60 protein-coding genes (2 of these 60 running past the window's edge) are annotated in these 53623 nt (G+C 69.1%); 25 read left to right on the top strand and 35 right to left on the bottom strand.

Annotated features, from left to right (window positions below):
- The 3 genes from ACU5AP_RS05390 to ACU5AP_RS05380 all read right to left on the bottom strand — a co-directional run.
- Positions 1-76: the beginning of a VOC family protein gene (locus ACU5AP_RS05390; RefSeq protein ID WP_128718719.1), read on the bottom strand. The gene continues 311 nt to the left of window position 1, outside the view; the window shows 76 of its 387 coding nt (coding positions 1-76); its start codon is at positions 74-76; the stop codon falls past the left edge of the window.
- Positions 77-168: 92 nt separating this feature from the next.
- Positions 169-633 (bottom strand): GFA family protein, encoded by a 465-nt coding sequence (locus tag ACU5AP_RS05385; RefSeq protein WP_128718720.1) that lies wholly within the window; start codon positions 631-633, stop codon positions 169-171.
- Positions 634-649: 16 nt separating this feature from the next.
- Entirely contained in the window at positions 650-1756 is a 1107-nt protein-coding gene (locus ACU5AP_RS05380; protein ID WP_076223638.1) for an S-(hydroxymethyl)glutathione dehydrogenase/class III alcohol dehydrogenase, read from the bottom strand.
- A gap of 174 nt (positions 1757-1930) precedes the next feature.
- Between ACU5AP_RS05380 and ACU5AP_RS05375 the strand changes: the two genes are divergently transcribed.
- The 3 genes from ACU5AP_RS05375 to ACU5AP_RS05365 are packed head-to-tail and all read left to right on the top strand — an operon-like array spanning position 1931 to position 3919.
- Positions 1931-2824: a LysR family transcriptional regulator gene (locus ACU5AP_RS05375; RefSeq protein ID WP_446680898.1), complete on the top strand. Its 894-nt coding sequence runs from the start codon at positions 1931-1933 to the stop codon at positions 2822-2824.
- A gap of 4 nt (positions 2825-2828) precedes the next feature.
- Positions 2829-3221 carry a hypothetical protein gene (locus ACU5AP_RS05370; RefSeq protein ID WP_446680897.1) on the top strand — a complete coding sequence of 131 codons (393 nt, stop codon included), beginning with the start codon at positions 2829-2831 and terminating at the stop codon, positions 3219-3221.
- On the top strand, positions 3218-3919 hold the full coding sequence (locus ACU5AP_RS05365) for an NAD-dependent deacylase (RefSeq protein WP_446680896.1): 702 nt from the start codon (positions 3218-3220) through the stop codon (positions 3917-3919). The genes ACU5AP_RS05370 and ACU5AP_RS05365 overlap by 4 nt, the downstream gene beginning before the upstream one ends.
- On the opposite strand, the gene ACU5AP_RS05360 is transcribed toward ACU5AP_RS05365, so the two are convergent.
- The 3 genes from ACU5AP_RS05360 to ACU5AP_RS05350 all read right to left on the bottom strand — a co-directional run bounded on the left by ACU5AP_RS05360 (position 3916) and on the right by ACU5AP_RS05350 (position 6218).
- On the bottom strand, positions 3916-4239 hold the full coding sequence (locus ACU5AP_RS05360; protein ID WP_312053559.1) for a YnfA family protein: 324 nt from the start codon (positions 4237-4239) through the stop codon (positions 3916-3918). The two genes, ACU5AP_RS05365 and ACU5AP_RS05360, sit on opposite strands and share 4 nt — an antisense overlap.
- Positions 4236-5021: an RNA methyltransferase gene (locus ACU5AP_RS05355; protein ID WP_446680895.1), complete on the bottom strand. Its 786-nt coding sequence runs from the start codon at positions 5019-5021 to the stop codon at positions 4236-4238. Before ACU5AP_RS05355 ends, ACU5AP_RS05360 begins: the two co-directional genes overlap by 4 nt.
- A 165-nt stretch (positions 5022-5186) precedes the next feature.
- On the bottom strand, positions 5187-6218 hold the full coding sequence (locus tag ACU5AP_RS05350; RefSeq protein ID WP_312295011.1) for a S1/P1 Nuclease: 1032 nt from the start codon (positions 6216-6218) through the stop codon (positions 5187-5189).
- 394 nt (positions 6219-6612) lie between these two features.
- On the opposite strand from ACU5AP_RS05350, the gene ACU5AP_RS05345 reads away from it, so the two are divergent.
- Positions 6613-7176 carry a 3D domain-containing protein gene (locus ACU5AP_RS05345; RefSeq protein WP_313416200.1) on the top strand — a complete coding sequence of 188 codons (564 nt, stop codon included), beginning with the start codon at positions 6613-6615 and terminating at the stop codon, positions 7174-7176.
- A 249-nt stretch (positions 7177-7425) separates the two neighbouring features.
- Here the strand turns inward: ACU5AP_RS05345 and ACU5AP_RS05340 are convergent, their stop codons facing one another.
- Positions 7426-7746, bottom strand: coding sequence for an Mpo1-like protein (locus tag ACU5AP_RS05340; protein WP_312053484.1), 321 nt, complete (start codon positions 7744-7746; stop codon positions 7426-7428).
- 64 nt (positions 7747-7810) lie between these two features.
- Positions 7811-9817: a DEAD/DEAH box helicase gene (locus tag ACU5AP_RS05335; RefSeq protein ID WP_446680894.1), complete on the bottom strand. Its 2007-nt coding sequence runs from the start codon at positions 9815-9817 to the stop codon at positions 7811-7813.
- A gap of 226 nt (positions 9818-10043) precedes the next feature.
- Here ACU5AP_RS05335 and ACU5AP_RS05330 point away from each other — a divergent pair, with 226 nt between their 5' ends.
- A complete protein-coding gene (locus ACU5AP_RS05330; protein WP_003166055.1) occupies positions 10044-10256 on the top strand; it encodes a hypothetical protein in 213 nt (70 codons plus the stop codon).
- A gap of 4 nt (positions 10257-10260) precedes the next feature.
- On the opposite strand, the gene ACU5AP_RS05325 is transcribed toward ACU5AP_RS05330, so the two are convergent.
- Positions 10261-10950 carry a winged helix-turn-helix transcriptional regulator gene (locus ACU5AP_RS05325; RefSeq protein WP_446680893.1) on the bottom strand — a complete coding sequence of 230 codons (690 nt, stop codon included), beginning with the start codon at positions 10948-10950 and terminating at the stop codon, positions 10261-10263.
- 2 nt (positions 10951-10952) lie between these two features.
- Between ACU5AP_RS05325 and ACU5AP_RS05320 the strand changes: the two genes are divergently transcribed.
- The 4 genes from ACU5AP_RS05320 to ACU5AP_RS05305 all read left to right on the top strand — a co-directional run bounded on the left by ACU5AP_RS05320 (position 10953) and on the right by ACU5AP_RS05305 (position 12944).
- Entirely contained in the window at positions 10953-11486 is a 534-nt protein-coding gene (locus ACU5AP_RS05320; protein ID WP_446680892.1) for a VOC family protein, read from the top strand.
- A gap of 3 nt (positions 11487-11489) precedes the next feature.
- Entirely contained in the window at positions 11490-11966 is a 477-nt protein-coding gene (locus tag ACU5AP_RS05315; RefSeq protein WP_286951302.1) for an SRPBCC family protein, read from the top strand.
- Positions 11963-12454 carry a VOC family protein gene (locus tag ACU5AP_RS05310; RefSeq protein WP_446680891.1) on the top strand — a complete coding sequence of 164 codons (492 nt, stop codon included), beginning with the start codon at positions 11963-11965 and terminating at the stop codon, positions 12452-12454. The genes ACU5AP_RS05315 and ACU5AP_RS05310 overlap by 4 nt, the downstream gene beginning before the upstream one ends.
- A 136-nt stretch (positions 12455-12590) precedes the next feature.
- Positions 12591-12944 (top strand): DUF1428 domain-containing protein, encoded by a 354-nt coding sequence (locus ACU5AP_RS05305; protein WP_003166060.1) that lies wholly within the window; start codon positions 12591-12593, stop codon positions 12942-12944.
- A 100-nt stretch (positions 12945-13044) separates the two neighbouring features.
- Here the strand turns inward: ACU5AP_RS05305 and rpoD are convergent, their stop codons facing one another.
- Together rpoD and dnaG are read right to left on the bottom strand one after the other, a co-directional pair.
- The gene (gene rpoD / locus ACU5AP_RS05300; RefSeq protein WP_003166061.1) at positions 13045-14967 is read right to left on the bottom strand and encodes an RNA polymerase sigma factor RpoD; all 1923 of its coding nucleotides are present in this window, start codon (positions 14965-14967) and stop codon (positions 13045-13047) included.
- Between the two features lie 74 nt (positions 14968-15041).
- The gene (dnaG, locus tag ACU5AP_RS05295) at positions 15042-16922 is read right to left on the bottom strand and encodes a DNA primase (RefSeq protein ID WP_046652194.1); all 1881 of its coding nucleotides are present in this window, start codon (positions 16920-16922) and stop codon (positions 15042-15044) included.
- A gap of 173 nt (positions 16923-17095) precedes the next feature.
- Between dnaG and ACU5AP_RS05290 the strand changes: the two genes are divergently transcribed.
- Positions 17096-18301 (top strand): patatin-like phospholipase family protein, encoded by a 1206-nt coding sequence (locus ACU5AP_RS05290; protein ID WP_128718734.1) that lies wholly within the window; start codon positions 17096-17098, stop codon positions 18299-18301.
- Positions 18302-18471: 170 nt separating this feature from the next.
- Entirely contained in the window at positions 18472-18747 is a 276-nt protein-coding gene (locus tag ACU5AP_RS05285; RefSeq protein ID WP_128718735.1) for a hypothetical protein, read from the top strand.
- 3 nt (positions 18748-18750) lie between these two features.
- Here ACU5AP_RS05285 and ACU5AP_RS05280 read toward each other — a convergent pair whose 3' ends face one another.
- The 3 genes from ACU5AP_RS05280 to ACU5AP_RS05270 form a co-directional block, all read right to left on the bottom strand.
- The gene (locus ACU5AP_RS05280; protein ID WP_128718736.1) at positions 18751-19716 is read right to left on the bottom strand and encodes a hypothetical protein; all 966 of its coding nucleotides are present in this window, start codon (positions 19714-19716) and stop codon (positions 18751-18753) included.
- Entirely contained in the window at positions 19717-20877 is a 1161-nt protein-coding gene (carA, locus tag ACU5AP_RS05275) for a glutamine-hydrolyzing carbamoyl-phosphate synthase small subunit (RefSeq protein WP_128718737.1), read from the bottom strand.
- A gap of 87 nt (positions 20878-20964) precedes the next feature.
- On the bottom strand, positions 20965-22272 hold the full coding sequence (locus tag ACU5AP_RS05270; protein ID WP_446680890.1) for an amino acid permease: 1308 nt from the start codon (positions 22270-22272) through the stop codon (positions 20965-20967).
- Between the two features lie 266 nt (positions 22273-22538).
- Here ACU5AP_RS05270 and ACU5AP_RS05265 point away from each other — a divergent pair, with 266 nt between their 5' ends.
- The 8 genes from ACU5AP_RS05265 (at position 22539) to ACU5AP_RS05230 (ending at position 30711) form a co-directional block, all read left to right on the top strand.
- Positions 22539-23240: an HAD family hydrolase gene (locus ACU5AP_RS05265; protein WP_446680889.1), complete on the top strand. Its 702-nt coding sequence runs from the start codon at positions 22539-22541 to the stop codon at positions 23238-23240.
- A 145-nt stretch (positions 23241-23385) separates the two neighbouring features.
- Complete coding sequence (locus ACU5AP_RS05260; RefSeq protein ID WP_003166071.1) at positions 23386-23706, top strand: ribonuclease E inhibitor RraB; 321 nt, start codon at positions 23386-23388, stop codon at positions 23704-23706.
- Between the two features lie 11 nt (positions 23707-23717).
- Complete coding sequence (carB, locus tag ACU5AP_RS05255; RefSeq protein WP_446680888.1) at positions 23718-27017, top strand: carbamoyl-phosphate synthase large subunit; 3300 nt, start codon at positions 23718-23720, stop codon at positions 27015-27017.
- A gap of 149 nt (positions 27018-27166) precedes the next feature.
- Positions 27167-28483, top strand: coding sequence for an amidohydrolase (locus ACU5AP_RS05250; RefSeq protein WP_128718741.1), 1317 nt, complete (start codon positions 27167-27169; stop codon positions 28481-28483).
- Positions 28484-28556: 73 nt separating this feature from the next.
- Complete coding sequence (locus tag ACU5AP_RS05245) at positions 28557-28772, top strand: hypothetical protein (RefSeq protein ID WP_076223621.1); 216 nt, start codon at positions 28557-28559, stop codon at positions 28770-28772.
- Between the two features lie 54 nt (positions 28773-28826).
- Entirely contained in the window at positions 28827-29039 is a 213-nt protein-coding gene (locus tag ACU5AP_RS05240; protein WP_003166074.1) for a hypothetical protein, read from the top strand.
- Positions 29040-29218: 179 nt separating this feature from the next.
- A complete protein-coding gene (gene greA / locus ACU5AP_RS05235; protein WP_003166075.1) occupies positions 29219-29692 on the top strand; it encodes a transcription elongation factor GreA in 474 nt (157 codons plus the stop codon).
- Positions 29683-30711, top strand: coding sequence for a mitochondrial fission ELM1 family protein (locus ACU5AP_RS05230; RefSeq protein WP_446680887.1), 1029 nt, complete (start codon positions 29683-29685; stop codon positions 30709-30711). Before greA ends, ACU5AP_RS05230 begins: the two co-directional genes overlap by 10 nt.
- Here the strand turns inward: ACU5AP_RS05230 and ACU5AP_RS05225 are convergent.
- Together ACU5AP_RS05225 and ACU5AP_RS05220 are read right to left on the bottom strand one after the other, a co-directional pair.
- The gene (locus ACU5AP_RS05225; RefSeq protein WP_088491643.1) at positions 30708-30986 is read right to left on the bottom strand and encodes a hypothetical protein; all 279 of its coding nucleotides are present in this window, start codon (positions 30984-30986) and stop codon (positions 30708-30710) included. The genes ACU5AP_RS05230 and ACU5AP_RS05225 overlap by 4 nt on opposite strands.
- Positions 30987-31011: 25 nt before the next feature.
- Positions 31012-32517, bottom strand: a complete 1506-nt coding sequence (locus ACU5AP_RS05220) for a TIGR00341 family protein (RefSeq protein ID WP_076223617.1) — start codon at positions 32515-32517, stop codon at positions 31012-31014.
- Positions 32518-32596: 79 nt separating this feature from the next.
- Between ACU5AP_RS05220 and trxB the strand changes: the two genes are divergently transcribed.
- On the top strand, positions 32597-33616 hold the full coding sequence (gene trxB / locus ACU5AP_RS05215; protein ID WP_312294981.1) for a thioredoxin-disulfide reductase: 1020 nt from the start codon (positions 32597-32599) through the stop codon (positions 33614-33616).
- Positions 33617-33632: 16 nt separating this feature from the next.
- On the opposite strand, the gene ACU5AP_RS05210 is transcribed toward trxB, so the two are convergent.
- Both ACU5AP_RS05210 and ACU5AP_RS05205 read right to left on the bottom strand, forming a co-directional pair.
- The gene (locus tag ACU5AP_RS05210; RefSeq protein WP_446680886.1) at positions 33633-34964 is read right to left on the bottom strand and encodes a sensor histidine kinase; all 1332 of its coding nucleotides are present in this window, start codon (positions 34962-34964) and stop codon (positions 33633-33635) included.
- Positions 34961-35656 carry a response regulator gene (locus ACU5AP_RS05205; RefSeq protein ID WP_446680885.1) on the bottom strand — a complete coding sequence of 232 codons (696 nt, stop codon included), beginning with the start codon at positions 35654-35656 and terminating at the stop codon, positions 34961-34963. The genes ACU5AP_RS05210 and ACU5AP_RS05205 overlap by 4 nt, the downstream gene beginning before the upstream one ends.
- A 125-nt stretch (positions 35657-35781) precedes the next feature.
- Here ACU5AP_RS05205 and ACU5AP_RS05200 point away from each other — a divergent pair, with 125 nt between their 5' ends.
- Positions 35782-36828 carry a hypothetical protein gene (locus ACU5AP_RS05200; RefSeq protein WP_446680884.1) on the top strand — a complete coding sequence of 349 codons (1047 nt, stop codon included), beginning with the start codon at positions 35782-35784 and terminating at the stop codon, positions 36826-36828.
- 14 nt (positions 36829-36842) lie between these two features.
- Here the strand turns inward: ACU5AP_RS05200 and ACU5AP_RS05195 are convergent, their stop codons facing one another.
- The 4 genes from ACU5AP_RS05195 to ACU5AP_RS05180 all read right to left on the bottom strand — a co-directional run bounded on the left by ACU5AP_RS05195 (position 36843) and on the right by ACU5AP_RS05180 (position 39606).
- Positions 36843-38090: a cell wall hydrolase gene (locus ACU5AP_RS05195; RefSeq protein ID WP_223850888.1), complete on the bottom strand. Its 1248-nt coding sequence runs from the start codon at positions 38088-38090 to the stop codon at positions 36843-36845.
- Positions 38091-38164: 74 nt separating this feature from the next.
- The gene (locus ACU5AP_RS05190; protein WP_446680883.1) at positions 38165-38641 is read right to left on the bottom strand and encodes a Dps family protein; all 477 of its coding nucleotides are present in this window, start codon (positions 38639-38641) and stop codon (positions 38165-38167) included.
- A 166-nt stretch (positions 38642-38807) separates the two neighbouring features.
- Positions 38808-39170, bottom strand: coding sequence for a DUF6481 family protein (locus tag ACU5AP_RS05185; RefSeq protein WP_003166083.1), 363 nt, complete (start codon positions 39168-39170; stop codon positions 38808-38810).
- 238 nt (positions 39171-39408) lie between these two features.
- Positions 39409-39606, bottom strand: a complete 198-nt coding sequence (locus ACU5AP_RS05180; protein ID WP_046652213.1) for a hypothetical protein — start codon at positions 39604-39606, stop codon at positions 39409-39411.
- Positions 39607-40061: 455 nt separating this feature from the next.
- Between ACU5AP_RS05180 and ACU5AP_RS05175 the strand changes: the two genes are divergently transcribed.
- Positions 40062-41138, top strand: coding sequence for a cell wall hydrolase (locus tag ACU5AP_RS05175; RefSeq protein ID WP_446680882.1), 1077 nt, complete (start codon positions 40062-40064; stop codon positions 41136-41138).
- 9 nt (positions 41139-41147) lie between these two features.
- Here the strand turns inward: ACU5AP_RS05175 and ACU5AP_RS05170 are convergent, their stop codons facing one another.
- From ACU5AP_RS05170 to ACU5AP_RS05140, 7 genes are all read right to left on the bottom strand, one after another.
- Positions 41148-41357, bottom strand: coding sequence for a hypothetical protein (locus tag ACU5AP_RS05170; RefSeq protein WP_440229524.1), 210 nt, complete (start codon positions 41355-41357; stop codon positions 41148-41150).
- Between the two features lie 90 nt (positions 41358-41447).
- On the bottom strand, positions 41448-42323 hold the full coding sequence (gene nadC, locus ACU5AP_RS05165) for a carboxylating nicotinate-nucleotide diphosphorylase (protein ID WP_446680881.1): 876 nt from the start codon (positions 42321-42323) through the stop codon (positions 41448-41450).
- Positions 42324-43892, bottom strand: a complete 1569-nt coding sequence (locus tag ACU5AP_RS05160) for an L-aspartate oxidase (protein ID WP_446680880.1) — start codon at positions 43890-43892, stop codon at positions 42324-42326.
- A 4-nt stretch (positions 43893-43896) separates the two neighbouring features.
- On the bottom strand, positions 43897-44748 hold the full coding sequence (locus tag ACU5AP_RS05155) for a metalloprotease (RefSeq protein ID WP_128718749.1): 852 nt from the start codon (positions 44746-44748) through the stop codon (positions 43897-43899).
- A 160-nt stretch (positions 44749-44908) separates the two neighbouring features.
- Entirely contained in the window at positions 44909-45988 is a 1080-nt protein-coding gene (gene nadA, locus ACU5AP_RS05150; protein ID WP_446680879.1) for a quinolinate synthase NadA, read from the bottom strand.
- A gap of 106 nt (positions 45989-46094) precedes the next feature.
- Positions 46095-46304 (bottom strand): helix-turn-helix transcriptional regulator, encoded by a 210-nt coding sequence (locus tag ACU5AP_RS05145; RefSeq protein ID WP_128718751.1) that lies wholly within the window; start codon positions 46302-46304, stop codon positions 46095-46097.
- On the bottom strand, positions 46297-46989 hold the full coding sequence (locus tag ACU5AP_RS05140) for a hypothetical protein (RefSeq protein WP_128115065.1): 693 nt from the start codon (positions 46987-46989) through the stop codon (positions 46297-46299). Before ACU5AP_RS05140 ends, ACU5AP_RS05145 begins: the two co-directional genes overlap by 8 nt.
- Before the next feature lie 307 nt (positions 46990-47296).
- Here ACU5AP_RS05140 and ilvA point away from each other — a divergent pair, with 307 nt between their 5' ends.
- A complete protein-coding gene (ilvA, locus tag ACU5AP_RS05135) occupies positions 47297-48814 on the top strand; it encodes a threonine ammonia-lyase, biosynthetic (protein WP_446680878.1) in 1518 nt (505 codons plus the stop codon).
- Between the two features lie 34 nt (positions 48815-48848).
- On the opposite strand, the gene ACU5AP_RS05130 is transcribed toward ilvA, so the two are convergent.
- The 6 genes from ACU5AP_RS05130 to ACU5AP_RS05105 form a co-directional block, all read right to left on the bottom strand.
- Positions 48849-49250, bottom strand: coding sequence for a host attachment family protein (locus ACU5AP_RS05130; protein ID WP_223850887.1), 402 nt, complete (start codon positions 49248-49250; stop codon positions 48849-48851).
- Positions 49251-49290: 40 nt separating this feature from the next.
- Positions 49291-49842 (bottom strand): methylated-DNA--[protein]-cysteine S-methyltransferase, encoded by a 552-nt coding sequence (locus tag ACU5AP_RS05125; protein WP_446680877.1) that lies wholly within the window; start codon positions 49840-49842, stop codon positions 49291-49293.
- A complete protein-coding gene (locus tag ACU5AP_RS05120; RefSeq protein ID WP_446680876.1) occupies positions 49823-50929 on the bottom strand; it encodes a bifunctional transcriptional activator/DNA repair enzyme AdaA in 1107 nt (368 codons plus the stop codon). Before ACU5AP_RS05120 ends, ACU5AP_RS05125 begins: the two co-directional genes overlap by 20 nt.
- 72 nt (positions 50930-51001) lie before the next feature.
- A complete protein-coding gene (locus ACU5AP_RS05115) occupies positions 51002-52129 on the bottom strand; it encodes a hypothetical protein (protein WP_440229541.1) in 1128 nt (375 codons plus the stop codon).
- 20 nt (positions 52130-52149) lie between these two features.
- Positions 52150-52449 (bottom strand): PadR family transcriptional regulator, encoded by a 300-nt coding sequence (locus ACU5AP_RS05110; RefSeq protein ID WP_046652788.1) that lies wholly within the window; start codon positions 52447-52449, stop codon positions 52150-52152.
- Between the two features lie 118 nt (positions 52450-52567).
- Positions 52568-52903 carry an ArsR/SmtB family transcription factor gene (locus ACU5AP_RS05105; protein ID WP_076223593.1) on the bottom strand — a complete coding sequence of 112 codons (336 nt, stop codon included), beginning with the start codon at positions 52901-52903 and terminating at the stop codon, positions 52568-52570.
- A 52-nt stretch (positions 52904-52955) separates the two neighbouring features.
- On the opposite strand from ACU5AP_RS05105, the gene ACU5AP_RS05100 reads away from it, so the two are divergent.
- Positions 52956-53441 carry an SRPBCC domain-containing protein gene (locus ACU5AP_RS05100; RefSeq protein ID WP_088410436.1) on the top strand — a complete coding sequence of 162 codons (486 nt, stop codon included), beginning with the start codon at positions 52956-52958 and terminating at the stop codon, positions 53439-53441.
- Positions 53442-53449: 8 nt separating this feature from the next.
- Positions 53450-53623 carry the 5' portion of a hypothetical protein gene (locus ACU5AP_RS05095; protein ID WP_446680875.1) on the top strand. It continues 189 nt past the right edge of the window, so 174 of the gene's 363 nt are visible here — the first part of the coding sequence; its start codon is at positions 53450-53452; its stop codon lies beyond the right edge, outside the window.

Raw genomic sequence — 53623 nt, 5'->3', positions numbered from 1 at the left:
GGGCGCCCAGAACGGCGTCATAGAATTTGTGCGAGGCTTCGAGGTCGTTGGCCCCGACAGTGACGTGTGTAAACATGGTGATCCTCCCAGATCCGCCCGATCATCGCGCCGGGCGCGGCAAGCTAAGCCGACAAGGTTTCGTTTGGCAACGAACTTTGCTGCACCTGCTCAGTCGGGCCGCGCGCCCTGGCGGGCGTAGGCGCCCATCAACTCGGCGTAATCCTCAGGCGGCGGGAATTCCGGATAGCCGACCTTGGCTCCCGACTGAGCGCCGGGCAGACGCTCCGTCGTCCAGGTGTCGGCATAGGGAACGACCCACGCCCCGTCGTCCAGCAGGCTGGGCCTCAGGTTGACGAACTGCCCCCCGGCGATGCTGCGCGTGAACAGCCAGGTCTTGCATGACGGACAGAAGTGATGCTCCGGCACGGGATTGTGCAGGCCGCCGATCTCCGTCTCGCCCTCGACCGTCAGCCCCTCGCTGGGCAGCATCAAGCTCAGGGAATAGGCGCCGCCCGTCAGCTTCTGACAGGCGCGGCAATGACAGGCCGCCGCGAAGACCGGGGCCTGGGCGACCTGAACTTTCACCTGCCCGCAGAGGCAGGCCCCCGTCCACGGCAGTTTCCAGTCGCCCATGGCTGTATCCCTCTCGTTAGAAGACGATGACCGAACGAATGCTCTTGCCTTCATGCATCAAATCGAAGGCCTCGTTAATCCGCTCCAGCGGCAGGGTGTGGGTGATCATCGGATCGATCTCGATCTTGCCGTCCATGTACCAGTCGACGATCTTGGGCGTGTCGGTGCGGCCCCGCGCGCCGCCGAAGGCCGAGCCCTTCCAGACGCGGCCGGTGACCAGCTGGAACGGACGGGTGGCGATCTCCTTGCCCGCCTCGGCCACGCCGATGATGACGCTCTCGCCCCAGCCGCGGTGACAGGCTTCCAGCGCCTGACGCATGACCACGGTGTTGCCGGTGCAGTCGAAGGTGTAGTCGGCGCCGCCCCCGGTCAGCTCGACCAGATGGGCCACCACGTCCGACACATCCTTCGGATTGACGAAGTGGGTCATGCCGAAGCGACGGCCCCACTCCTCCTTGTCGCCGTTGATGTCGACGCCGATGATCATGTCGGCCCCGACCATCTTCAGCCCCTGGATGACGTTCAGACCGATGCCGCCCAGGCCGAAGACCACGGCGTTGGCGCCCGGCTCGACCTTGGCCGTGTTGACCACCGCGCCCACGCCCGTCGTCACGCCGCAGCCGACGTAGCAGGCCTTGTCGAAGGGCGCGTCCTTGCGGATCTTGGCCACCGCGATCTCGGGCAGGACGGTGTAGTTCGAGAAGGTCGAGCAGCCCATGTAGTGATGAAGGGTCTGGCCCTTGTAGGAAAAGCGGCTGGTCCCGTCCGGCATCAGCCCCTTGCCCTGCGTGCCCCGGATCGAGGTGCACAGGTTGGTCTTGCGGCTCAGGCACGACTTACACTGGCGGCATTCCGGCGTGTACAGCGGGATGACATGGTCGCCGACCGCAAGGCTGGTCACGCCCGGCCCCACCTCGACCACCACGCCCGCGCCCTCATGGCCCAGGATCGAGGGGAAGAGACCCTCGCTGTCCAGACCGTCCAGCGTATAGGCGTCCGTGTGGCACACGCCCGTCGCCTTGATCTCGATCAGCACCTCGCCCGCGCGCGGACCCTCCAGATCGACCTCGACGATCTCGAGCGGGCGTTTGGCTTCGAACGCGACAGCGGCGCGAGTTTTCATGGGTCTTAGTCCTTCGGACGCCCCTAACGCTCGCGACGCGGTCGCTCGCTGCTTCAGGGGCATGAGGTGGGCGGGTGATTTGGCGACCTTACTACGCCCGTTCCAGCTGGGTCGAAACGGCGACAACCGCAAAACATTATTGCTGTTAAGCAATAATCCTGATCCAACGTCCCCATGAGCCGCTGGGACGGGATCGACGAATTCACCGCTGTCGCTGAACAGGCCAGCTTCTCGGCCGCCGCCCGGCGCCTCGGCCTGTCCACCTCCGCCGTCAGCCGCGAGATCGCCCGGCTGGAGGACCGCCTCCAAACGCGCCTGCTCCACCGCACCACCCGCCGGGTCGAACTGACCGACGCAGGCCGTGACTTCCTGGCACGCTGTCGTCGCCTGATCGATGAGCGCGACGAGGCCCTGGCCGCCGTCCAGCCCGACGATCAGGCCCCGCGCGGCCTGCTGCGGATGACCTGTTCCGTCTCCTATGGCGAGCGATTCATCGCCCCCGCCGTCAACGCCTTCGCACGCCAGAACCCCGAGCTTCGCATCGAGCTCGACCTCGACAATCGCCTGCGCGATCTGGTCGGCGACGGCTATGATCTGGCGGTGCGGTTCGGTCATCTGACCGACTCGCGGCTGATGGCGCGGCGCCTGGCCTCGCGGCGGCTGATCCTGTGCGCCAGCCCCGACTATCTGGCCCGCCGCGGCGCCCCGCGCGACCTGTCCGAGATCCCCAGCCACGACGGCCTGATCGGCTCGGCCGAACACTGGCGCTTCACCGAGGCGGGCCGCGAGGTCAGCCTGCGTCCCACCGGCCGCTGGCGCTGCAACTCCGGCGCGGCGGTGCTGGACGCCGCCCTGCAGGGCCTCGGCCTGTGCCAACTGCCCGACTTCTACGTGGCCGAGGCCCTGTCAGCGGGCGCCCTCGTCTCTTTGCTGGACGAGGCCCGCCCGCCCGACGAAGGCGTCTGGGCCGTCCACCCCCACCCCCGCCACGTCCCGCCCAAGGTCCGCGCCATGATCGACTGGCTGCACGACCGTCTGTCCGCGCCGGGCGTTCGAAATCAGGGCTAGACTGATGGTGATGAAGAGCCTGAGTCCCGCCTATCTGAAACTCCGCCGTCGAGTGGACGCCCTGCTGTCAAACCCCGCACAGCATATTGAGGTCGGCCCTTTATATATTCGACGCAATGATCTGATAGCCGCCATTCCTTTCGCGGCGTTCGCCCCACTCATTCTTTTTCATCTTCTCCTCATCCCTCTACCATGGACAGCTTGGCTGCTGGCCCTCCCGTGGGCTGCGACGTCAGGGATCTTCCTAGGATGGCGGGCCTGGCGGTTGATCCGGGCCGACAGCATCAAGTCCGCGCGCGACTATGATCGGCGCGCCAAATTCCTGTTGCCGCCTGAGTACGCTACCTCAGAAAGCCTGCTGGCGCACCAGCGACGCAAGCGGAGATCCAAGCGATGAACCTCGTCATCCTGACCGGCGCCGGCGTCTCGGCTGAGAGCGGGGTGCCCACCTTCCGCGCCTCGGACGGCCTGTGGGAGGGGCATCGCGTCGAGGCCGTCGCCACGCCCGAGGGCTTCGCCGCCGACCCGGCCCTGGTGCAGGACTTCTACAACCAACGACGACGCCAACTGGCCGGCGTCCAACCCAACGCCGCGCACCGGGCGCTGGCCGATCTGGCGGCGCGATGGACGAGCGATTTCCTGCTTGTGACGCAGAACGTCGACGACCTGCACGACCGCGCGCACATGGACACGCCGCCCGCGCCGGGCTTCGAGCTGATCCACATGCACGGCGAGCTGAAGAAGGCGCGCTGCACCGCCTCGGGCGTCGTCTGCGACTGGCATGAAGACCTGGAGGCTAGCCACGCCTCGCCCCATCACCCGCTAGGACGTTTGCGCCCGCACATCGTCTGGTTCGGCGAAATCCCGCTGGAGATGGAGCGGATCGAGGCGGCGCTGGCGCGATGCGACCTGTTCGTCTCCATCGGCACCTCGGGCGCGGTCTATCCGGCGGCGGGCTTAGTCCAACTGGCGCGCATGGCCGGGGCGCGGACGGTCGAGATCAATCTGGAGCCGACGCAGGGCGCGGGCCTGTTCGACGAAGGCGTCTACGGCCCCGCCAGCGAGACCGTGCCCGCCTTCTTCGGCGCGCTTTAGGCCCTCGGCCCGAACAGAATGATCGCCGCGCCGATCAGGCAGACCGCGCCGCCGATGACGTCCCAGCGGTCCGGCGTCGTCTTCTCGACCAGCGCCATCCACGCCAGCGACGCCACGATATAGACCCCGCCATAAGCCGCGAACGCTCGCCCCGCCGTCTCGGCCGGAACCATGGTCAACAGCCACGCGAAGGCGATCAGACAGAGCACGCCCGGCGCCAGCCACCACGGCGAGCGGTCCAGCTTCAGCCAGGCCCAGAAGGCGAAACAGCCGCCGATCTCAGCGAGGGCCGCGAGGGGATAGACAAGGACGAGTTTCACTTATCCTTCTTCGCCGCCTCCGCCTTTTCCGCCGCCAGCTTCGCCAGCACCCGGCCGCGCCCCTTGGCCAGGGCGTGGATGGCGCCGCGCATGGTGGCGACCTCCTGCTCGGTGAAGGCCGCGCGGCCCAGCATGACGCGCAGATTCTGGCTCATCGAACGCTTCTTCTCGGGCGGATAGAAGAAGCCGCCGTTGTCCAGCTCCGCCTCCAGATGCTCGTACATGCCCAGCAAGAGGTCGTTCGACGCGGGCGGCTCGCCCTCGCGGAAGCGCGGCGGTGGGGCGTCCAGGATCAGGGTGCGCCACTCATAGGCGTTGATCGCCACCGCCTGCGCCAGATTCAGCGAATGGTGCTTGGGGTCGATCGGGATGGTGGTGATCCCGGCGCACAGAGCGATGTCGCCGGTCTCCAGCCCCGCCCGCTCGCCGCCGAACAGCAGGCCGGTCTTCAGGCCCGAGGCCGTGTCGTCATACAGGATGCGCGCGCTCTCGCGCGGGGTGCGAACCGGCTGGCGCGTCTCGCGCGGGCGGGCGGTGGTGGCGAAGACGGTGTTCAGGTCGGCGATAGCCTCGGCCACGCTGTCGAACACCTTGACCCCGTCCAGCACCCAGTCGGCGCCGGACGCCGTGGCCCAGGAGCGGTCCTGAGGCCAGCCGTCGCGCGGGCTGACCAGCCGCAGCTTCGACAGGCCGAAATTGGCCATGACGCGGGCGACCGCGCCGATGTTGTCGGCCATCTGCGACTTGTCGAGGACGACGACGGGAGGGGTGAGTTCAGTCATGGGCGCTCAATAGTCCTTCTCCCCTTGCGGGAGAAGGTGGCAGTCCTCGGGCTTGTCCCGAGGGCTGACGGATGAGGGGTCTCGCCTCCCCATCCGTCAAAGCCCGAGAAACCCCTCATCCGAGCCCTTCGGGCCCGCCTTCTCCCGCAGGGGGAGAAGGAAGAATCAGTCCTCGCCGACCATCGAGGTCCACGGGTCGACGCGGCCCGCCTCGACCTCGGCGACCTTCACCGCCGGCCAGCCGATGCTGCTGTTCGCCGACACGCGCCAGGCGGCCGATACGAAGTCGCGCAGCTCCGACGCCCCGGCCGCCAGACGCTCATTGACGAAGACCGCGCCGCGCGGGTCCGTGTCCTTGAACGCGCCCGCCTTCTCCATCCGATAGAAGGGAATGACGGTCGTCAGGGTGGCGTTCAGATGCGAGGCCGTGCGGGCGCGCAGGTCGAAGCCTTCGACGTTCATGGGCGCCATGGCCGCCTCGACCGCATCCAGACGCAGGGTCCGGCTGGTGAAGGCGCCCTCGAAATCGCCGTGGGTGCGGCGCGACTTGGTGAAGCCCTCGGGGTTGGTCTCGCCCGCCCAGCCGTTGAAGTGGATGGTCGTGTGGTGCGGCTGGGACGCATCGCCGACGAAGTGGCTCAGCACCCCGATGTCGCGCAGGATCAGCTGCTCGCGGCGTTCGCGGTCGGCGCGGTACCAGGCCTGTTTGGCCAGATCCGGCTCGCGCGCCTCGGCGGCGGTCAGCACGCGCCAATAGGCGAAGTCGCGCTCCAGATTCTGCCAGGCGTCCATGATGGCGTAGGGCAGGTAGCCCGCCTTATCCACGTCCAGACCGGCGCGGATCAGGGCGGCGTCATATTCCGACTTCAGGCGCGGCAGGTCAGCCATCGTCATGCCGCGCGCGTCCATCACCCGGCCCTCATCATCCATGTCGACGAAGTGGGCGGTGTCGCGCTCGCGGTCGTGCGGCTGGCCCGCGCCCTTCCAACGGTCGGGCTCGCGCGAATATTCGCCGACGTCAGACGCGGCCCCGGCCGTGCGCAGGAAGGCGGGCAGATCGCCCGGCAGGGCCCGCATGGCCGCCACGCCGATCACCCGGTGGCCCGAACTGCCCCAGGCCTCGACCTGAACGGCGGGCGCCGCGACCAGCACCAGGGCCGCGGCGGAAATCATCAGGCGTTTGACTTGTCGGTTCATGAGACGGCGCCGTTGGAAATTTCAGAAAGGGAAACGACGGCTTATCCCATTCCCGCGCACCGCTCCACCCGCCGCTCACGACCGCAGCAGCGCCGATCACGCCACCGTTATCTTGGCGTCGGCGCCAGCTTTTCTTGCCAATAAAGTGTTAGCGCCCGCGATCAAGTCGTTAACGGCGGAGACGGCTACGACAGTATAGAACTTAAAATCGATCAATACTTATACCCTATAGTCACAATAGCCTGACGCCGGAAGGCGATAGACTGGCCCCATTTGCGCCTTATCCACTACCGATACAGCGACTGATCTCATTCGCCGCAATTACGCCGCAATTCGTCGTCAGAAACCGCCCTGCCGGAGCGTGTCGGGACCGGTGCTGCATGAAGTTTGAACGATGTTGAGCACGGCCGCCGCGCTTGCCATGTTGTGGACCATGGCCTTCTCCGGGTCCGGAGAGCCTGTCCCTTACGAAACGGCCGTCGCCCGCGACGCCGCTGTCGTAGAAGCCGCCGCGACGGCCCCCGGTTCCATAGACTCCGCCGAAACGGCGGACCTGTCGGCCGAACAGCTCGAACTGATGGCCGGCGATCCCGACTGGCGCGCCTCGGCCCGCCTCTATCACGCCGGCGGCGGCGGAGCGACCGGCAACGATTCCCTGGGCTGCCGCCCGATTCCGATGCGCACGGTCGCGGTCGACCCGCGCGTCATCCCGCGCCGCACCAAGCTGTTCATCCGCGAGACGGTCGGCCTGCGCATGAACGACGGCACGGTGCACGACGGCTACTGGTACGCCTCCGACACCGGCGGCGCGATCAAGGGCGCCAAGATCGACCTCTACACCGGCCACGGCCGCGCCTCGATGCGCCCGGCCATGAGCCTGAACATGAAGACCCTGACCATCGCTGACGCAGGCGATTTCGACGGCTGCCCCCCGGCGTGGGAGACCGCCTCGAACTGAGGCCTTTCAGCCTGACGACAAAAAGGGCGGCCGGTTCGATCCGGCCGCCCTTTTTCGTTCTCCTCCCTACGCAGTGGGGAGGTGGCGCGGCGCCGAAGGCGACGTGACGGAGGGTCTGCTTGGTTCCGCGACCTAAAACCTGACTGGCTGCACAGGGCTCGCCGTCCCGGCCCCTCCACCGCTTGGCTGCTCCGCGCCGCCCTTCGGGTCGCGGTCCCCCTCCCCATTGCATGGGGAGGAAAGCGTCAGTCAGAACTTCCGCTTGCCGCTGACCGTCTCGAAGAACAGGCGGAAGTCGCCCATCAGGCTCCACAGCGGATATTTGAACGTCGCGGGCCGGTTCTTCTCGAAGAAGAAATGCCCCACCCAGGCGAAGCCGTAGCCGACCAGCGGCATGGCCAGCAGCCACCAGGGATTCAGGGTGAAGCAGAAGGCCACGAAGGCCGCGATCACCAGCCCCGTCCCGACCACATGGATGCGACGGCACGTCCGGTTGGAGTGCTCATGGATGTAATAGGGGTAGAAGGCCTCGAACGAGGCGTACCGCCCTTGGGGCTGCTCGATGCTCATGACCCCAGCCTGCCCCCGGATCGCGCCGGGGGCAAGCCAAAGACCATCGATCAGGGATCAGAGGTCAGTCGAAGCGCTTGCCCGCCTTCTTCGGCCCCTTGGCGAAGGGCTTGCCGCCGCCCTTGAAGTCCGGCTTGCCCTTGAAGCCCGCCTTGGGCGTGAAGGGCTTCTTGTCGCCCTTGTCCTTGAAGCCCGGCTTCTTGCTGAAGCCGCCCTCGCCCGGCGCCGCATCGGTGCGGGGCGCATAGGGCTTCTTCTTGAAGGGACGCTCGCCATCGGCGCTGCGGCCCGCGTCGCCGTCCGGGCTCCACGGCTTCTTCTTGAACGGAGGGCGGCCCTGGCCGTCCTCGTCGCGACGGAAGGGCTTCTTGGCGTAGGGGCGGGCCTCGCCGTCACGCTCGAAATTGCGGTTGCGCGCGCCCTTCATCGAACCGGGCGTCGGCGCCTCGGACGGGGTGATGCGGGCCTCTTCCTTGCTCTGGGCCGCCGCGGCGCGGAAGGCGTCGGCGTGGGTCAAGGCGACCTCGAAGCGCGTCTCTTCGGGGAAGGTGCGGATCGAGCCGATCTGCTGCTTGGTGATGCCCCCGATGCGGCAGATCAGCGGGATCAGCCACTTGGGATCGGCGTTGCGGTTGCGGCCGATGTCCAGGCGGAACCAGCTGACTTCGTCCGGCTGCAGCCGGTCGCCCGGCCACGGCGCGGGGGCGTAGGCGTCGCCGCCCGCCGCATCGCGATCCTTGCGCGGCTTGCGCTGCGGGCCCTCGCCCGGATCGGTCAGGTCTTCCGGCGCGGGCAGGTTCTTGCGCAGCAGCACCAGCAGGGCGCGCGCCAGATCATCCGGGGTGCGCTCCTTGACCAGCTTTTCGACCAGACCGGCGTCCTCGTCCGCGCCTTCCTCGGCGAAGACGGGGGCGGCCAGCAGGCGCTGCTCGTCCTGAGCGCGGATTTCATCGGCGGTCGGTGCGCCCGACCAGACGGCCTCGACCCCGGCCGAGCCCAGCAGCATCTCGGCCTTGCGGCGACGGCTGTGCGGGACCAGCAGGACCGAAATCCCCTTCTTGCCCGCGCGGCCGGTGCGGCCCGAGCGGTGCAGCATGGTCGCCTTGTTGATCGGCAGCTCGGCGTGGATCACCAAGCCCAGATCGGGCAGGTCCAGACCGCGCGCGGCCACGTCGGTGGCGACGCAGACGCGGGCGCGGCGATCGCGCAGCGCCTGCAGCGCCTCATTGCGCTCGCGCTGGCCCATCTCGCCCGACAGGGCGACCGAGGCGAAGCCGCGCTCGACCAGCGAGGCCTGAAGATGACGCACCGAATCCCGTGTCGAGCAGAAGACCAGCACGCCCGGCGCCTCGAAATAGCGCAAGACGTTGACCACGGCGCGCTCGATCTCGTTCGGGGCGATGCGCAGGGCGCGGTATTCGATGTCGTTGTGCGGCTGGCTGCGGTCGACCGTGTCGATGCGCACCGCGTCCTTCTGATAGCGCTTGGCCATGATCGCGATGTCGCGGGCGATGGTGGCCGAGAACAGCAGGGTGCGGCGCTCTTCCGGCGCCTGGTCGAGGATGTATTCCAGATCCTCGCGGAAGCCCATGTCCAGCATTTCGTCGGCTTCATCCAGCACGACGACGCGGGCGGCCGACAGGTCCAGCGCCCCGCGATCGATATGGTCCTTCAGACGGCCCGGCGTGCCGACGACGACGTGGGCGCCGTAGTTCAGGGCGCGCGCCTCCTTGCGGGCGTCCATGCCGCCGACGCAGGTGACGATCTTGGCGCCCGCCTCGGCGTACAGCCATTCCAGCTCCGCCGCGACCTGCAGCGCCAGCTCGCGCGTCGGGGCGATGGCCAGCATCAGCGGCGTGTCCGGTTGACCGAACCGTTCGTCCTCGCCCAGCAGGGTCGGCGCCGCCGCCAGACCGAAGGCCACCGTCTTGCCCGATCCGGTCTGGGCCGAAACCAGCAGGTCCGCCTCGCCATGGCCTTCCAGCACGGCCGCCTGGACCGGCGTGGGCTCGGCATAGCCCTTGTTCAGCAGGGCGCGGTCAAGCGCGGGATGGATCGCAGGAAAGGGCATGAAAGGCCTGGAGTTCAGATGCGAGGCGACCGTCAAACGGCCGCGCCCGGCGAGGCGTCGCAGCCTGCCGGGCGTCGGGGAAGGCGCTCCCTATACACGAATAAGGGCCGGGGTGGGGCCGAATCGCACAAAAACGACCGCCGTTCACCACGTCCGTTGATCGGGCGTTGACCACGCAGGGGCGATGCTGGCCGGGTTCAGACCTCCGTCCGCCGAAGGATCATCCATGATCTCGCCGCTCAGCACCGCCGCCGCCGGGATGCAGGCCGCCTCGGCCCGGCTGGAGGACAGCGCCCGCCGCGTCGCCACGGGCCGGATGGACGACTACGCCGTCGAGGCGGTCGAGCAGATCCGCGCCAAGAGCGAGTTCTCAGCCAACGCCGCCGTCGCCCGCACGGCGGATGAGATGACGGGAACCCTGCTGGATATTCTGGTCTAGGCCTCTATCCCGCCTTGTCCGGCAGGTGGAAGAAGTCGACGAACCGCGCGAACGTCGCCCGGTCGCCCTCGATCGTCATCGCCCCCTCGCCTTCCAGCGCCTCTAGCCGAACCTTGCCGTAGACGGCGGCGGCCACGACCTGGGCCGGGGCGCGCACCACGACGTCGCAGCCCTCGACCTCGCCGCGCATGGCGTCGATGACGCCGCTCGCCACGCTTACGACCATCCGGTCCTCGCCCAGAACAAAGCCCAACCGCATCTCGGCGCCCTGCGCGCGGGCGGGATCGAACATGGTCTTGAACGACTGCATGATGGAGACGGCGCTGATCGGCAGGGTCGGGTCGTGTTGAGGCGAGCGCGCGGCCCAGCGGCCCAGCACCATGAAGACCGGCTCGATCTCATAGCCCCAGTCGGTCAGCTCATAGACCTGAACCGAGGCGGGCGGCGGCAGCTTGCGGCGCCGGACCACGCCCGAGGCCTCCAGCCCCTCCAGCCGCTGAGTCAGCACATTGGCCGACAGGCCGCACAGGTCTTTTCGCAGGTCGCTGAAACGACGCGGCCCCATCATGAGTTCTCTGATGACCAGCAAGGCCCACCGCTCGCCCACCAGATCCAGCCCGTGCGCCGCCCCGCAGGCGTCGTGATAGCGCCGGGATCGGGATTCGGACTTAGTAGTTACTTTTTCTAACTTCATAGTTGACTAACATAACATCAAGGCGCAGAACGACCAACATCATAGGGCAGGCCGTCCGGGGAGGGAGGGCCGCGCAAGGGAGGACCACCGCCGATGCCCAAGCTGATCTTCATCAACCTGCCGGTCGCGATCTGCCGCGCTCCGTCGCCTTCTATGAGGCGGTCGGCGCGACCCTGAACCCGCTGTTCTCGGACGAGACGGCGGCCTGCATGGTCTTTTCCGACACCATCCACGCCATGCTGCTGACGCATGAGAAGTGGGCGACCTTCACCGACCGCGCCATTCCGGACGCGAAGAAGACGGCCCAGGTGCTGATCTGCGTGTCGGAGGACAGCCGCGACGGCGTCGACGCCGTGGTCGATCGCGCCGCCGCCGCCGGCGGCCAGGCCGATCCCAACGCCAGACAGGACTACGGCTTCATGTACGGCCGCAGCTACGCCGATCCCGACGGCCACATCTGGGAGGTCATGTGGATGGACCCGGAAGCCGCCGCCCAGGGGCCGGAAGCCTTCGCCTCCCAGGTCGGCGGGGGTTGAGCCATGAGCGACCTCTACGAACTCAGCGTCAGCCGCTTCATCAAGGCCTCGCCCGAGACGGTGTGGCGGGCCTGGACCCGGCACGCGACCGAATGGTTCACCCCGCGCCCGTGGAGCACGGTGTCGGTCGACCATGACCTGCGCCCCGGCGGCCGCGCCGACGTCGTCATGCAGTCGCCCGAGGGCGAGCGGCATGAGTATCGCGGCGTGGTGCTGGAGGTGGAGCCGGGCCGCCGCCTGGTGACGACCGGCGCCTTCACCGAAGGCTGGATTCCGCAGCCGGGCGAGATGAATTTCGTCCGCATCGACACCTTCGAGCCCGAAGGCGACGGCACGCGCTACACCGCCCGCGCCCGCCACTGGGACGAAAAGGCCATGCAGGCCCACCGCGACATGGGTTTCGAGCCCGGCTGGGGCGCCGCCGCCGACCAACTGGCCCAGGTCGCTGAAACCCTGAGCCCTCAGGAGAGCGCGTCATGAGCGACAAGATCATTCCCTGCATCTGGTACGACCTCGGCCAGGCGAAGAAGGCGGCCGAGTTCTACGTCTCGCTGGGCCTGCCCGACAGCCGCATCGACCGCGTCGTCGCCAGCCCCGCCGACAATCCGTCCAGCCCCGAAGGGTCCGAACTGGTGGTCGAGTTCACCCTGGCCGGGCGCCGCTACGTCGGCCTGAACGGCGGCCCGATCTTTCCTCAGACCGAGGCCGTGTCGTTCATGATCATGACCGACGACCAGGCCGAGACCGACCGCCTGTGGGACGCCATCGTCGGAAACGGCGGGGCCGAAAGCGCCTGCGGCTGGTGCAAGGACCGCTGGGGCGTGAACTGGCAGATCACCCCGCGCCGCCTGATGGCCTTCTACGACGACCCCGACCCGGCCCGCGCCAAGGCCGCCTTCGAGGCCATGATGACGATGCACAAGATCGACATCGCCGCCATCGAGGCCGCTGCTGACAGGATCGGGTAGGCCAAGAAGCTAAGCCGTTCGATCTGTCGCTTTCGACCAAGACGACGACCCTGCCCGCCCCGACCATCCGCCTGCCCTCAAACAGCGAGCCGCCGCGCGGCGAGCGATTGGGGCCAACCTCCGAAGGAGAACCAAGATGAGCTACATCACCGGCTTCCTGACCCCCGTGAAGACCGAGAACAAGGACCGCTACATCGAGTCCGCCCGTGTCGCCTGGCCGCTGTTCAAGGGCTACGGCGCCCTGGCCCATGTCGAGAACTGGGGCGTGGACGTGCCCGACGGCAAGGTCACCAGCTTTCCCATGTCGGTGAAGCTGGAGGACGGCGAGGTCGTCGTCTTCTCCTGGCTGATCTGGCCCGACAAGAAGACCGCCGACGACGCCTGGGCCAAGATGCAGGACGACCCCGCCATGGCGAACATGGACATGCCCTTCGACGGCAAGCGCATGATGTGGGGCGGCTTCGAAACCGTCTTCGACGAGAAGCAGTAAAACCCCGCCCAAGGCCCTCCCCCTCGATGCGGGAGAGAGACCGCGTCAATAAAAAAGGGCGGCCCCGTCGGAGCCGCCCTTTTCCAATCATTTTCCCGGATCAGCTGTCCAGGAAGCTCCGCAGCTTCCGCGACCGCGAGGGGTGCTTCAGCTTGCGCAGGGCCTTGGCCTCGATCTGACGGATGCGTTCGCGCGTGACTGAGAACTGCTGGCCGACCTCTTCCAGAGTGTGGTCGGTGTTCATGCCGATGCCGAAGCGCATCCGCAGAACGCGCTCTTCACGCGGGGTCAGCGAGGCCAGCACGCGGGTCGTCGTCTCGCGCAGGTTCGACTGGATGGCGGCGTCGATCGGCAGGACGGCGTTCTTGTCCTCGATGAAGTCGCCCAGGTGGCTGTCTTCCTCGTCGCCGATCGGGGTTTCCAGCGAGATCGGCTCCTTGGCGATCTTCAGCACCTTGCGGACCTTCTCCAGCGGCATGGCCAGGCGTTCGGCCAACTCTTCCGGGGTCGCCTCGCGGCCGATCTCGTGCAGCATCTGGCGCTGGGTGCGGACGATCTTGTTGATCGTCTCGATCATGTGCACCGGGATGCGGATGGTGCGCGCCTGGTCGGCGATCGAGCGGGTGATCGCCTGACGGATCCACCAGGTGGCGTAGGTCGAGAACTTGTAGCCGCGGCGGTACTCGAACTTGTCGACCGCCTTCATCAGGCCGATGTTGCCCTCCTGGATCAGGTCCAGGAACTGCAGGCCGCGGTTGGTGTATTTCTTGGCGATGGAGATCACGAGGCGCAGGTTGGCCTCGACCATTTCCTTCTTGGCCTGACGGGCCTCGCGCTCGCCCTTCTGCACCATCTGGACGATGCGGCGATAGTCGTCGATCGGCACGCCCGCCTCGGTGGCGACGGCGGCGATCTGGGTGCGGATCGTGTCGATCTGGGCGGCTTCATTCTCGCTGAACTTGGTCCAGCGGACACCCATCTCCTTGATGCGCTCGGCCCAGGTCGGGTCCATCTCCGAGCCGAAATAGGCCTTGAGGAACTCGGGCCGCGAAATGCCGTAGCCGTCGGCCAGACGCAGCAGGCGGCCTTCCTGGCCGATCAGGCGCTTGTTGATGGCGTACAGCTGTTCGACCAGCGCCTCGATGCGGGCGTTGTTCAGCTTCATCGTCTTCAGGCGGTCCGAGATGGACGCCGTCAGAGCCTCATAGGTCTTCTGGTCCTTGGCGGTCAGGACTTCGCCCTTCAGGCGCGCCTCGACCAGCTTGTCCTGCAGCTTGCGGAACTCGCCGAAGTCGACGGCGATGGCGTCCAGCACCTCCATGACGCCGTCGCGCAGTTCGGCCTCCAGGGCCGAGATCGACATGGCGCCGCCGTCGTCGAAGTCCTCGTCGTCGTCCTCTTCGCCGTCGCCGTCCGGCTCGCCGGTCGGCTGGGCCGGGGCGGGCTGGTTGTGCGGCAGGGACGAGGGATTCAGGATGCCGTAGGTGGCGTCCAGGTCGATCACTTCGCGCAGCAGGATGCGGTTGTTGGCCAGCTCCTCGCGCCAGACCATGATGGCCTCGAAGGTCAGGGCGCTTTCGCACAGGCCCGAGATCATGGCGTCACGGCCGGCCTCGATGCGCTTGGCGATGGCGATTTCGCCCTCGCGGCTCAGCAGCTCGACCGTGCCCATTTCGCGCAGATACATCCGCACCGGGTCGTCGGTGCGGTCATAGGCGGCCTTGGCGGGCGCTTCGGCGACCGAGGTCTCGGCGGCGGCGGCCACGTCGGTGCCGGTCGCCTCAGCGGCGTCCTCTTCGGCTTCGACGACGTTGACGCCCATCTCCGACAGCATGGCCAGGATGTCTTCGATCTGGTCCGGCGTGACTTCTTCGGACGGCAGAACCTTGTTCAGCTCCTCCATCGTCACATAGCCGCGCGTCTTCGCCTGGCGGATGAATTTCTTCACCCCGGCGTCGGTGAGATCGAGCAGGGGCCCGTCGGCGTTGGTTTCGGCGTCCTGCGTCTCGGTCTGCGCGCTCATTCAGTCTGTCTCCACGGCCACGGAGGGTGATCAGGCCCCTGCGGCGAAAATACAACGCCCGACGACTTCGTTGGTTACGAAGAAGCCGCGTCTTCCCAAATCGTTCCGGTCTTGATGGCTCGCCGCAAAGCATCGCGCTCAGCCTTCACCAGGGCGAAAGCTGAGTTATCGAAGGCCCGATGAGCCTCCGACTTCGCTGAAGCCAGCGCCTCGTCCAACGCCGCTGCGCGGGTCAGAGCGTCGAACGCTTGCGACCACCGGATCCTCGCCTCGCCGAGGGGCTTGTCTGCAGCCAGGAATGGCGCGCCGGACTTCGCCGCCGCCTTCTCGACCTCGTGCATCAAGGCATCATGACCCGATTGGGCCAGATGGCGGCGCAGGGCGGCGGAGTCAAGGGTCCGGCCCGAGAAACGCAGTCGAACCAGCTCCTGGGCCAGCCCGTCCAGGGCCGGATCGCCGAAGCCGTAGCGCGCCACCGCCTCCATGTGATCGTCCAGCCGCTCCGGGTCGTCGATGGCGCCGTGGGCCAGGGCGGCGGCGATCGGCTCGACCGATCGGAACAGGGCCTGCATGGCCTGCGCCCCCTCCACCGTCTGCCCCTGCAGGGGCGGCGGACCGCGCCAACGCCCGCCCGGCCCCGGCCGTCCGCCCGACTGCGGCGGCCGCTGCTGTTGCTGACGCGGGAACAGGGCGTCGAAGCGATCGAACAGGTCGCGCCTGTATTGCTCGGCCAGATCCTTGTCCTGCACCGCGTTGGCCGCCTGACGCAGACGCCCCTTCAGCCCCGCCTTGCGTTCGGGCGTGTCCAGCGGTTCGGCCTCCACCTCGCGGCGGAACAGCACCTCGGCGAAGGGCCGGGTCGTCGCCATCGCCTGACGCAGGGCGGGCGCCCCGCGATCGCGCAGGATGTCGTCCGGATCCTGCCCGCCCTCCAGCAGGGCGAAGCGGAAGGACTTGCCCGGCTTCAACAGCGGCAGCGCCCGCTCGATCGATCGATAGGCGGCGCGAAGGCCCGCCGCGTCGCCATCGAAGCTCAGCACCGGCTCGGCCGAGACGCGCCACAGACGCTCCATCTGCTCCTCGGTCAGGGCCGTGCCCATCGGCGCGACCGCAGGCAGGCCCGCCCGCTGGCAGGCGATGACGTCCATATAGCCTTCGACGACGATGATGCCCTGCTCGCCCCGGCTCTCGGCGCCCATGATCCGCCGCGCCTCCGGCAGGCCGTACAGGGTCGCTCCCTTGTGAAACAGCGAGGTCTCCGGCCCGTTCAGATACTTCGCCCGATCGTCGGGGTTCATCGCCCGGCCGCCGAAGCTGACGATGCGCCCGCGCGCGTCCAGGATCGGGAACATCAGCCGGTCGCGGAAGCGGTCATAGGGCTGGCCCCCGCCTTCCGGCGCGATCAGCATCCCCGCCTCGACCAGATCGCCCGGCCGGGCCCCGCGCTGGACCAGCGCCTGCTTCAGCCCCTCGCGGTCGTTGGGCGCATAACCCAGGCCGAAACGCTCCCACTGGTCCTCCGGCAGGCCGCGCTTTTCCAGATATTCGCGCGCCGCCTTGCCGACGCTGCGGCGCAGATTGGCGGCGAACCACTTCTGGGACAGGTCCATCCAGTCGGCCAGGCCCTGACGCTTCTGTTCGCGCTCGGCGGCCTGGGGGTCTTCGGCGGGCAACTGCATCCCCGCCTCGCCCGCCAGGCGGCTGACCGCCTCGACGAAGCTGAGCCGCTCCGTCTCCTGCAGGAAGCTAATGACGTCGCCGTGCTTGCCCGAGCTGAAGTCGTGGAAGAAACCCTTGTCGTCATTGACGAAGAAGCTGGGCGACTTCTCCTTCGAGAAGGGGCTCAGGCCGACGAACTCGCGTCCCTGACGCTTGAGCTTCACCGTCCGCCCGATGATGTCGGACGGCCGAAGGCGGGCCTTCAGCTCCTCGATGAACCGTTCGTCAAATCGCACGCCTGACCTATGCCGTCCGATGGCGGGCAAAGGCCAGCCCCCGCCCGCTCGCCGCCGCGACGGCCCCCGGCCAAAACGCCGCCTGGGGATAAGTCCGGGGACAACCGCCTGACTTCCTTCTGTCGCACGACTGGGCTTTAAGTCGTCCCAGCCTTGCCGGAGCCCTTGCGATCATGCGCCACCTTCGCCTGCTGATCCTGCTGCTGCCCGCCGTCTTCCTGACGCTCGGCGCCTGCCAGACGATCCCGCGCCCGGTCTTCGACGCCGCCGACCTGGCCGCCGCCAGTCCGCCCTGGCGCTATGATTTCCGCACCGAGGACGAGCGCGCCCGCTTCGTGCGCGAGACGATCAACGCCCAGAACGCCGCCCACGACGGAGCCTTCGACATCCTGGCCCTGTCCGGCGGCGGGGCCAATGGGGCCTATGGCGCGGGCGTCATGGTCGGATGGAGCCAGGCCGGAAACCGGCCCGACTTCGAGGTGGTGACCGGCGTGTCGACCGGCGCCCTGATCGCGCCCTTCGTCTTTGCGGGCCAGCGTTTCGATCCGGCGCTGGAGCACGCCTACACCAGCGGCCAGACCGACCAGCTGCTGAAGTCGCGCGGCCTCTACGCCCTGCTGCTGCCCGGCGTGTTCAAGCCCGAGCCCCTGACCAATCTGGTGCTCAACAACATCTCGCCCGAGCTGCTGGCGGCCATCGCCGAGGAACACAGCAAGGGTCGCCGCCTCTATGTCTCGACCACCAGCCTGGACACCCAGACCCAGGTCGTCTGGGACATGGGCGCCATCGCCCAGCGCGACGACCCGGCCTCGCGCCTGCTGTTCGTCAATGTGCTGATCGCCTCGGCCAGCATCCCCGGCGCCTTCCCGCCCGTCCTGCTGGACGTCGAGCATCAGGGCCGCCGCATTCAGGAGTTGCACGTTGACGGCGGCACGGTGTCCAGCTTCCTGGTCGTGCCGCAGGCGCTGCTGCTCGACACCCCGTCCAACCGCCCCCTCGGCGACGCCCGGATCTGGATCGTCGTCAACGGCCAGTGGGATCCTCGCTTCGAAGTGGCGCGCATCTCGGCGGTCAGCATCGCCGCGCGCAGCTTCGACACCATGATGAAGGCGCTGCAACGCTCGGATCTGACGGCCGTCACCCAGTTCGCGCACCGTCACAACATGACCCTGTCGGTCGCCGCCATTCCCGACGACGCCGAGGCTGACACCCTGGACTTCACCCAGGCCCACATGACCGCCCTGTTCCAAGCGGGCGAGGCCCAGGCCATGGCCGGCCGCGCGTTCGAGCGGCGCGTCGCTCCGTCAGAGGCGCGCCCCAGCCCCCGCCGTCGTACGGACCAGGCCCCCAGGGTGGTCATCGGCCCGCCCGGCGGTTAGGATTTCATTAACCATATTGACCGGATTGCGACAACAACCATCTGATTACGAACAATATTTTTCGTATAACAGCGGAACTATCCACAGCTTCTGTGGATTCTTTCAGCGCCTCTGAGAAGCAGAGGCCGTTCCGACGACGCCGCCGCAGACCGTGGCCGACGCCGTCCCAGATGGGTTTTCGCATGTTCATCGCCATCGCCCGCCCGGCGGTGGAGCCCCAAGGCCCCGACGCCGTCGCCGTCCCCGGCTCTCCCGCTGTCCCCCCGCTCAAGCCGCGTGCGCTTCACGCCCGCCTGCTGGCCAACGCCGCGTTGAGGCGGCAGCGCGGCCGGCAGCGTCGGCAGGAGAATCGCAACGAGGACGCCGACTACTGGCTGCACGCCGCCTGCGTCGCCGTCGGCAAGGCGGCCGATCTGCGCCGCGCCGAGGCCGCGCCCCTGCCCTGAGCCTCAGCGCAGTTCGGGCAGACGCCGCGCCAGGGATTCCTTCAGCTTGCGCCCGCGCTCGGACAGGCTCTTGCCCCGCCGCCGCTCGCGCACCTCGAAGCCCCGCCCCCAGCGTTCGTGCATGGCGGCCATCAGGGCCGGGTGGCGGTCGTACTGGTGCACGATCGCGCTGATCCCCCCGTCCGGGTTGACGATCCGCCCGTCCGCCAGGGACAGGTCCGCGCTCGGGGTCAGGCCGATCGTGGCGATCCGGCCGTAGTTGGGCGACGCCTCCCCCTCGACCAGCCCCAGATGCAGGGCGATGTTGCAGGCCGCCTGATCCGCCCCGAAGGCGCCGCCGATCTCGGACCGAGGAATGGCCGCCAGCATCAGCAGGGTGCGGCAGAAGCGGATCATGCTCTCGCGCGGTCCCATCACCGTGCCGACGCAGACGCACGGCTTGTCGGCCAGCGCCCGCGCCACGTCCTCGCCGCCGACGCCGCGCAGATGTTTCATGTTGAAGGCGTGGCCCTTCAGCCCCCCGTCATACTCGACGAAGAACTCGGACTTCAGCGGCGGCGGGTCGAAGGGCGGCGCCTGGAAGACCACGTCGCGCACATCGGTCATCAGCACGCTGCGCGCCCAGGGCCGCTCGCTCATCAGCCTGTCGAAGGCGGCGAACCGCTGCATCACCGGGTGCGGCCGCCAAGCGTCGTCGGGCAGGCGGGCGGGCGGGACCGACGCCACGTCGTGCTCGGCCAGAAAGGCCAGAAGTGCAGGCTCCTGATCCGTCACCAGCACCACCGGCCCGGCGTAGACCGCGCGCAGCGAGCGCACGAAGACCGCCACGTCGGCGGCCTCATACCCCGTGGCGTAGCCCAGGATCAGGTCATGTTCGGCCGCCGCAATGGCTGGAGAAGCCTCCCTCTCCCCTGCGATCGCAGCAGAAACCCAGCCGAGATAAGCGGACTTCGCTGCGGGAGCCCCCATTTACGCCCTCATGGAATCCACGAAACGCTTGAACAGATAGAGGCTGTCGGTCGGACCCGACGAGGCCTCCGGGTGATGCTGCACGCTGAACACGGGTTTATCCTTCAGCGCAATCCCGCAATTGGTCCCGTCGAACAGCGACACATGGGTTTCAACCACGGCCTCGGGCAGGCTGTCGCGGTCGACCGAGAACTCGTGGTTCATCGACACGATCTCGACCTTGCCCGTGGTCAGATCCTTGACCGGGTGGTTGGCGCCGTGGTGGCCCTGCTCCATCTTCAGCGTCTTGGCGCCGAGCGCGATGGCCAGCATCTGGTGGCCCAGGCAGATGCCCATCAGCGGCTTGCCGCTGTCCAGCAGCTTGCGGATTTCCGGCACGGCGTACTCGCCGGTCGCCGCCGGATCGCCCGGACCGTTCGACAGGACGACGCCGTCGGGGTTGCGGGCCAGAATCTCTTCCGCCGTGGTCGAGGCGGGGACCACGGTGATCTTCACCCCGGTCGAGGCCAGGGCGCGCAGGATGTTGCGCTTCACGCCGTAGTCGACGACCACCACCGACGTGTCGCCGGCCTCGGGCTGGGCGTAGCCGGTCGGCCATTCCCAGGCGCCCTCGGTCCATTCAAAGGCCTGGGTGGTCGAGGCGTCCTTGGCCAGGTCCAGGCCGACCAGGCCCTTCCAGTCGCGCGCCTGGGCCGTCAGAGCCTCCAGGTCGAACTTGCCGTCGGGGGCGTGGGCGATGACGGCGTGCGGGGCGCCCTTCTCGCGGATCAGCTGGGTCAGGGCGCGGGTGTCGACGCCCGCCAGGCCGATGACGCCGCGCGACTTCATCCAGGCGTCCAGCCCGCCCGAGGCGCGCCAGTTGGCCGGATCGGTCGGCACGTCGCGCAGGATGACGCCGCGCGCCGCGCGCTCGGGCGCCTCGCCGATCTGCTCGATGTCTTCCAGGTTCATGCCGACGTTGCCGATGTGCGGGAAGGTGAAGGCCAGGATCTGGCTCATGTACGAAGGGTCGGTCAGGATTTCCTGATAGCCCGTCATCGAGGTGTTGAAGACCACTTCGCCCAGGGCCGAGCCGGTCGCGCCGACGCCGATCCCCGACAGGACCGTTCCATCTGCGAGCACGAGGACGCCGGTGGCGCCGGACAGGATTTGAGTCGTCATGGCGCAGGGCTCCTAGCAGTGAATACGGGCGGACAAACGGCGGCGTCGCTAAAGAGATGAAGGGGGCGTGTCAACACAGGCTTTCGACTATGCGCCCTGCGCGCGTCCCTGTCGCTTGCGAACCCACAGCCAGGCCAAGCTGGTCGCGGCGAAAAAGCCGACGCTGGGCCAGATGTAGCCGCCCGCCGCCGCCGCGACCGCAAAGGCCGAGAACACCGCCCCGCCGACGGCCAGCAGACGCCAGCCCGGCTTGGTCGTCAGCTTCCACAGCGTCACCGAGCACAGGGCGTACAGGCACAGCGTCAGCACCGAGGTCACGCCGATCAGCACGCCGAACTGCTGGCCCAGGGTCGGCTGGGCGCTGGCGATCACCATGGCGCTCATGATGACGCCGTTGATCAGGGGGTTGGACAGGGGCGTCTTGCCCTTCTGCGCCCCGCCGAACCAGCGCGGCAGCCACCCCGCCTCGGCCGAGGCGCGCGCCGTCTCGCCCCCCATCATGGTCCAGCCTGCGATGGTGCCGGTGGCCTTGATGACGGCGCAGGCCGCCACCAGACCGGCCACCGAGGCCCCCATCACCCGCGCCACCAGATCGGCGTAGGGGCTGGTCGAATGGGCCAGGACGTCGGCCGGGATGACGCCGAACACCGCCACGCTGGCCGCCACATAGACGACGAAGGCTAGCAGCACCCCGCCCAGCGAGGCGCGGCCCACGTCGGTCGCCGGGTTCTTCACCTGGCTAGACAGGGCCGCCGCGCTCTCGACGCCCAGGAAGGCCCAGAAGATCACGGCCAGCGAGGCCGGAACCGTCTTTATCAGCGGCTCGCCCGCCGGGCTCCACGAGGCGGCGAAGGTCTCGCCGCTGAAGGCGATGACGCCGGCGATGATGGCCAGACCGATCGGGATCAGCCCCAGCACCAGGGTGATCGCCCCGAACCGCGCCGCCGTCTTCGACCCCGCCGCATAGGCCGCCGTGGTCAGCCAGATCAGCGCCAGATTGCTGAGGGCGCCCCACATCGGCTCCTTCAGCGCTGGGAAGAAGAAGGCCAGATAGCCGGTCCCCGCCACCGCCACGGCGACGTTGCCGGTCAGGCAGGCGGCCCAATAGGCCAGCCCCGTCTGATAGCCCAGGAACCGCCCCAGACCGCGCCGGGCGAAGTCCGACAGGCCGTCGGCCTCCGGCTGCATCCGCCCCAGACCGCCGAACACCAGCGCCAGGGTCACGGCTCCGATCCCGCAGACGAGCCAGCCGATGACGCTCGAGCTGCCGGTCGGCGCCAGGGTGGCGGGCAACAGGTAGACGCCCGATCCGATCATGTTCCCCGCCACCACCAGGGCGGCCAGGCCCCAGCCGATGCGGTGCGAGGGTTCAGGCAGGATGTCGACTTGGCTCATGCTCGCCGCATAGACCGAAATGTCGCAGCCGTCGCCATGAAGATTGCGGCCTCTGTTTCCTCCGTCATTCTCCGGCCAGCCGCGAAGCGGCGCAGACCGGGGAACCCAGCGGCGCCTGTCAGGGCGAAAACCCCGCGCTCAGCGCTTGCAGTGAAGATCGCCTCCGGCGCCGCTGGATCCCCCGGTCTCGCGATGCTCGCCGGAGGATGACGGAGTCGATTGCTCCAAGGCGTGCTAATCCCCCGCCGAAATTCTGGAGTTCGCCCATGCCCGTCACCACGGTCGGCCTCGATGCCGACGACACCCTCTGGCACAATGAGACCATCTTCCGCCTGAGCCAGAAGCGCTTCGCCGAACTGCTGGCCGACCACGCCGAAGAGCCGGTGATGATGGACCGCCTGGCCCAGGTCGAGCGGCGCAACCTGCGGCTCTACGGCTACGGCGTGAAGGGCTTCACCCTGTCGATGCTGGAGACGGCGATGGAGCTGTGCGACGGCTCGGCCCCGCCCCACATCGTGCGCGAGATCCTGGCCGCCGGTCGCGAGATGCTGGTCCACCCGGTCGAGACCCTGCCCGGCGTCGACGAGACCCTGGCCGAACTGGCCGAGAGCTACCGCCTCGTGCTCGTGACCAAGGGCGACCTGATGGACCAGGAGCGCAAGCTGGCGGCCTCGGGCCTGGGCGAGTTGTTCGCCGCCGTCGAGATCGTGTCGGAGAAGGACCGCTCGACCTATGACCGCGTCTTCGCCCGCCACGGCTCGGGCGCGGCCGAGGCGGTGATGGCCGGCAATTCCATGAAGTCCGACGTCCTGCCCGCCATCGAGGCCGGCGCCTGGGCGGCGCACATCCCCTACCACATCACCTGGGCCCACGAACTGGCCGACGCGCCGGAGGGCAACGCCCGCTACGTCAGCCTCAGCCGCATTGCCGAACTGCCCGACTGGATCGCCGCGATCGACGACAAATAGGAGTCGGCGGGGCGGGCTCCCCAAGAAATCGCGCCCGCCCCATTCTGGCCCTTGCCCCCCGGCCCCTCCCTCTCTAAACGGGCCGCTTAACCGACAACCTGAACGGATCGGCCGCGAGCGCGCTCGCGCCCGTCCGTCTGCGCGCGTGGAGACCGCCGCCCTGACCAGCCACGAAGAAAAGGACGCCATGGTGCGCGCCGCGCTCGCAGAGCAAGGCGACAGCGGGATCACCCCGCGCCATACGCTGTTCTACTTCTACGGCGAGGAAGAGGCGCACGGCGACCTGTGCGAGGTGGCCCGCCGTGCGGGCTTCCTGACGCGGGGCCAGGGCGACATGACCGTCCTGGAGACCACCATGCCGGTCGACGAGGCGTCGTTTTCGCCCGTGTCGGCCATGATGCAAACCTGGGCCGCGGCCTTCCAGCTCGACTACGACGGCTGGGAGTGCGCGGTCGTGACGAACTGAGACGAACGCCGATGCCCAAGCGCACAGACATCCAGTCCATCCTGATCATCGGCGCCGGTCCGATCGTCATCGGCCAGGCGTGCGAGTTCGACTATTCCGGCGTTCAGGCCTGTAAGGCGCTGAAGGCCGAGGGCTACCGGGTCATCCTGGTCAACTCGAACCCCGCCACCATCATGACCGACCCGGAGGTGGCCGACGCCACCTATATCGAGCCGATCACCCCCGAGATGGTCGAGAAGATCATCGCCAAGGAGAAGCCGGACGCCCTGCTGCCCACCATGGGCGGCCAGACGGCGCTGAACACGGCGCTGGCCCTGAACGCCTCGGGCGCCCTGGCCCGTCACGGCGTCGAGATGATCGGCGCCAAGGCCGAGGTCATCGACAAGGCCGAGGACCGTCAGAAGTTCCGCGACGCGATGGACAAGCTGGGCCTGGAATCGCCCCGCTCGCGCGCCATCCACCATATCGAGGAAGCCGACGACGCCCTGGCCTTCGTCGGCCTGCCCGCCATCATCCGCCCGTCGTTCACGCTGGCCGGCACCGGCGGCGGCATCGCCTACAACGTCGAGGAATTCCACGAGATCGTGGAGCGGGGCCTGGACCTGTCGCCGACCACCGAAGTGCTGATCGAAGAGTCGGTGCTGGGCTGGAAGGAATATGAGATGGAGGTCGTCCGCGATCATGCGGACAACTGCATCATCATCTGCTCGATCGAAAACATCGACCCGATGGGCGTCCACACCGGCGACAGCATCACCGTCGCCCCGGCCATGACGCTGACGGACAAGGAATATCAGATGATGCGCGCGGCCTCGATCGCCGTGCTGCGCGAGATCGGGGTCGAGACGGGCGGCTCGAACGTCCAGTTCGCGGTCAACCCCAAGGACGGCCGTCTGGTCGTCATCGAAATGAACCCGCGCGTGTCGCGCTCCTCGGCGCTGGCGTCCAAGGCCACCGGCTTCCCGATCGCCAAGATCGCCGCCAAACTGGCCGTCGGCTATACGCTGGACGAGCTGAAGAACGACATCACCATGGTCACCCCGGCCAGCTTCGAGCCGGCCATCGACTATGTCGTCACCAAGATCCCGCGCTTCGCCTTCGAAAAATATCCGGGCTCCGAGCCGTCGCTGACCACGGCGATGAAGTCGGTCGGCGAGGTCATGGCCATCGGCCGCACCTTCCAGGAATCCATGCAGAAGGCCCTGCGCGGGCTGGAGACGGGCCTCAACGGCTTCGACGACATCGAGATCGACGGCGTGGCCGGGGCTGAGGACGACGCCGCGATCAAGGCCGCCGTCATCCGCGCCCTGGGCCTGCCGACGCCGGACCGCATCCGCGTCATCGCCCAGGCCTTCCGCCACGGCCTGACGGTGGAAGAAGTTCAGGCCGCCTGCGCCTATGAGCCGTGGTTCCTGCGCCAGATCGCCGACCTGATCCGCACCGAGGGCCACGTCCGCGTTCAGGGCCTGCCCACGGACGCGACCGATTTCCGCAAGCTGAAGGCCAAGGGCTTCTCCGACGCCCGTCTGGGCGCCCTGACCGGCAAGACCGAGGGCGAGGTCCGCAAGGCCCGCCGCGCGCTGGCCGTGCGCCCGGTGTTCAAGCGCATCGACACCTGCGCCGCCGAGTTCGCCAGCGCCACCGCCTATATGTATTCGACCTATGAGACCGGCGCGCTTGGTCAGATCCCGGCCTGCGAAGCCGAAGTGTCGGACCGCAAGAAGGCCGTCATCCTGGGCGGCGGTCCGAACCGCATCGGTCAGGGCATCGAGTTCGACTACTGCTGCTGCCACGCGGCCTTCGCCTTCGACGACATCGGCGTCGAGAGCATCATGGTCAACTGCAACCCCGAGACGGTCTCGACCGACTACGACACCTCCGACCGCCTGTATTTCGAGCCGCTGACGGCCGAAGACGTGCTGGAGCTGATCGACGTCGAACGCTCCAAGGGCGAGCTGCTGGGCGTCGTCGTCCAGTTCGGCGGCCAGACCCCGCTGAAGCTGGCCCATGCGCTTCAGGAAGACGGCGTGCCGATCCTGGGCACCAGCGTCGACAGCATCGACCTGGCCGAGGACCGCGAGCGCTTCCAGCAGATGCTTCAGGCCATCGGCCTGCAACAGCCGCCCAACGCCCTGGCCCGCTCGGCCGAGGAAGCCGCGATCAAGGCCGAGGAGGTCGGCTATCCGGTCGTCCTGCGCCCGTCCTACGTCCTGGGCGGCCGCGGCATGATGATCGTCCACGACCGCGAAGGTCTGGACCGCTACGTCGGCGAGGCCATGCGCGTCTCGGGCGACGACCCCGTGCTGATCGACCACTATCTGAACCGCGCCACCGAGGTGGACGTCGACGCCCTGTGCGACGACGAGACCGTCTTCGTCGCCGGCGTGCTGGAGCATATCGAGGAAGCCGGCGTCCACTCGGGCGACAGCGCCTGCTCCATGCCGCCCTTCTCCCTGCGCCCCGAGACGGTGGCCGAGCTGAAGCGCCAGACCACCGCCATGGCCAAGGCCCTGAAGGTGCGCGGCCTGATGAACGTGCAGTTCGCCATCGAAGAGCCGCACAGCGAAAACCCGCGCATCTTCGTCCTCGAAGTGAACCCGCGCGCCAGCCGCACGGCGCCCTTCGTCGCCAAGACCATCGGCCAGCCGGTCGCCGCCATCGCCGCCAAGGTCATGGCCGGGGTGCCGCTGTCGTCCTTCGGCCTGGTGGACAAGGAACTGGACCACATCGCGGTCAAGGAAGCGGTCTTCCCCTTCGCCCGTTTCGCCGGGGTCGACACCATCCTGGGCCCGGAAATGCGTTCGACCGGCGAGGTCATGGGCCTGGACTGGAAGCGTGAGGGCGAGGCCGATCTGGCCCCCGCCTTCGCCCGCGCCTTCGCCAAGTCCCAGACCGGCGGCGGCACCATCCTGCCGACCGAGGGCACGGCCTTCGTCTCGGTGCGCGACGCCGACAAGCTCTTCATCGTCGAGGCGGTGAAGACGCTGCTGGCGCAAGGCTTCGCCGTCATCGCCACCGGCGGCACTCACAGCTACCTGACCGAACAGGGCCTTGAGGTCGGTCTGGTCAAGAAGGTGCTGGAAGGCCGTCCGAACATCGTCGACGCCATGAAGAACGGCGAGGTCCAGCTGGTCTTCAACACCACGGACGGCAAGCAGGCCCTGGCCGACAGCTTCTCGATCCGCCGCACGGCGCTGATGATGAAGATCCCCTACTACACCACGGCGTCCGGCTCGCTTGCCGCCGCCCAGGCCATCGCCGCCGTCCGCCACGGCGAAATGGATGTCCGCCCGATCCAGTCCTACAACTGAGATCAGGCTTCGAGCTGAACAAAGGCCCCTGGCGACCGCTCGCCGGGGGCTTTTTCGTGCCCCGCCTAGGCGCCGCCATCACCCCTTCCCCGGTTGCCCCATCCCCACCAGCGGCTAAGGTCGTGCGTGACATTGGAGGGGACGCCATCATGAAGAAGACCACGCTCACCGCTATCCTGGCCGCCGTTCTAGCGGCCGGTGCCGCGCCCGCCATCGCCCAGGACGCGGGGCTGAAAGCGGCGGTCAAGGCGGACTACGACGCCAACCTGGCCAGTCTGTTCGACCACTTCCACCGCAACCCCGAACTGTCGGGCCTCGAAGTCCAGACCGCCGCCCGCATGGCGCAGGAGCTGCGCGCGCTGGACTATGACGTGACCACCGGCGTCGGCGGCACGGGCGTGGTCGCCGTCCTGCGCAACGGCCCCGGCCCCACGGTCATGATCCGCGCCGACATGGACGGCCTGCCGGTCGAGGAGAAGTCGGGCCTCGCCAACGCCTCCACCGCCCGCCAGGTCGACAGCGACGGCGTGGAGAAGCCCGTCATGCACGCCTGCGGCCATGACGTGCACATCACCGCCCTGGTCGGCACCGCGCGCCAGATGCAGGCGCGCAAGGCCAACTGGTCCGGCACCCTCGTCCTGATCGCCCAGCCGGCCGAGGAGCGCATCTTCGGCGCCCGCGCCATGGTCGAGGACGGCCTCTACTCCCGCTTCCCCAAGCCGGACTACGCCCTGGCCTTCCACGTCTCGGCCGACACCCCGACCGGCAAGATCGAGGCGCCGCTGGGCATCACCTCCTCCAGCTCGGACAGCGTGGACATCGCCGTCCACGGCGTCGGCACGCACGGCGCCTCGCCGCACATGGGGGTCGATCCCATCCTGGTCGCCTCGCACATCGTGGTGGCGCTGCAGTCCCTGCGCAGCCGCGAGACCAATCCGCTGGAGGGCGCCGTGGTCACGGTCGGCGCCATCAAGGGTGGCATCAAGCACAACATCATCTCGGACCGCGTGGACCTGCAGCTGACCGTCCGCGCCGACAGCCCCGAGGTGCGCGCCCAGCTGCTGGACGGCATCGACCGCATCGCCCGCAACACGGCCCTGGCCCTGGGCGTGCCCGACGACAAGCTGCCGACCGTGGTGCGTTCGCCCCTTGAGAACACCCCGCCGACCATCAACGACGCCGAGACCGCCACCCGCGTGCGCGTCGCCCTGACCGCGGGTCTGGGCGACGACGTGCTGATCGACAAGCCGCGCGGCGGCATGGGCGCCGAGGATTTCGCCTATTTCGTCACCCCCGAAAGCGGAGTGAAGGGCGTCTACTTCAGCGTCGGCGGCACCCCGCCCGCACAGGTGGACGACGCCCCCGGCCACCACTCGCCCCTGTTCCGCATCACGCCCGAACCCGCCGTGACCCTGGGCGTCGAAGGCTCGGTCCTGGCCGCCGAGGCCCTGATGCCCAAGCGTTAGGCGAGGGGCGCTGAACCCGGCGGCGCCGCAGCCGTTCCTCAGGCAGGTTCCGCTTCCCGAGGAGACGCCGCCGATGCCCCTGCCCCGCCTTTCCACCCTGCTGGGCGGCCTGCTGCTGTCCCGCCGGGGCCGCAGCATGGCCGCCCGCCACGCGGGCAAGATCGCCCTGGCGACCCTGGCCTGGCGGCTGTGGAAGAGCCGCCGCGCGCCGGTCCAGAGCGCCGGGACGGGTGGAGCAGGCGCCCGCGCGCCGCACCGGCGTCAGCGCTGGAGCGGACGGCGCCGCTGACGGCGCGTCGTCCCGCCGAGGAAACCCGGATCGGCCGACGGCGTTAACATCTTCATGCGTTTGTCCGTTATCCAGGTCATCGCCGCCCTGTTCGCGGCCGTCTGTCTCGTCATCGCCTTCATCGCCGCGGGCGTCGCGGTCGTATCGGGCGTCTTCATGCTTCTGGCCGTCGCCGCCCTGGGCTTCATCGCCTGGAGCGCCCTGCGGCGCGCCTTCAGCAAGGCGCGCGGGCCGTCATCCCCGCCCGCCCCGCCCTCCGGGCCGTAGGGAAACCGCCGAAACACGGCTGCGCGCTTGCGTCGCGCGGCATGGCGCCGTTTCGCCATCTTGAGTTTGGGCGTCGGGCGCCCTAACTTCCTTCCCCGGTCACGCAACGCCCCCGTGGCCGCAGCGGTACCGGAACGTCTCTCACCTGTCTTCGGGCGTAGCAAGAAACTCACGACACAATGGAAAAAGTGCCGATGACGGCCGAGGGATATCGCTCCCTCGACGATCAACTCAAGCAATTGAAGTCGGTGGAACGACCCAGCGTGATCGCCGCCATCGCGGAAGCCCGCGAACATGGCGATCTGTCTGAAAACGCCGAATACCACGCCGCCAAGGAACGCCAGGGCTGGATCGAAGGCTCGATCGCCGAGATCGAGGACAAGCTGTCGCGCGCCCAGGTGATCGACGTGTCCAAGCTTTCGGGCGACCAGGTCAAGTTCGGCGCCACCGTCACCTTCGTGGACGAGGACACCGAGGAAGAAGGCGTCTATCAGATCGTCGGCGAACACGAAGCCGACGTGAAGCTGGGCAAGATCTCCATCGCCTCGCCGATCGCCCGCGCCCTGATCTCGAAAGAGGTCGGCGACGTGGTCGAGGTCAACACGCCCGGCGGCGTGAAGGCCTATGAGATCCTCAAGGTCGAGTGGAAGTAACCTCCGCCGACATCGAGGCTGAAGGCAGGGCGCGCGGCTTGGCCGCGCGCCCTCTTTCCATCTGGGTCGTGTCCGACGGCCGCACCGGCATCCAGAACCAGGCCTTAGGGCTGGCCGAGGCGGTCGCCCGCCTGACCCCGGCCGAGATCACGGTTCAAACCGTCCGCTGGCGCCCCGCCTTCGACCGCTGGCCGTCGGCGCTGAAGACCCCCGCCATGCTGGCGCCGGGGTCGTTCGATCCGCGCGACGTGACCGAATGGCCCGACCTGTGGATCGCCACCGGCCGCGCCAGCCTGCCGCTGTCGGCGCGCGTGCGCGGCTGGAGCGGCGGCAAGACCTTCGTCGTCCAGACCCAGGATCCGCGCTGGCGCAACGACCGCTACGACCTGATCGTCGCCCCCGCCCACGACGGGTTGAGCGGCCCCAACGTCCTGTCGATCACCGGCAGCCCCCATCGCATCACCCGTGAAAGACTGGCCGAGGCCGCGCCCGCCTTCGCCGCACGCATCGCCCCCCTGCCCCATCCGCGCGTGGCGGTGATGGTCGGCGGCGCGTCCGCCGCCTTCGACCTGCCCCCCGCCCACGCCGCCGAACTGGCCGACCGGATCGCCAAGGCCGTATCGGCCGCGAACGGCGCCCTGCTGCTGACCTATTCGCGCCGCACGCCCGAAGCGGCCAAGGCGGCGATGACCGAGCGCCTGTCGGCCCTGCCCGGCTGGATCTGGGACGGCGAGGGCGACAATCCCCTGTTCGCCATGCTGGACAGCGCCGACCACATCCTCGTCACCGAGGACAGCGCCAACATGGCGACCGAGGCCGCCTCGACCGGCAAGCCCGTCCACATCCTGCCGATGGTCGCGAAGAAGGCGCCGGGCAAGTTCGCCCGCCTGCACGCCGATCTTCAGGCGCGCGGCGCCGCCCGACCCTTCGACGGGTCGCTGGCGCCCTGGACCTATGAGCCGCTGAACGAGACCGAGCGCGCCGCCCGCGCCGTGCTGGCGGCGACGCGCCGCGCCTAGTCGCCGCCGCCGTCGCCTCCGCCGTCGGAACCGTCGCTGTGGTGGCTGTTCACGCAGGGAACGCCGTCCGTCAGCGGCGCAGCCTCTTCGGTCTTCTTGTCCGCGCGCTTGACGCCGCTCAGCCCCATCAGGGCCACGCCCAGACCCGAACCGATGGCCACGCCCAGCGCCAGCCACATCGCCAGATTGTCGGTCGCCGCGCCGATCCCGGCGCCGATCGCGATGCCCGCGCCGATGCCGACCGGCATCCAGACCGCCTTGTTCACCTGTTTCATCTCGTCCCCTCGTTGAAAACCCGAACTAGCCCAGCGACAGCCGGGCCATGTTCTGATCGCCGCGCTGACAGGTCGGCCCGCTCTCGGAACGGATCGACACCCCCGCCGCCGCCAGTTCGGCCAGGAAGACCTGTCCGGCGTCCGGCTGGGCCTCGCGTCCCTCGGCTGCGGGCGCGCCCGGCGCCGGTCGGCACAGGCTCACCGCCGGCGCCGCCCGCCAGCGCGCCAGGGCCCAGACCATGCGCGCGCGCGCCTCGGCGTCGCCCAGGTCCACCGCCTTCGGCTCCTGCACCGGCGGCGTCACCCACACGTCCACCCCGTCGAACCGCGTCCGCAGGGCCGCCTCCAGCGCATAGGCGCTGTCCAGGTCCAGCCCCGCATCGGGCCGCAGCAGGACGATGGCCCGCCGCCCCTCGGCGTCAGTCATCACCGCATCGGTGGCGAAGGGCACGGCCTCGGCCAGGCGGTTGCGCAGGGCCGCCGCCGGATCAGGGGCCGCTGACTGGCTGGTCTGCACGGCGCGCGCCGCCGCCTGCGGATCGGCCACGACGATCTGGTCCAGGGTCGCCGACACCGGCACGTGCAGGGCGCCGGTCAGCCGCTCCTGCAGCCGCGCCTGGGCGTCGGCCACCAGCTTGCGCGTGCTGACCAGAGCCGAGACCGTCACGCCGCGCCCCTCGCTGCGCGCGTCCAGCAGGGTGATGCGCGACTCGGCGCCGGCGAAGATGTCCTCGACCGCCACCCGGGTCTCGGCCGTGGCCCGGCTCTCCAGGGCGATGCTGCGCAGCGACAGGGCCAAGGGCACGGCCAGCAGGACGAACACGACCATGACCGCCACCCCGCGCCAGGGCTTGGGCCGCTCCAGCAGACGCGGCCGGAAGCCGTAGAAGCCCGCCGTCACCGTCGCCGCCAGGGCGATGGCCACCAGGTTGGTCATGAACAGGAAGAAGGCGCCCCCCGCGATCGACAGGTCGCCGGTCCCCAGACCGAAGCCCACCGTCGCGACCGGCGGCATCAGGGCGGTGGCGATGGCCACGCCGATGATGGTCTCGCCGCGCTGGCGGATCACCGCATAGGCGCCCGCGATGCCGGAGAAGACCGCGATCAGCAGGTCGAAGAAGTTCGGCCGGGTGCGGGCCAGGATCTCGGCCGTCGGCTCCTTCAGCGGCGACAGCAGGGTCAGCAGGATCGCCACGAACAGGGCCAGCCCCACCCCGACGCCCAGCGCCGTCAGCGACTGCTTCAACTCGTTCCAGTCCAGCAGGGCCAGGGAGAAGCCCATGGCCACGATCGGCCCCATCATCGGCGACACCAGCATGGCCCCGATCACCACCGCCGGCGACGACAGCATCAGGCCCAGGGCCGCGATGGCGGCCGAGATCACCGTCATCATCAGATAGCGGCCGCTCAGCCCGCCGTTCTCATAGACGGCGGCGGCCGCCTCGGCGTGATCCACGCCGCGGCGGGCGCCGACCAGCAGACGACGCAGCAGGTTTCGGGTCTGGGCGGCGGCGGGCGTTTCGGCGGTCATACCCGTTTCATATCCCTCCATGAAGCGTGACGGAACGACAGGCGTCGCGAAATCGGGAATCAGCGCCTAAATAGGAGCCATGACCCAAGCCAAAGCCCCAGCCCGCACCGTCCGCGTCGCCATCATCGGTTCCGGCCCCGCCGGCTGGACCGCCGCCATCTACGCCGCTCGCGCCTCGCTGAACCCGGTGATCATCGCCGGCCTGCAGCCCGGCGGCCAGCTGACCATCACCACGGACGTCGAGAACTATCCCGGCTTCGCCGAGACCATCCAGGGCCCCTGGCTGATGCAGCAAATGCAGGCCCAGGCCGAGCACGTCGGCACGGAGGTCATCCACGACATCGTCACCCAGGCCGACCTGTCCCAGCGTCCCTTCCGCCTGACGCTGGACTCGGGCGCCGAGATCCTGGCCGAGACGGTCATCATCTCCACCGGCGCCCAGGCCAAATGGCTGGGTCTGGACTCCGAGGCTGAGTATCAGGGCTTCGGCGTCTCGGCCTGCGCCACCTGCGACGGCTTCTTCTATCGCGGCAAGCAGGTGGTGGTGGTCGGCGGCGGCAACACCGCCGTCGAGGAAGCCCTGTTCCTGACCAACTTCGCCGAGACCGTCACCGTGGTTCACCGCCGCGACGAGTTCCGCGCCGAGAAGATCCTGCAGGACCGCCTGTTCGCCCATCCCAAGATCAAGGTGATCTGGGACGTGGCCGTCGAGGAGATCGTCGGCGTCGTCGACGGCGTGGCCCGCAACGTCACCGGCGTGCGCCTGAAGAACGTCAAGACCGGCGAGATCAGCGAAATCCCCGCCGACGGCGTCTTCATCGCCATCGGCCACGCCCCCTCGTCCGAACTGTTCAAGGGCCAGCTGGAAACCAATTCCGGCGGCTATCTGCGGGTCAAGCCGGGCACGGCGGCGACCGCCATCGAAGGCGTCTGGGCCGCCGGCGACGTCACCGACGACGTCTATCGCCAGGCCGTGACGGCGGCGGGCATGGGCTGCATGGCCGCCCTCGAAGCCGCCCGCTTCCTCGCCGAGGAAGACCACAAGGCCGCCCACCATCCCATCAGCCACAAGGAAGCCGAGAAGATCGGCGCCTGGTGAGGCCTCAGGCCCCGCCCTAATCCGACAGGGCGGGCGCCGCCCGCGGCAGGCGCACCGTCGCCCGCAGCCCGCCTTCGGGGCGATCGCCCAGGACCACGCCGCCGCCGCTGCGCTCGATGATCGACCGACTGATCGCCAGGCCCAGCCCCGCCCCGCCCGTGGCGCGGCTGCGCGACGCCTCCAGCCTGTGAAACGGCGAGAATACCGCTTCCAGCTGATCTGGCGGCAGGCCCGGCCCTGAATCGTCGATGATGCAGACGACCGCGCCCTCCTCGGACATCACGGCGACCTCGGCTCGATCGCCGTACAGCACCGCGTTGTCGATCAGGTTGGACAGCGCCCGGTCCAGTTGGTCCCGATCGCCGTTGACCAGATACTCGCCGTCCGCCGCCAGCCTCACGTCCCGCCCCATTGCGACCTGCCGCGTCGCCATTTCGCGCGCCAGATCCGCCAGGTCGACAGGCTCGAGGGTCCACGGCGCATCCTCGCCCCGCACATAGGTCAGCAGTTGGGCGATCAGCCGCTCCATGCGCGCGATGTCGGCCGCCGCGGCCTCGCGCGGCGCGGCCGCCAGCCCCTCGACCCTCAGACGCAGGCCGGTCAGCGGCGTGCGCAGGTCATGGGCGACGGCGGCCATGATGGCGGTGCGCTCCTTCAGCGCCTCGCCCAGACGGTCGCGCATGGCGTCCAGCGCCCGGGCCGCTTCCTGGGCCTCGCGCGGGCCGCCGACGAAGGCCGCCGCACGACGGTCCCCCCGCGTCGCCTCGGCCAGCCGCTGGAAGGGCGCAGTCAACCGTCCGGCGCCCCACAAGGCCAGCGGCATCAGGACAGCGGCGGCGGTCAGGAAGGCCAGCGCCATGCGCAGACGCTGCGGCGTCAGCCAAGGCGACGGCGGCGTCGCCACGACCCAGCGCCCGTCCGCCTGACGCGCCGCCGCCTCGAAGGGCGCAAAGCTCATTCCCGGCGACAGGGCCATGCTCGTCAGCAGAGCCTTCATCCCCTCGGAAAGCGGCCCTGACGGCGCAGACGGCCCGCCCGCCGGGGCGCGCTCGGGGTTCAACGGCCGCACCCGCACCTCAGCGTCCAGCAGCACCGCCAGCCCGGCCTGAGCCACCAGGGCCTGCCCCTCGTGCGCCGCCTTGAACGGCGGCGCGGCGACGACGCGACGCCGCCAGCCGGTCTCCGCGTCTCCCGTCACAGCCGCCTCGACCTCGGCCAGCGTCACCCGTGCGGGCGACGGGGCGGGAAAGGCCAGGGCGATGACGAAGGCGACCGTCAGACTCAGCAGGATAGCCGCGACGGTGAAGCCCGCCGCCAAGGTGCGAATGGACAGGCTTCGGATGCTCATCCCCGCACCGGCGTGCGGAAGCGATAGCCCGCCCCGCGCACCGTCTCGATCAACGGCGCCTGTCCCGGCCGGTCCAGCTTGCGCCGCAGGCGGCTGACCGCCAGATCGACCGCTCGGTCGAAATTCTCGGCCAGCGGCCCGTGGGTGTTCTCCAGAATCTGATCGCGGCTGAGGATGCGCCCAGACGATCGCAGGAAGGTCAGCAGCAGGGCGAACTCGCCCCCTGTCAGCTCGACCGGCGCTCCCGCCGGATCGTTCAGGCGCCGCGTCTCGACCTCCAGCGTCCAGCCCTCGAAGATCAGCGGTCGATCCGTCGCCTCGTCCAGAAGGGCGGGGCGACGCAACACTGCGCGGACGCGGGCCAGGAGCTCGCGCGGCTCGAACGGCTTGGGCAGATAATCGGCGGCCCCGACCTCCAGCCCGACGATGCGGTCGGTGGTCTCGCCCATGGCGCTCAGCATCAGCACCGGCGCCCGCCCCTGCAGCCGTCGACAGATCGACAGCCCGTCCTCGCCCGGCATCATCACATCCAGAACGACCAGGTCCGGCGCGGCCTCGGCCAGCCGCGCGTCCATCGCCCCGCCGCTGTCGGCGGTCCGCACGGCATAGCCGGCGCCCGACAGATAGTCCTGCAGCGCCGCCCTCAGGCTGGCGTCGTCATCAACGATCAGAATGTCGGCCGTCGCGTCCATGCTCCCCCTTTTCTTCTTCCCCCTTGTATCTCTCGTGTGTCGGAACGCCCTCGGCAAGCGCCCGCAGCCGACATGAAGGCGATACGAACGCCCACGAGCCTGTCTTCCCATCTTCGGAGACGCCCATGCTCGCCCTCGTCCTGCTGCTGACCTCGACCGCTCCCTCCCCGGTCCCCGATCCGATGTGCGCCCGCGCTCTGCGTGCTGCGCCCGATCTCAGTTGCGCGGCGGCGGATCACGGCGTCGCCCTGGCCGCCTCGCCAGCGGAAGCGGAACGGCTGGTGAGCTACGCGCGCGCGGGCGAAGCCCGCTTCAGCACCCGCTTCGACCGCGACATCGCCCCCTATGTCGTCGTCTCGACCCCGCCCCTGCCCGACCGGACCGCGCTGAACGCCGCGGGCTTCTCTCACATCCTGCCCTGGCCCGCGCCACGGGCGTTCGACGAGGCGGCGCGCCGCAGCATCGAACAAGGCGCGCGCAGTTTCGCCGCCTCCCAGAACATGAGCCCGGCCCAGACCGAGGAAGTCGTCGCCCGCGCCCTGTCCCAGATCCCCGACGCCAAGGCCCAGGCCGCGCTGGACGCCGGCATGGTCCCGCATGAACTGGGTCACCTGTGGTTCACCGCCGCCTTCTGGCCGGAACGGGCCGCGGCGGACGCCGCCCCGCGCCACTACGGCGGCCCCGGCCCCGACTGGCTGGACGAAGCCGCCGCCGTCATTCTGGAAGACGAGCCGACCGCCGCCCAGCGCCGCGACCACTTCCGCGCCCTGATGAAGGGAGAAGCCGTCCCCGCCGTCGGTCCCATCAACGGCCGCGCCATACTGCTGGACCTGCCCGGCTTGTTGGCGCGCGAGCATCCCGGTCTGGCGCGCGCCGTCGCGGTCGCGCCCGAACTGGCCGTCAAAGGCGGCGTCGGCGTCAGCTTCACCCCGGCGGGCGCCGGTCCTCGCCCGGCCGCGCTCGAGCGCGTCTTCTACATCCAGACCCGTGTCTTCGCCGACTATCTGATCCGCATCTCAGACCACCCGGCCATCCTGGCCGTCATCGCCCAGGCGATGGCGGACGGACGCAGCTTCGAAGACTGGTTGGCGTCTGACGGCGCAGCCCATGGCCTGCCCTCGACCCTCTCCGCCCTCAGCGACGGCTGGCGAGATTACGCCTTAGGCGTTTAGGCGATCGCCCGTCCTCAACCCTGAGGCTTGCCGACCTCTTCGACCGCCATGGGGGTGACGCCCGCAGGCGGCGGGGCGGTCACGGTCACGCTGGGGACGGCGCCGCTCTCGAAGGCCTTGAGCCGTTCGTTGATGGCGGCGATCTCATCCTTGCCGGCCTGGCGGCGGCCGCCCAGGCTGGCGACGCCCACCACGCGGGTCTGGCCGTCGATCTCGACCGTGCGCAGTTCGCCCGACCTGGCGCCCTCCAGCGCCGCTTCCACGCTGTCGGCGGCCGTGGCCAGCAGAACGCGGGACTGGGCGAAGCGGGCCTCGTCGATCGACGGCTCGCGGCCGGAATAGGCGGTGACGAAGGCGGCCGTCTCACCGGCCGCGCCCTTCCAGCGATAGAAGATGTGCGCCCCGACCTGGGTGATCTTGGCCAGGCTCGGCGACCACCAGGGGTGGACATAATCCGCGTGGTAATGGGTCGCCGTGCCCACGCGCTCGGACACATGGCCGTTCAGGGCGCGCACCGCGACCCGCTCGGCCCGATCCCAGGCCCAGCGCACCGGGCCCCGCGCCAGGGAGCCGTCGCAGGTGAAGCTGAACTGGCAGCCCGTGGTCCGCTCGGCGCCCTGATAGACGACGCCGCAGACGCTGGAGGGATAGTTGGGATCGCGAACCCGGTTCAGCACGACCTGGGCCACGCCCTCCTGCCCCTCGGTCGGCTCCAGCGCCGCCTCGTAATAGACCGCCTGGGTCAGGCAGCGCAGGGCGCGCCGACGCGACGCCTCGTCCGCCGGACGGAACAGGAAAGGCCGCGCGGGCTGAAGCGCGCCCAAGGCGTTGGGCATGGCGGCGTTCAACTGCTGCGCCGCGACGCCGGCCACGCCCTGATCCAAGGAGGGCTTGCCGCCCAGGGTCAGACTCTCCCAGCCGGGGGTCAGGCCGTAAAGCTCGGGCAGGCCCAGAGCCGGGTCGTGCCGACGCGCGATCGCCAGTTGCCCCGCATCCATCCGCGCCGTCACCGCCGCCAGGCCGTCCGGCCCCAGGTCGCCGCCCGTGGCGCGGGCCACGGCTTCGGCGGTGCGGTCGATGTCGGGGCGCGGGGTCGAACTGGCCGACATGGCCACGCCCATCGCCGCCAGGGTCACGGCCATGGCAGCGGGCGCCGCTGCCACAGCCCGGCGTCCGGTCGTCTTCAGCGGCGTAAGGCGGCCGAGGTTCATGCGGTGTCCGTATAGCGGCGTCTGACGGCGCCGGAAATCAGCGATCTGCATGACCGCCCAATCCGGCGCTTTTCAGACGCGAAGATTACCGTTCCGTGAGGCGGAAGCGGCGATCTCCTCGCCGCTTAACGATCGCCCAGGCTGGAGCGCAGCATCCAGGCGGCCTTTTCATGGGCGGCCAGACGCTGGGTCATCAGGTCGACCGAGGCCTCGTCCCCCACCTCGTCGGCGGCGTCCAGGGCCGCGCGCGCGGTCGAGATGACCACGCCGTGGTCCTTGATCAGCTCTTTGAGCATCTCGGACGCATCCTTCTCCGGATCGCCGTCCTTGATCGAGGTCAGATTGGCGAAGGCCGAGGCGCTCTGCGGGGCCAGTGCGCCCAGGGCGCGGATGCGCTCGGCGATGTCGTCCAGGGCGGCCCAGATCTCGCGGTACTGCTCTTCCAGCAGGTTGTGCAGGCTGAAGAACTCCGGCCCGCGTACGTTCCAGTGATAGCCGTGCGTCTTCAGATAGAGGGCGTAGCTGTCGGCCAGGGCCTTGGACAGTTCGCGCGCGACGTCGGCGCGTTCCTTGGGCTTGAGACCGGTGTCGATGGCGTTCATGACGGCTCCCGTTGGCAGTGCTGTGTGAAGATCAGCCTTGCAGTTAGGTCGCCGAACGCACGATCCAAGAGGTCGGCGGCGACGCGTCGCAGGAATCTTCGCCCCTGTAACGCGATGGCCGCTTGAGCGTTGCCCCTCCCGGTCAAGGAGGGGGCATGGCGCGTGCTTAGCGCTGGCGCGCCTTGCGGGCGGCGTAGCGCGCGTCGCGGGCCGCCTTCTGCTCTTCCTTGGTCAGTTGCTTGCGCTCCTTGCGGGCGGCGCGCTTGGCGGCGTCGACCTCTTCCTGGGCGGCCATTTCGGCGGCCAGGCGGGCGGCTTCCTTCTCAGCCTTCTCGCGGCGCGCCTCGGCCTTGGCCAGTTCGTGCTGCTGGCGGATCGCTTCCTTCTCGGCGGCGCGCTTTTCGGCGAGTTTCTCGAACTCGGGATCCTGAACGGTCGGCTTCGGCTTGAACCGGGCCAGCAGGGCTTGTTTGGCGTCTTTCTGGGCGGACAGGCGGTCGTTGAAGCCGGTGTTCTTGAGGTCGCGCATGCTGAGAGGCGGGTGTCCTTAATAGGGAATGGATATGACGAAAAAGGCCGATCGCCAGGGCGACGGCCGCAGATCGGGCCGGAAGGCGCATCTCGACGCGCTCGACCCGGCGCGAGGCCAAAGCCGAATTTCACGCCGAAATCAAGCTCTACGGCCCGTTTTCATGGGATTTAGCGGCGATGGGGCCGCCAGAACGCAGAACACGGCCGCTCGACGCGGCCGCATCCATGTCGATGAATCAGTGCGGCTTCTGGGCGTGGCCGACGGCCGCGCCGGCGGCGCCGCCGACCGCCGCTCCGACCGGACCGGCCACCACGGCCCCGGCGATCGCGCCGGTGGCGGCCTTCTGTTCAATGCTGTGGCCGCAGGCCGACAGCGCCAGGGCTCCGGCCCCGGCCAGCGCCACGACGGCCAGACGGGAAGCGATGCGGGTCATGGGTCAACTCCTTGAAATAGCACAGCTTGCAACGCGAGAGTCGCAGGCGGGTTCCCATCTATGGCGCGACTCTGACGAACAAGTTGTCACACCCTGATCAATAGCTTATTCGCGCCCCACGCACATCAGCGCCAATCTTCCATCAGCATATAAATACAGTCTTCGTAAGAAATTCTAAGGCGCAATTTCGTCACGATTAAAAACAATCCAAATAATGACTGAATGTCGCTTTCCCTATGCTGAGGAAATTGCAATTCTAGCGAATCAGTCACATTGAGGCCATGATCGGATGGATAAAGGCCCGCCTTCGAGGGCCGGCGTTCAGTCGGCGTTCGCCCGACCTGCTTAAGCGCGACGCGTCCTTGTCGCCGGGGTTCGGGATCTACGGGGGCGGCATCCTCGCCCTGTTGTACAGGACTACGCCTTTGTTTCTCTCCTCGCAGACGCGTGCGCTGATGCACGCCGCCCGCTCATTCCGCCTGCGCCCCACGACGGCTGCGGCGGCGTTCGGCGGCGTCGTCGGCCTCGCAGTCGGAGGGGCCTATCTGGGCGGCCTGGCCGCCCAGGCCTCGACCGTGCGCGCCCAGGCCGAGCGCCTGCAGGACGCCGGCGCCGGCGGCTACACCCAGGAAGCCCTGGCCCAGGCGGCCGGCGGCCTGGACGCCAGCGCCCTGACCATCGCCCATCGCCATGACCCCTATTCCGTCGCCGGCTCGGCCCAGCGCGACCGCCAGGCCGAACTGCTGACCGCCCGCCTGGAGCAGCTTCAGGGCCAGGACGGCCTGCGCCGTGAGTCCGCGACCAAGGTCTCCGCCGCCCGTCCCTTCCGCCTTGACGGCGCCCTGGACCAGTCACGCGACCTCGATTGCCTGACCCAGGCCGTCTATTATGAAGCGCGCGGCGAAGGCCGCGACGGCATGAAGGCCGTGGCCCAGGTGGTGCTGAACCGCGCCCGCCATCCCGCCTTCCCCAACACCGTCTGCAGCGTCGTCTATCAGGGCGCCAATCGCAGCACCGGTTGCCAGTTCAGCTTCACCTGCAACGGCGCCATGCGCGGCCGCGTCAATCGCGCCGCCTGGAACCGCGCCCGCGAAGTGGCGACCAAGGCTCTGTCGGGCCAGGTCTTCGCCGCCGTCGGCAACGCCACCCACTTCCACACCACCGCCGTCTCGCCGTCGTGGCGCAACAGCCTGGTGCGCGTGAACCAGGTCGGCGACCACCTGTTCTACCGCTTCGGCGGCCGCTCGGGCGGCAGCCAGGCCTTCGCCTACAACCCGCGCCCGTCGGGTCCGGCCGAGCAGGCTCCGCGCCTGATCCAGGCCAGCCTCGACCCGGTGGAGACCGCCCGCAACGCCTCGGGCGCCGTGGCCTACACCGCCGTCCTGGCCCGCGAAGCCCTGACCTCCGGCGGCAAGACGGAAGAGCGTCCGGTCGCCGCGCCGCGCGCCTCCGCGACGCCCCCACCGACGGCGACGCCCCCGGCCGCGCCGAAGCCCGCCGCCGCACCCGTCACGGTCAACGCCGAGGCCTGATCGCGCGCCTCAAGGGTGCGTCTGGCGGTGAGTCGTCAGATTCTGCTGCAGATTGCCGTAGCGCCCCTGCTGGCTCAGGTTGACGTCTGCGTCGCCCGGCTGACCGGACTGCACGCCGTTCGCCCGGTCGCGCCGATCGGCGGCGACCTCATCCTTCAGCTGGGCGCCGCGATCGGCGAAGCTGCGTTGCTCCCTGGGCGGCTGTGGGGCCCTGGTCATGGCGTCTCTCCTTCGAGGTCGCGCCCTCCCGCACCATGAAAACGGCCCCCCGCCGGGCCCGTTCCCCGAAAAACCCCGGTCCGCGTCCGCTCAGCCGGCGTCCAGGCCGATGTCGAGCTGCATGACCGAATGGGTCAGGGCGCCCACGGAGATGACATCCACCCCCGTCGCGGCGATGCCTGCGACGGTGCTCAGGTTCACCCCGCCCGACGCCTCCAGCACCACCGGCCCGAAGGCGCTGTCGCGCACCCGCCGCACCGCCTCGGCCATGTCGTCCAGGCTGAAGTTGTCCAGCATGACGACGTCCGGCCGCTCGGGCAGCACCTCGTCCAGCTGATCCAGACTGTCGACCTCGACCTCGACCTTCATCAGGTGGGGGGCGAAGGCCCTGGCGCGGCGCACCGCCTCGCCCGCCCCGCCGCAGACGGCGACGTGGTTGTCCTTGATCAGGATGGCGTCATCCAGACCGAAGCGATGGTTCAGCCCGCCGCCGCAGGCCACCGCGTGCTTCTCCAGCGCGCGCAGCCCCGGCGTCGTCTTGCGCGTGTCGGCGATGCGGGCCTTCGTCCCCGCGACCGCCTGCACATAGGTCCGCGTCAGGGTGGCGATGCCGCACATCCGGCCCAGCAGGTTCAACGCCGTCCGCTCGGCCGCCAGCAGGGCGCGGGCGTTCGCCTCGACCGCGACCAGCACCGCTCCGGCCTCGAACGCCTCGCCGTCGGCGACCTTCACCGTCACCGTCGCCTGCGGGTCCAACGCGTGGGCGGCGATCCGCGCGACCGCCCCGCCGGCCATCACCCCCGCCTGACGCGCTGAAAACACGGCGCTGAAGCGGGCGTCCTCGGGGATGCAGGCCTGCGCCGTCACATCGCCGGTGCGGCCCAGATCCTCAGCCAGCGCCATGCGCACCACGGGCTCGATCAGCAGGTCCGGCAAGGTTCGGGTCACGGAAACGTCCTTCGTCATTCAGATCACGGCCGCCAGGGCGGCGAGCGTCGCCGCCTCGGCCTCTTCGTCGCGCGCCGGCGCCGGCGCTGCGCGCATCCGCGTGTGCTCGGCCCTCGGCAGACTGTCGGGGAAGTCGCGGCGATAGTGGCCGCCCCGGCTTTCGCGCCGGTTCAGCGCCCCTTCGGCGACCAGCCGCGCCGCCGCCAGGCACGCCGCCGTCGGATGGGCCTTCGCCAGGTCGTCGATCAGGGCCAGCAGCGCCGTCAGCCCCGCCTCGTCCCGCACCACGCCCGCATGGCGCGTCATGGCGGCGCGCAAGGCCGCCAGCGCCTCGGGCGGCAAATCCGTCATCGCCTGCGCCGCCGCCAGCGGCCGCCGCTCGGGCTGGACCTCGGCCGCCGCCGCCCGGCCCGCGCGCCGCCCGAAGGCGCCCGCCTCCAGCAGGGAGTTGGACGCCAGCCGGTTGGCCCCATGCACCCCCGTCGCCGCGCACTCGCCGATGGCGAACAGGCCGGGAACCGTGGCGCGCCCCTCGTCGTCGGCGACGATCCCGCCCATGTGATAGTGGGCCGCCGCCGCCACGGGGATCGGGCTGACGCGCGGGTCCAGCCCCGCCCTCATGCAGGCGGCGAAGACAGCCGGAAACTCATGCGGAAAGGCCTCGCCCACCGCCTTGGTCGCGTCGAGGAAGGCCCCGCGCCCCTCGACCCGCGCCGCGTGCACCGCCCGCGCCACGATGTCCCGCGGCGCCAGATCGGCGTCGGGATGATCGCCCAGCAGGAAAACGCCGCGCCCATCGACCAGCCGCGCCCCCTCGCCGCGCAGGGCCTCGGTCGCCAACGGCGCCGGGTCCAGTCCCACGTCGATCGCCGTCGGGTGGAACTGCACGAACTCGGGGTCCAGAATCTCGGCTCCCGCCTGCCAGGCCAGCGCCAGCCCCTCGCCGCGCAGGGCCGACGGGTTGGTGGTCGCCTCGAACAGGCCGCCGATCCCGCCGGTGGCCAGCACCACGGCGGGCGCGAACACCTCGTCCAGACGGCCGCCGCGCCGCTCGATCACCGCGCCGCGCACCCGTCCATCGATGTCGCGGATCAGGCCGCGCAGCCGCCCGTTCTCCCAGATCTCCATGGCCTTCGTCGCCCGCGCGGCGGCGACCACGGCCGACAGTATGGCCCGGCCCGCGCCGTCGCCGCCCACCCGCGCCACGCGCGGCAGGCTGTGCGCCGCCTCCAGACTGACCGAGAAACCGCCGTCGTCGTCGCGGTCGAAGGGCGCGCCCAGCGCCGCCAGCCACTCGACCGTCTCACGTCCCCGCATCGTCAGGGCGCGCGCCGCCTCGGCCTCGACCAGACCCGCGCCCGCGCCTTCGGTGTCCTTGGCGTGCAGCGCCGCGCTGTCCTGCGGCGACAGGGCCGCCGCCATCCCGCCCTGCGCCCAGGCCGAGGAGCAGGCGTTCAGCAACGGCTCGGGCGTCACCACCAGCACCTTGCCGTCCGCCCCCAGCGTCTCGGCCGCTTCCAGCGCCGCCGACAGGCCCGCCAGCCCGCCGCCGATGATCAGAGGACCGTCATGCCGGATGCGCGCCATTCGCCTAGCGGCCTCCCAAGCCGAAGAACCGCAGGCCCATCTCGAAGGCCGGTTCGACCGCCCCGCCCGTCAGCGGCAGCAGAGCGCCGATCGCCGCCGCCGCGCAGACCACGGCCGTCAGCAGATAGAGGGCCAGGCTGCGCCCCGCCTCGGGCCAGCTCAGCTGTCCCCACGCCGCGCGCCAGACGCCGCGCTTCAGATGGCCGAACACCGCCAGCCCCAGAAACACCGCCAGGATGAACCGCCCTGTCGACACGCCCCACCACACGGCCAGGCCGCCGATGAGCAGCAGCACCACCTGCTCCAGCCGCGGATGCACTCGCGTCAGCACCGGCCCCAGCGCCTTGGACCCGTCCAGCGGCGGCGCAGGCAGCAGGTTCAGCAGATTGATCATGGCGATGAAGAAGGCGCCCATCAGCCATTCCGGCGACTTCATCGCCAGACCCACGGCCACGAAGGGGATCATGGCCAGCAGGCCGAACGCCGGCCCCGCCAGCGACACCAGCACCCCGTGCCACTCGCTCTTCGGCTCCCGCTGGCCCTTCGCCAGCCCGCCCAGGAAGGGGATGATGTAGATGCGCGCCGGCCCCATGCCGACCCGGTTCATCGCCAGCACATGGCCGTACTCGTGCACGAACAGGCCGAACAGCACCGCCCCCGCCACGACCCAGCTGCCGGTCAGGAACCACAGGAAACCCGCCATCAGCAGGGTCGAGACCACCGCCCAGACAGGGTGCTGCCCCTTGTCCTCCTGCGACGGCGCCTCATGGCGCGCGCTGTAGCGGGTCGCCTCGCGCGCAGGCTCAGGCGCAGACTTCGACCCGTCGCGAGACCCCCAAGGCCCCTCGACGCTCATCCTTCTCCCCTCGGGGGAGAAGGTGGACGGCGGAGCCGGACGGATGAGGGGGACGCCAGCCACACCCTCGCCGTCTCACCCATATCCGACAGCCCCCTCATCCGAGGCGCTGCGCGCCCCACCTTCTCCCCCGAGGGGAGAAGGATTGCGGACAGGGCCATCAGATCAGCTCCACATCGACATGATGCCGCGCCTTGACCAGGTCATAGCGCGCGGGCTTCGACGGCGGCGGCAGGTCGATCATCCGCTGCACCGCCAGGCGCGCCTTCTCCAGCATCTCTTCCGGCACCGTCACCTCGAACTGCATGTGCAACAGGCAGTCGCGGATGTTCTCCAGCGTGATGCGCTTCATGTGCGGGCACAGGTTGCAGGGGCCGACGAACTCCACCTCGGGCACGTCGCCCTTGATGTTCGAGGCCATTGAGCATTCGGTGATCAGCACCACCCGCCTGGGCCGACGTTGCTCGACATATTCGGTCATGGCGGCGGTCGAACCGGCGAAGTCGGCCGCGCGCAGGATCTCTTCAGGGCATTCGGGGTGGGCCAGCACCTCGGCGTCCGGCCAGGCGTCGCGCATGTCGGCGATGTCCTGCGTGGTGAAGCGCTTGTGCACCTCGCAATGGCCCGCCCAGGCGATGATGCCCACCGTCGTCTGGGCCGCCACGTTGCGCGCCAGATACTCGTCGGGGATCAGGATGACCTTGTCGACGCCCCATTCCTTGGCCGCCCATTCGACGACCTGAACGGCGTTGGCGCTGGTGCAGCAGATGTCGGTCTCGGCCTTCACATCGGCCGTGGTGTTCACATAGGTGACGACCGGCAGACCCGGATGCCGCTCCTTGATCAGCCGCACGTCCGCCGCCGTGATCGAGGACGCCAGCGAACAGCCCGCGCGCAGGTCGGGGATCAGCACCGTCTTGTCCGGCGACAGGATCTTGGACGTCTCGGCCATGAAGTGAACGCCCGCCTGAACGATCACCTTGGCGTCCGAGCGCGCGGCCTCCTTGGCCAGCCCCAGGCTGTCGCCGACATAGTCGCCCACGCCGTGAAAGATCTCGGGCGTCATATAGTTGTGGGCCAGGATGACCGCGTCACGCTCGCGTTTCAGCCGGTTGATCTCGCTGATCAGCCGGGCCTGCTCGGGCCATTCCAGCGGGGTGACGTGGTCCTTGACCTTCTCCCACACCGGAGCGGTTTCTTCCGCCAGTTCCTTCGACAGACCGAAAGCGCCGTCCGCCATCGTCCCTACTCCCTATCGGCCGTCTGCGCGGCCCCGACTTATGCTCAAACTTAGCATAAGCAGGCGCAATGTAGGCTCTTCCGCACACGGCGCAAGGGAAATCGGCTCAGTCTTCCAGGGTGAACAGGGCGTCCAGCGGCGCGCCCAGCGCCTGCGCCAGCGTCAGGGCCACCAGCACCGACGGGGTGAAGACCCCGTTCTCCACCGTGTTCACCGTCTTGCGCGACAGCCCGGCCCGGTCGGCCAGTTCCTGCTGCGTCAGGCCCGCCGCCGTGCGGACAGCCTTCAGCTTCACGACCAGACGCGGATCAGCCACCGGCGGCCCGCCGGTCCAACTGCCAGTAACGCAGCCCCGCCGCCGAGGCCGTGACGAACATCAGCCCCGGCATGGCCGCCACAGCCGCCTGCGGCTTCCACAGGCCCAGGGCGAAGACGACCACCATCCCCGCCAGCGCCACGCCCAAAGCTGCGTTCAGCGCCGAACGTCTGAATGACAGGGTGAGTTCGTCCTCCAGCAGCCGCTTCAGCCTTCTGTCCGCGCGAATGTCGAAACCCGTGACCATCGACAGCAACAAGCCGGAAACCACCGGCGACAGTGCAGCCATGTGCCAATCGCCCGAATCCCCCTGCCCTCCGGCGATAGCCCACGCGGACTTCGTGCCCAGATAAACGAGAATGAGCGACGACAACGGCATGGTCGCCATCGCCACGGCGCGCTTCTTCTGAACGCGGTCGCGATAGCCTTCCTTGGCGCGCTCCACCCGGATGGTGTCGGAATCTGGCCCATTGTGCATTCCGAGCACCGCCGAAGCGACGACAGCGCAGAGTCCGAGCAAGGCCAAGATAGCTCCAACGGTCGCTGCGTGCTCTTCGCTACGCTGGGCCAGAAATACACCGCAGAAAGCAACTGCAAGACCAACACCGCCCAGCGCCGCGATCATCCGCAGCCGCCGCACCCGCCGTCGCTCATTCATCTTCGCCCGCTTCAGCTCGTCGTCCATCGGCCCCTCCGGTGATACCTGCAGGTTACATATCACCTATGGGTTACATCGCAAGCCCAAGCTTCCTTCTCCCCTTGTGGGAGAAGGTGGCTCGCGCAGCGAGACGGATGAGGGGTCTCGCCCCGCCTTCCATTGAGCGAAAGCCCAGTGCTCAAGGTTGAGAGACCCCTCATCCGACGGCCTTCGGCCGCCACCTTCTCCCACAAGGGGAGAAGGGCCAATTCGCAATTTTCGTTCTCATGCGCCGCAGCATCGCCTAGACCGGGACACGCTTCATCCTCCCCTGCGCCGCCTGACCGAGATCATCGTGCAAGATACTGTCCGCCGCATCCTGACCGCCCGCGTCTATGACGTGGCCGAAGAGACCCCGCTCGATCCGCTGAAGCGACTGTCGGCGCGGATCGGGCGCCCCGCCCTGCTGAAGCGCGAGGATCTGCAGCCGGTCTTCTCGTTCAAGATCCGGGGCGCCTACAACCGGATCGCGGCCCTGAGCGAGGCCGAGCTGGCGCGCGGCGTCATCTGCGCCTCGGCGGGCAATCACGCGCAGGGGGTGGCGCTGGCGGCGGCCAAACGCGGAGCGGCGGCGACCATCGTCATGCCGACCACCACGCCGGGCATCAAGGTGGCGGCGGTTCAGGGCCTGGGCGGCCAGGTGGTGCTGCACGGCGAAAGCTTCGACGACGCCTACGCCCATGCCCGCGCGCTGGAGAAACAGACCGGCGCCGCCTTCGTCCACCCCTTCGACGACCCCGACGTCATCGCGGGACAGGGCACGGTCGGGCTGGAGATCCTGCGCCAGCACCCTGACCCGATAGACGCCGTCTTCATCCCCATCGGCGGCGGCGGGCTGGCGGCGGGGGTGGCGGCCATCGTCCGTTTCTTGCGGCCCGAGACGCGGCTGATCGGCGTCGAACCCGCCGAGGCCCCGACGATGAAGAGCGCCATCGAGGCCGGGCGCGTGGTCGATCTGGATCAGGTCGGCCTGTTCGCCGACGGGGTGGCGGTGCGCCGCGCCGGGTCCGAGACCTTCCGCCTGTGCCGCGACCTGCTGGACGAGATCGTGCTGGTGGACACGGACGCCATCTGCGCCGCGGTCAAGGACATCTTCGACGACCTGCGCGCCGTGGCCGAGCCGTCGGGCGCCGTGGCCCTCGCCGGGCTCAAGGCCTGGGCCGCGCGCCATCCCGGATCGGGAGCGTTGGTGGCGATCAACTCGGGCGCCAACGTCAACTTCGACCGCCTGCGCCACGTCGCCGAACGGGCCGAGATCGGCGAGGGCGCCGAGGCGCTGTTCGCCGTGGCCATGCCTGACCGGCGCGAGGACTATCACCGCTTCCTGCGCAGCCTCGACGGCCGCTCGATCACGGAATTCAACTACCGCTGGTCCGGCGACGGCATGGCCCAGATCTTCGTCGGCGTAGCCCTGCGCGACGGCGCCGCCGAGCGCGAAAGCCTGCTCAGGCGCCTGACCGCCGACGGCTATTCCGTCGTGGACATGAGCGACAATGAGACCGCCAAGCTGCACGTCCGCCACATGGTCGGCGGCCGCACCATCGGCCTGCCGCACGAGCGTCTGCTGCGCTTCGAATTCCCCGAACGGCCGGGCGCCTTCCTGCGCTTCCTCAACAGCCTGCAGCCCGCCTGGGCCCTGACCCTGTTCCACTATCGCAACCACGGCGACGACGCGGGCCGGGTGCTGGCGGGGGTCAGCGTCCCGCCGGATCAACAGGCGGCCCTCAGCGCGGCGCTGGACGAACTGGGCTACCCCTACGTCGACGAGACCGACAACCCGGCCTGCCGCCTGTTTCTGGACGGGGCGGCCTAAACCGTCCCCGTCACTCTCGCGCTTGACCCCGCGCCTACGCCCGGCTGATCGCCTCTGCGATTTCCTCGGCGGGGCGGCCGGCCAGATCCTTGGCGATCTCGCCGACCAGGCGCTGCTCCAGCGTCTTGTGCCAATGCTTGCGCAGCTGGCCCAGGGTCTTGGGCGCGGCGACGACGGCCAGGGCCTCGATCTTGTTGGTCAGGGCCATGTGGTTCAGCGCCTCGGCCACGCCCATGGCGAAGCCGTCCTCGGCCTGGGTGTCGTTGTCGGGGTTGGCGTCGCTGGAACGGCGGCCCGGCGCGCCGGACAGGCGTTCGGGGATCTCGGGCGTCGCCATCGGCTTGAGCTGGATGTCGAGGTTGTGGCCGGTGTTGCGGAACAGGCTCAGCTTCTCGCCGTCGGCGACGGCGACCAGGGCCCCGTTGGGCAGGTTCATCATCAGACTCCCGAAATGAGCGCCGAAAGGGAGGGCGCTGTCAGTCTAGCGCAAACGCCCCTTGCACCGTTCCCTCCTGCGACGCTTCGTGCGCCAGCAGCCACCGCTTGCGCTCCAGCCCGCCCGCATAGCCGGTCAGGGTTCCATCAGCCCCGACGACCCGGTGGCAGGGTACGATGACGCCGATCGGATTGGCGCCGTTGGCCAGGCCCACGGCGCGCACGGCGGCGGGCTTGCCGATGGCGTGAGCCAGTTGGCCGTAGCTCCAGGTCCGTCCCGCCGGAATGGTCCGCAGCGCCGCCCAGACCGCGCGCTGGAACTCCGTGCCGCCCGTCTTCACGGCGAGGCCGTCCAACGCCGTCAGATCGCCGTCGAAATAGGCGATAATGGCGCTCCGCACGGCTTCGGGCGCCCGCCCCGGCGTCAGCTGCGCCTCGCCATAGTGGCGGGCCAACAGCTTCATCATCCGCGCCTCATAGTCGGTGAAGTCGAAGGCGCGCACGGCGCCGTCCGCGTCCGTGACCAGCAGCACCTCGCCGACCGGCGTGGCGATGCGGTCCAGGGTGAAGGTCTCAGGCTGCGTCTTTTTCATCGTCGTTCTCCATGATCGTCATGCCGTCGATCCCCGCCTCGCGCAGGTGCAGCACGCCATAGGCCCGCCAGGGCCGCCATTGCTCGGCCCGCCCCGCCAGCCGTTCGTCCTCAAGCCGATCGCTGGCCATGTCGGCCGCCTCATCGCTCCAGACACCCGGCAGGCGCAGCCCCGGCCGCGCCTTCACCAGCGGCGCCAGCACAGGGTCCGCCGACAGGTCGCGGCGGATCGCCTCGGGATCGGCCGACAGGTCGAACAGCCGCCGCACCCGCGCCAGCACCCCCGGCAGGGCCTTCAGATCATCCAGCGCCGCCGTCACCGCCAGCCGGTCGCTCGCCTCGAACCGGGCCGAGACCTCGCCCGCCGCCCCGTCCGTCGCCGGGGCCAGAACGCGGCGCCAGACCCCGCCCTCGACCGTCTCGCCGTTCGCCTTCAACGCCGCCAGCATGGCCTCAACCTCATAGGGCGGGCGATAGGGCAGGCTCAGCCGCACGCCTCCATCCCACGGCCGCTCGGCCCGCGCCCGCAGCGCCGACGGCGGCCGTCCATACAGGGCCTGAAACGTCTCATTGAAGCGCCGCACGCTGCCGAAGCCGGACGCCATGGCGACCTCGGCCATCGGCAGATCGGTTTGGTGGATCAGGGCCTTGGCCAGCAGGACGCGGCGCGTCTGGGCCACGCTGACCGGGGCGGCGCCCAGGTGCTGGCGGAACAGACGGCGCAGGTGCCGCTCGCCCACCCCTAGCCGCGCGGCCAGGGCGTCGACGTCGCCTTCATCCAGAGCCCCCGCCTCGATCAGGTTCAGCGCCCGGCTGACGGTGTTGGACGTCCCGCGCCACGCGCCCATGTCGGGCGCGGTCTCCGGCCGACAGCGCAGGCAGGCGCGAAACCCGGCCTCCTCGGCCGCCGCCGCGCTGGCGACGAAGCGCATGTTCTCGCGCTTGGGCGTCCGCGCCGGACAGACCGGGCGACAATAGATCCCGGTGGACTTCACACAGGTGAAGAAGCGCCCGTCGAAGCGCGGGTCGCGCGTCAGGACGGCCCGGTAGCAGGCATCCTGATCCAGCATGTCGCGGGCGTTTTCCATACCCGCAACATGCGCTCGCCGCGCCGCCCTGTCTCGCGGTTTTCGGACATGACGGCGCCGCAGCTCAACGGCTCACCCTTCGCGCGTCGTCGCGAGCCGCCAGACATAGGTCGCGATATTGACGACCAAGCTGATCGCCATCACCGCGAACACCCAGGTCAGCACCGTGCCCAGCGTCAGGGCCGTGCCATCCAGGTCACGACCGGCCTCGCTCACCGCGCGCAGGGCGTCCAGATTGATGTTCGTCGCCCCGCCCTCGACGCGGGCGCTCGCCGCGCCCTGGGTCAGGGTGAGCCACCACCCCGCATCGAACAGCCGCCACAGCACCCACAGCGCCGCGCCCGCCAGCGGGATCTTCAGCAGCCAGGTCAACCGCCCTTCGCGCCCGCGGATCAGGCTGACCGCGTCCACCGCCATGCCGCCGACGGCCAGGGCCAGGATGGGGCCGTAGAGGGCCGCCCACACCGGCGCCGCCTCGATCCCCACCGCGCCGCTTCTCAAGGAGAACTCGCCCAGGCCCGGAAAGCGGATCACGCCGATCCACCACATCACGAAGACGCCCCCGACGATCAGGGAGGCCAGCGCCTCCAGCCCCGGCTTGTCGTTCGCCGTCACGCCCCAGACGCGCGCGCCCTTCGGCAACCATTCGGCCTTGGCCTTCTCAGACCCCGACAGGGACGCGCCCCACTTCGCCGGATCCGCCAGGCCGAAGGCCGACAGGTCGCGCACCCGCCATTTCGTCAGCCAGGTCGGCTTGATGTCGTAATGCTCCATAATCGCCCCGGCCAGCGTCAGCGCCCCTAGCAGGGTCAGCGCTCCGGAGAAGAAGCCGTGGAAGGCCTGGCTGATCGCCCGCCCGAAATCGGCCGGCGCGCCCAGCACGCTGATCAGCAGCCCCAGCGCCTGAACCGCCGCAATGACGATCAGCCCGGCCTTGGCCCCGAACAGCCAATAGGGGAACAGCTCCGGGCCGATCAGGCTGTCCGGCCCCTTGCGATAGCGGGCGGCGACGATCAGCGGGTGGCCGATCTCGTGCAGGATCGCCTCCTTCTCCTCGTCGTTCAGCGCCCGGCCCAGCTCCTCCTCGCGCGCCTCGACGCGGCTCAGGATCAGGTCGCGTAGTTCGGCGACGATGTCCTCGCGGTCCTCGGTCGGCAGCTGCGCGGCCACGGCCTCCAGATAGCGTTCGATGATGTCCATCGCGCCCACTCCCATCCCTTTTAGAGAATCCGTTCCAGCGAGGCGTTGATGCCGCGCCATTCCTCGGTCAGGGCGGCCAGCATGGCCTCGCCCCCCGGCGACAGGACGTAGAAACGCTTCTTTCGCTTCTCCTCCTCGCGCCATTCGCTGGTCAGCAGCCCCTGCCCCTCCAGCCGCCGCAGCAGGGGGTAGAGGGTGGATTCCTCCATCTCCAGCCCGTCCGCCGCCAGCGCCTGCCGCAGGGTGTAGCCGTAGCGTTCGGTCCGCAGGCAGGCGAGCACCGCCAGGACCAGCGTCCCGCGCCGCAGCTCCAGCCGCATCGTCTCGAACAATTCCCGATCCACGTCGCCGCCTCACCTGCCGTCACATAGTGTGTGACACACAGTGTATGCGACATACTGTATGAGACTGTCAACAACCTTCGCTATCTGATTTGCGTCAGGACCGCTTGGCGCCTTCCAGGTCGTGCTTCAGCCGGTCGATCAAAGACAGGGCGTGACCAGCGTATTCGCTGATCCAGCGGTCATGAATGCGTTTGATCGGCAGGGCGTCGAGGTGGTTCCACCGCTCGCGCCCCTCCCTTCGCGCCACCACCAGACCCGCGCCTTCCAGCACCTTCAGATGCTGCATCACGGTGCAGCGGTCCATGTCGTCGAAACGCTCGCACAATCCGCCGGTGGTGACCGGGCCTTCCTTCAGGCAGTCCAGCATCTGCCGACGACGAGCATGGGCCAACGCCTTGAAAACACGATCATCTTCTGTCTCGTTTGACATGTTATTTTTTTATAACATAAACTGACCTCCTGCAAGCACGAAGGGTTCGAACATGTCCTTGGGTTTCACGGTTTCGGGGCGCATCGCCAAGCCGCCTCACGAGGTGTTCGACGCAGTGGTCAACCCGAACAAGCTGAGCCGCTATTTCACCACCCTGGGCGGCGCCAGCGCGCCGTTGACGCCAGGGGCTGTCGTCATCTGGTGGGGCTCCGTTCCCGTGGACGTCGAGGAGGTCACGCCCGATCAGCGCATCGTGCTGCGCTGGGATGCGGACACGGCTGACGGACAGCCCGCCTTCAAGACCCGCATCGTCATGGAGTTCGAGCCGCTGGACGACGGCTCGACCTTCGTCACCATCGCCGAGTCTGGATGGGCCGACGACGCGGCGGGGAAGAAGGCCTCCTTCGCCAACTGCGAAGGCTGGGCGGCCATGCTGTCGGCGATGAAGGCCTGGCTCGAATACGGCATCAACCTGCGCGAGGGCTTCTATCCCTCCGAGTTGCGCGGCGCCCTTCCCACCAGCGACAACCGGAAGTGAGCCTCCCCATGACCATCAAGATAGAAGGCGGCGTCAACATCGCCATGAAGGTGCCTGGCCACCAGCATCAGGCCGTGGTCGCCTTCTATCGCGACGTGGTCGGACTAGAGAGCATCGACGAGAAAGCGCCCGCAATCGGCTTCAAGCTCGGCCCGAACCAGCTCTGGATCGATGCCTCGGAC

This window comes from Brevundimonas sp. RM1, from assembly GCF_052907225.1.
Note: the sequence above shows the minus strand (reverse complement) of the source record. Positions and strands in the feature narration are given on the sequence as shown.

Bases quoted from the DNA above. Each gene is read 5' to 3' on its own strand.
- ACU5AP_RS05385 (WP_128718720.1), bottom strand. From the start codon at position 633: ATGGGCGACTGGAAACTGCCGTGGACGGGGGCCTGCCTCTGCGGGCAG.
- ACU5AP_RS05380 (WP_076223638.1), bottom strand. From the start codon at position 1,756: ATGAAAACTCGCGCCGCTGTCGCGTTCGAAGCCAAACGCCCGCTCGAG.
- ACU5AP_RS05375 (WP_446680898.1), top strand. From the start codon at position 1,931: ATGAGCCGCTGGGACGGGATCGACGAATTCACCGCTGTCGCTGAACAG.
- ACU5AP_RS05370 (WP_446680897.1), top strand. From the start codon at position 2,829: ATGGTGATGAAGAGCCTGAGTCCCGCCTATCTGAAACTCCGCCGTCGA.
- ACU5AP_RS05365 (WP_446680896.1), top strand. From the start codon at position 3,218: ATGAACCTCGTCATCCTGACCGGCGCCGGCGTCTCGGCTGAGAGCGGG.
- ACU5AP_RS05355 (WP_446680895.1), bottom strand. From the start codon at position 5,021: ATGACTGAACTCACCCCTCCCGTCGTCGTCCTCGACAAGTCGCAGATG.
- ACU5AP_RS05350 (WP_312295011.1), bottom strand. From the start codon at position 6,218: ATGAACCGACAAGTCAAACGCCTGATGATTTCCGCCGCGGCCCTGGTG.
- ACU5AP_RS05345 (WP_313416200.1), top strand. From the start codon at position 6,613: ATGTTGAGCACGGCCGCCGCGCTTGCCATGTTGTGGACCATGGCCTTC.
- ACU5AP_RS05340 (WP_312053484.1), bottom strand. From the start codon at position 7,746: ATGAGCATCGAGCAGCCCCAAGGGCGGTACGCCTCGTTCGAGGCCTTC.
- ACU5AP_RS05335 (WP_446680894.1), bottom strand. From the start codon at position 9,817: ATGCCCTTTCCTGCGATCCATCCCGCGCTTGACCGCGCCCTGCTGAAC.
- ACU5AP_RS05330 (WP_003166055.1), top strand. From the start codon at position 10,044: ATGATCTCGCCGCTCAGCACCGCCGCCGCCGGGATGCAGGCCGCCTCG.
- ACU5AP_RS05325 (WP_446680893.1), bottom strand. From the start codon at position 10,950: ATGAAGTTAGAAAAAGTAACTACTAAGTCCGAATCCCGATCCCGGCGC.
- ACU5AP_RS05315 (WP_286951302.1), top strand. From the start codon at position 11,490: ATGAGCGACCTCTACGAACTCAGCGTCAGCCGCTTCATCAAGGCCTCG.
- ACU5AP_RS05310 (WP_446680891.1), top strand. From the start codon at position 11,963: ATGAGCGACAAGATCATTCCCTGCATCTGGTACGACCTCGGCCAGGCG.
- ACU5AP_RS05305 (WP_003166060.1), top strand. From the start codon at position 12,591: ATGAGCTACATCACCGGCTTCCTGACCCCCGTGAAGACCGAGAACAAG.
- rpoD (WP_003166061.1), bottom strand. From the start codon at position 14,967: ATGAGCGCGCAGACCGAGACGCAGGACGCCGAAACCAACGCCGACGGG.
- ACU5AP_RS05290 (WP_128718734.1), top strand. From the start codon at position 17,096: ATGCGCCACCTTCGCCTGCTGATCCTGCTGCTGCCCGCCGTCTTCCTG.
- ACU5AP_RS05285 (WP_128718735.1), top strand. From the start codon at position 18,472: ATGGGTTTTCGCATGTTCATCGCCATCGCCCGCCCGGCGGTGGAGCCC.
- ACU5AP_RS05280 (WP_128718736.1), bottom strand. From the start codon at position 19,716: ATGGGGGCTCCCGCAGCGAAGTCCGCTTATCTCGGCTGGGTTTCTGCT.
- carA (WP_128718737.1), bottom strand. From the start codon at position 20,877: ATGACGACTCAAATCCTGTCCGGCGCCACCGGCGTCCTCGTGCTCGCA.
- ACU5AP_RS05270 (WP_446680890.1), bottom strand. From the start codon at position 22,272: ATGAGCCAAGTCGACATCCTGCCTGAACCCTCGCACCGCATCGGCTGG.
- ACU5AP_RS05265 (WP_446680889.1), top strand. From the start codon at position 22,539: ATGCCCGTCACCACGGTCGGCCTCGATGCCGACGACACCCTCTGGCAC.
- carB (WP_446680888.1), top strand. From the start codon at position 23,718: ATGCCCAAGCGCACAGACATCCAGTCCATCCTGATCATCGGCGCCGGT.
- ACU5AP_RS05250 (WP_128718741.1), top strand. From the start codon at position 27,167: ATGAAGAAGACCACGCTCACCGCTATCCTGGCCGCCGTTCTAGCGGCC.
- ACU5AP_RS05245 (WP_076223621.1), top strand. From the start codon at position 28,557: ATGCCCCTGCCCCGCCTTTCCACCCTGCTGGGCGGCCTGCTGCTGTCC.
- ACU5AP_RS05240 (WP_003166074.1), top strand. From the start codon at position 28,827: ATGCGTTTGTCCGTTATCCAGGTCATCGCCGCCCTGTTCGCGGCCGTC.
- greA (WP_003166075.1), top strand. From the start codon at position 29,219: ATGGAAAAAGTGCCGATGACGGCCGAGGGATATCGCTCCCTCGACGAT.
- ACU5AP_RS05225 (WP_088491643.1), bottom strand. From the start codon at position 30,986: ATGAAACAGGTGAACAAGGCGGTCTGGATGCCGGTCGGCATCGGCGCG.
- ACU5AP_RS05220 (WP_076223617.1), bottom strand. From the start codon at position 32,517: ATGACCGCCGAAACGCCCGCCGCCGCCCAGACCCGAAACCTGCTGCGT.
- trxB (WP_312294981.1), top strand. From the start codon at position 32,597: ATGACCCAAGCCAAAGCCCCAGCCCGCACCGTCCGCGTCGCCATCATC.
- ACU5AP_RS05210 (WP_446680886.1), bottom strand. From the start codon at position 34,964: ATGAGCATCCGAAGCCTGTCCATTCGCACCTTGGCGGCGGGCTTCACC.
- ACU5AP_RS05205 (WP_446680885.1), bottom strand. From the start codon at position 35,656: ATGGACGCGACGGCCGACATTCTGATCGTTGATGACGACGCCAGCCTG.
- ACU5AP_RS05200 (WP_446680884.1), top strand. From the start codon at position 35,782: ATGCTCGCCCTCGTCCTGCTGCTGACCTCGACCGCTCCCTCCCCGGTC.
- ACU5AP_RS05195 (WP_223850888.1), bottom strand. From the start codon at position 38,090: ATGCAGATCGCTGATTTCCGGCGCCGTCAGACGCCGCTATACGGACAC.
- ACU5AP_RS05190 (WP_446680883.1), bottom strand. From the start codon at position 38,641: ATGAACGCCATCGACACCGGTCTCAAGCCCAAGGAACGCGCCGACGTC.
- ACU5AP_RS05185 (WP_003166083.1), bottom strand. From the start codon at position 39,170: ATGCGCGACCTCAAGAACACCGGCTTCAACGACCGCCTGTCCGCCCAG.
- ACU5AP_RS05180 (WP_046652213.1), bottom strand. From the start codon at position 39,606: ATGACCCGCATCGCTTCCCGTCTGGCCGTCGTGGCGCTGGCCGGGGCC.
- ACU5AP_RS05175 (WP_446680882.1), top strand. From the start codon at position 40,062: ATGCACGCCGCCCGCTCATTCCGCCTGCGCCCCACGACGGCTGCGGCG.
- ACU5AP_RS05170 (WP_440229524.1), bottom strand. From the start codon at position 41,357: ATGACCAGGGCCCCACAGCCGCCCAGGGAGCAACGCAGCTTCGCCGAT.
- nadC (WP_446680881.1), bottom strand. From the start codon at position 42,323: ATGACGAAGGACGTTTCCGTGACCCGAACCTTGCCGGACCTGCTGATC.
- ACU5AP_RS05160 (WP_446680880.1), bottom strand. From the start codon at position 43,892: ATGGCGCGCATCCGGCATGACGGTCCTCTGATCATCGGCGGCGGGCTG.
- ACU5AP_RS05155 (WP_128718749.1), bottom strand. From the start codon at position 44,748: ATGAGCGTCGAGGGGCCTTGGGGGTCTCGCGACGGGTCGAAGTCTGCG.
- nadA (WP_446680879.1), bottom strand. From the start codon at position 45,988: ATGGCGGACGGCGCTTTCGGTCTGTCGAAGGAACTGGCGGAAGAAACC.
- ACU5AP_RS05140 (WP_128115065.1), bottom strand. From the start codon at position 46,989: ATGGACGACGAGCTGAAGCGGGCGAAGATGAATGAGCGACGGCGGGTG.
- ACU5AP_RS05130 (WP_223850887.1), bottom strand. From the start codon at position 49,250: ATGAACCTGCCCAACGGGGCCCTGGTCGCCGTCGCCGACGGCGAGAAG.
- ACU5AP_RS05125 (WP_446680877.1), bottom strand. From the start codon at position 49,842: ATGAAAAAGACGCAGCCTGAGACCTTCACCCTGGACCGCATCGCCACG.
- ACU5AP_RS05120 (WP_446680876.1), bottom strand. From the start codon at position 50,929: ATGGAAAACGCCCGCGACATGCTGGATCAGGATGCCTGCTACCGGGCC.
- ACU5AP_RS05115 (WP_440229541.1), bottom strand. From the start codon at position 52,129: ATGGACATCATCGAACGCTATCTGGAGGCCGTGGCCGCGCAGCTGCCG.
- ACU5AP_RS05110 (WP_046652788.1), bottom strand. From the start codon at position 52,449: ATGCGGCTGGAGCTGCGGCGCGGGACGCTGGTCCTGGCGGTGCTCGCC.
- ACU5AP_RS05105 (WP_076223593.1), bottom strand. From the start codon at position 52,903: ATGTCAAACGAGACAGAAGATGATCGTGTTTTCAAGGCGTTGGCCCAT.
- ACU5AP_RS05100 (WP_088410436.1), top strand. From the start codon at position 52,956: ATGTCCTTGGGTTTCACGGTTTCGGGGCGCATCGCCAAGCCGCCTCAC.